The sequence below is a fragment of the Candidatus Accumulibacter propinquus genome (assembly GCF_056856495.1).
This window is the reverse complement of the sequence record NZ_JBSEHC010000003.1, coordinates 1379027-1434528: the sequence shown is the minus strand read 5'-3', so window position 1 is coordinate 1434528 and position 55502 is coordinate 1379027. Positions and strand designations below refer to the sequence as shown.

Genomic DNA, 55502 nt, shown 5'->3' with positions numbered 1-55502 from the left:
GTTCGTGAGGCGTGCGAACGAGGTCCATGGGCTGCCCAATGTCTGAGATGCTGGCGATTGAAGTGATCTACGCCCTGCCGACGAAGCAGCAGTTGGTGCGTTTGCAGTTGCCGACGGGCAGCACCGTGCGGCAGGCAATCGAAGCTTCCGGACTGCTGCAGAAGCATCCGGAAATCGATCTGACCAGGAACAAGATCGGTATCTTCGCCAAGCTCGGAAAACTCGACACCGTCCTGCGCGATCGCGACCGCGTGGAAATCTACCGCCCACTGATCGCCGACCCGAAGGAAGTACGCAAGCAGCGGGCGGCCGAAGGCAAGGTCATGAAAAAGGGTGCCGGCGACAGCGAGGGCGAATAGGCAGCGCTCACTTGCAGTTGCTCTGCACGGTCTGGCGGATTCTCGCGGTCTCTTGCTGGCGCTGGCTGTCGTCCAGGAAGTAGCGCTCACCCCGGGCGTCACGCATCGCCACGCGTTCTCCGGATTCCATGGCCTGCAGCGAGCGCCGGGCGGCGTCGCAGTCCTCCTGTCTCTGGGCAGTCAGCCGCTGCTCCTTTTCCGCCTTCTCGGTACGCTCCGCGGACTCCTTCTGACGTTTCCGGAAATCCATCTCGCGATCGGCCATCGCCTTGCCGGCATCCGCCGCCGCGGGTGGTGCCTCGGCCTCGATGGTGCGTGGCTTTCGGACGATGCCGGTGGGTGGGCGGTCGGAAATGACGGTCCGGTTGTTCTGGTCCTGCCACTTGTAAATCTGGGCTTGCGCCGCAGCAACAATACACAGCAAGGCAGCAGTCAGGACGAAGCGCTTCATGGCCATTCAGCGGTAGGAGGGCAGGCTGTATAATACGTTTTTGTGACCTCGGATCAAAGGCCATGCGATTAATCCAAAGGGCGTTGACATTCGACGACGTCCTCCTCCTTCCCGCCCACTCCTCGATCATGCCGCGCGATGTCACGCTCAAGACGCGCCTGACACGCAACATCAGCCTCAATCTGCCGCTGGTGTCGGCAGCCATGGACACCGTCACCGAAAGCCGCCTGGCCATCGCCCTGGCGCAGGAGGGCGGGATCGGGATTGTGCACAAGAACCTCAGCCCGAAGGCGCAGGCCGCCGAGGTCGCCAGGGTCAAGCGTTTCGAGTCGGGAATCCTGAAGGATCCGATCACCGTCCCGCCGAACATGTCGGTACGCGACGTGCTGGCCCTGACCCGCCTGCACAAGATCTCGGGGGTGCCGGTGCTCGATGGTCAACTCGTCGTCGGCATCGTCACCAACCGCGACCTGCGCTTCGAAACCCAACTCGATCAACCGGTGCGCAACATCATGACGCCGCGCGATCGCCTGGTTACCGTGCACGAGGGCGCAACGGTCGAGGAAGGCAAGGCGCTGATCCACAAACATCGTCTTGAACGTGTGTTGGTGGTCAACGACGCTTTCGAGTTGCGTGGTCTGATCACCGTCAAGGACATCATCAAGACCACCGAGCACCCCGAGGCGAGCAAGGACGGCGCTGGCCGTCTGCGCGTCGGCGCTGCCGTCGGCGTCGGCCCGGGGACGGAAGAGCGCGCCGAGCTGCTCGCCGAAGCGGGTGTCGATGTGATGGTCGTCGACACCGCCCACGGGCATTCGCAGGGCGTTCTCGACCGCGTCCGCTGGATCAAGAAGAACTTTCCGCGGGTCGAAGTGATCGGCGGCAACATCGCCACGGCCGATGCCGCGCTGGCAATGGTCGAGCATGGCGCCGATGGCGTCAAGGTCGGCATCGGCCCCGGCTCGATCTGCACCACGCGTATCGTCGCCGGCGTCGGCGTCCCCCAGATCACCGCCATCCAGATGGTTTACGACGCGCTCCAGAACAGCGGCGTGCCGATGATTGCCGACGGCGGCATCCGCTACTCCGGTGATATCTCGAAGGCCATTGCCGCGGGGGGCGACGCGGTCATGCTCGGTGGGCTCTTTGCCGGCACCGAGGAAGCTCCCGGCGAGGTGGAGCTGTTTCAGGGGCGCTCCTACAAGTCGTACCGTGGCATGGGTTCGATCGGCGCCATGGCCGCGGGCGCCGCCGACCGCTACTTCCAGGAGGAAACGGCCAACGTCGACAAGCTGGTTCCCGAGGGTATCGAGGGCCGGGTGCCCTACAAGGGCTCGGTGCTGGCGGTCGTCCATCAACTGATGGGTGGCCTGCGTTCATCGATGGGCTATCTCGGCTGCCGGACCATCGCGGAAATGCACGCCAAGGCGGCCTTCGTCGAGATCACCTCGGCAGGCGTCCGAGAATCGCACGTCCATGACGTCCAGATCACCAAGGAAGCTCCCAATTACCACGTCGATTGAGTATCGATCGACGACCAGCGGGCGGCTGCAGGCCGCCCGCTGCATTTGAGGCCTGGCCCATGTCCCACCGGAAAATTCTCATCCTCGACTTCGGCTCGCAGGTCGCGCAACTGATCGCCCGCCGCGTCCGCGAACAGCAGGTGTATTGCGAGCTGCATCCCTACGACGTCACGCCACAGTTCATCCGCAACTTCGATCCGCAGGGGATCATTCTGTCGGGTGGACCGAATTCGGTTTATGCGGTCGAGGACTTCAAGGCGCCGCCGGTAGTGTTCGAACTGGGTGTCCCCGTCCTGGGCATCTGCTACGGCATGCAGACGATGGCCGCACAACTGGGAGGCCAGGTCGAAAGCTCGACGCGCAGGGAATTCGGCTACGCCGAAATGCGTGCCCACGGCCACTGCACACTGTTCAAGGGAATCGAGGACCGGCGCAATGCCGAGGGGCATGGCCTGCTCGACGTCTGGATGAGCCATGGAGACAAGGTCACGGCGTTGCCACCGGGCTTCAAGGTCATCGGCAGCAATGCCTCGACGCCGATCGCGGCGATGGCCGACGAGGCACGCCACTTCTACGCCGTGCAGTTCCATCCGGAGGTCACCCACACGCTCAAGGGCAGGGAAATCATCGGACGTTTCGTCCGCGACATCTGCGGCTGCGGGCATGACTGGAACATGCCCGACTACGTCACGGAAGCGATCGAGAAGATTCGTTCGCAGGTGGGCAACGAGGAGGTGATCCTGGGCCTTTCGGGCGGCGTCGATTCCTCGGTCGCGGCGGCGCTGATCCACCGCGCGATCGGCGAGCAGCTCACCTGCGTCTTCGTCGATAACGGGCTGCTGCGACTCAACGAAGCGGAACAGGTGATGCAGACCTTTGCCCGCAACCTCGGCGTCAAGGTCGTACACGTCGACGCTGCCGCGCAGTTCATGGGACAGTTACAGGGAGTCTCCGACCCGGAAGAGAAGCGCAAGATCATCGGTCGCGAGTTCGTCGAGGTCTTCCAGGTCGAGGCCGCCCGGCTCAGCAACGCCAAATGGCTGGCGCAAGGCACGATCTACCCCGACGTGATCGAATCGGCCGGCGCAAAGACCCGCAAGGCGCATACCATCAAGAGCCATCACAACGTCGGAGGCCTGCCCGAGCAGCTCAATCTCTGGCTGCTCGAACCTCTGCGCGAACTGTTCAAGGACGAAGTACGCGAACTCGGCATCGCCCTCGGCCTGCCGCACGACATGGTATACCGCCACCCCTTCCCCGGCCCCGGCCTCGGCGTCCGCATTCTCGGCGAAGTGAAGCCCGAGTTTGCCGAACTCCTGCGCCGCGCCGACGCCATCTTCATCGACGAGTTGCGTGCCTCTGGATGGTACGAGAAAACCAGCCAGGCCTTTGCCGTATTCCTGCCGGTGAAATCGGTGGGGGTCATGGGCGACGGCCGGACGTACGAATACGTCGTCGCCTTGCGCGCGGTGGAAACTCAGGACTTCATGACCGCGCACTGGGCGGAACTGCCGCACAGCCTGCTCGGAAAGGTTTCCAACCGGATCATCAACGAGGTGCGTGGCATCAACCGGGTGGTTTACGACATCTCGGGCAAACCGCCGGCAACGATCGAGTGGGAATAGCCGCACGTTCGGCAACACCAAACACGTTCATCTGGGTCAGCGCCTTCTGCATATGACTCGCGCTCTCCTCGCACCGTGATTCTTTCAGACGCATTGCTGCCGAAGGCCGATTACGGCGCTCATACCTCTTTGGACAAGGCTCGGGAAAGACCCGCACCCTGTTTGTGGTTAAAATGCGGCATCTGCATTCTACTTTCTTCGAGAACGTCGTGTTCGAGCGAGTGCCTGACCCCCTGCGCACCTTCCTGATGGTCGCCACCCTGTGGCTCGGCCTCAGCGGCTGCGACGCGGTACAGCAGAAACTCGGAATCGAACCGCCGGCAGCCAAGGCCGCACGTCTGGATGCCGAGGGGAAAGCGGTCGGCGGTGCCTGCCGGCAATCCGGACGCGCCATCGAAGACTGCTACTCGATCTACTCGTGGCTGCCCAAGGCGCCGATCTACGAAGGCTGGCGCGACATGGACGTCTACATGCGGGAAAACAAGCTGGAAACCGTCGAACCCCAACTGCCACCGCCACAACCACCGGGCGCCAAGAAGAAAAAACCTGCAGCCGTCGAGGAAGCCGCGCCTGAAGCCAAACCCGAACAAAAAGCGCCCGACAAACCCGCAAAGCATTAGGCGAACGACCATTGATCCGCGCTTCGATACGATTGACGACTAAAGACCTCTGATAGCATCCGGCCGGCAAGAAATGTCCGAAGAAGATAACCCCCTGCTTCCGCAAACAACCGCAACTGGCGGAGACCCCTTGCCTGTACTTCGTGCCAGCAAGGCTCTCTTCCTGAGCCGACTGACGGAAATCGTCAATCGCTGCGCGTTCGCCACAGCACCTGCGTTCGAAGCTTTCACCCGCGAGGTTGGTGAGGCGCATGACCAGGCGGCATCGGCCAGCCCGCGTGACGACTTCGAGCAAACCAGCCAACTCACGGCCTCGCGCCTGACCTTGATGGGAGACGACGACCTCGAACTGGACATCCGCATCGGCGAAATCGGCAGCCGCCTGCGCGAGACTGCCGGTCGCGACCTGTGGCGAAGCCAGTTGCGCTACATGACCCTGCTCTCCAGGCCGGCGATGAACGAGGACAGCAATCCGCTCGGCCCGGAGGTGATCTGCCTGGGCTTGTGGGCGCTCTGCAAGGCCTGCGGCGGCAGCCATGAACAGCAACACGCCATGCTCGACTGGCTGGAGCGCGCACTTGGGCAACAACTGCCGGCGCTGTATCGCGATCTCGACCAATTGCTGGCAGGCTACGGGATCGAACCGGTGCAGGGAGCAAGCGCGCCAGTGGTGACCACGGTGGCCGCCGCAGTCGGCTCCGCGGAGAACCAGGCGGCGCCAGGCAATGCCCTGTCTACGCTGCAGCAGGCGGTGCGCCGTCTAGGCAACGAGCAAACCGGTGCGCCGGTCGACTTTTTCGGAGACGGCAGTGCACGTTCCGGAAATGCCACTCTCGATGCGGCGGCCATGGTCATGCTCAACCATTTGCTCGACCGCCTGACCGCTCTCGAGAGCCGCTCGGCGCACCCAGCCATCGACACGGGAGCGGCGGAGTTGCCGGCGCCCGCGCCGCTGTGCGCGCTGACATCGAAGGATCTCGACCTGCCCCTGGGCAAGCCAGAAGCGATCGCCATCGATACGATGGCGCTGATCTTCGAGTCCATCTTCGACTCCAGCGATCTACCCGACACCATCAAGGCGGCCATCGGACGCCTGCAGATTCCCCTGCTCAAACTGGCGATCGTCGACCCGTCCCTGTTCACCAACGATCATCATCCCGCACGCCTGCTGATCAACCGCATGGCGCGGGCGGCGGTCGGCCTGCCGCGCAACACCGGCTGGGAACATCCGATCTGCCAGCGCATCGGCCGACTCACCGCAGCCGCCAGGATCGCGCTGGACACCAGGGGTGCGCCGCTCGATGCACACCTCGCCGACCTGGACACGCTGATCCGGGAACGCGACCAGTCGATCCGACGGGCGGCGGAGAACTCCATCCAGATGGTCGTCGAGCACGAGAACCGGCAGTATGCCGAACAACTTGCGGCGACCTGGCTGCGCGGCAGGCTGGCCAGAACGCGTTCGCCCGAGGTCGCGTCGTTTCTCGAAAAGTACTGGTTGCGAGTGATGGTCGCCGCTGTTCTGGAGGATGGCGCTGCGGGCAAACGCTGGCAAGAAAGCAGCACGACCGGCGATGAACTGATCTGGAGCGTACAACCGAAACAAAGCGCCGAAGAACGCAAGCGCCTCGCCAGCCTGGCCTCGTCGCTGGTCCGGAGAATTGGCGCCGGGCTTGACGCAATCGGCGTTCCTGCCGCCGAGAGAAGCCCGTTTCTGAATGCCTTGTTCGACCTGCAGACGGCCGCGCTGCGCAGCCAGGCGCCAACTCCGCCGTCACCGGGAACGGCTGCGGACAGCCCACGTGCCGTCGTCGGCGGCGCGTCGCCGGCAGCCCCGCGCGTCCTTGAGCGCGACGGCTGGCGGGTACACTATCTGGGAATGCCGTCCGATACCCGCTCACCGCACACGCTGACGGTGGCCAACTGGCAGGTCGGCGACTGGTTGCGTTTCCGGATGGCGAACACCGAGCCGCTGTGCGGCCTCGGTTGCTGGCAAAACCCGTCCTCGGGGACGATCCTGTTCTTCAACCCGGACTGGCCCTACGCCGTCGCCATGTCGGCAGCCACCGTCGACCAGCAAATCCGCTCCGGCCGCGCGCAGCTCGTTTCGCGAGTCCCCATTTTCGACGCGGCCGCAGAACGCGCCCTCGGCCTGCTCGAAAAACGCTGACGACACGCCGGGAATACGCGCAAAACCTGGCCCGTGCCTGCCTGCCGCGATCGATCAAGGGACTCGGCACCAACGCATCCCCGCTCCGACCCGCGTCTGCCACCGTAAAGCAGGCGGGCAAGGCAGCGCGATCAATGTATAATCATGCACCTTATGAGATTGATTTTTGACCGATTTGAAGGCTTTGCCCATGCGTTTTGATGAACTCGGCCTGGCACCTGAACTGCTGAGAGCCATTGCCGACAAGGGCTACACGGAGCCAACGCCGATCCAGGCACAGGCGATACCGCTCGTTCTCGCCGGCAAGGATCTGATGGGCGGCGCCCAGACGGGCACCGGCAAGACCGCCGCGTTCACGCTGCCGCTGCTGCAGCGCATCCTGGCCTTCGCCAGCCCCAGCCCTTCACCTGCCCGCCACCCGGTACGCGTACTGATGCTGGCGCCGACACGCGAACTGGCGATCCAGGTCCACGAATCGGTGAAGACCTACAGCCGGCACGTACCGATCAGGAGCGCCTGCGTCTTCGGTGGGGTAGACATCAAACCGCAGATGGCCGAGATCCGCTGCGGCGTCGAGGTCCTGGTGGCCACCCCCGGTCGGCTGCTCGACCTCGTCGAACAAAAGTGCCTCAACTTCGGCAGCGTGCAGGCGCTCGTGCTCGACGAGGCGGATCGCATGCTGGACATGGGCTTCGTCCCGGACGTCACGCGCATCATCAACATGCTGCCCCGGCAGCGGCAGAGCCTGCTGTTCTCGGCGACCTTTTCGGAAGAGATCAAGAAACTGGCCGACGGCATGCTGCAGTCGCCGGTACTGATCGAGGTCGCCAAGCGCAACACGGTGTCGGAGACGATCACCCACCGGGTCCATCCGGTGGCCGCCGAGGCCAAGCGTGCGCTGCTGGTGAAACTGCTGAAATCGGCCGACTTCAACCAGGTGCTGGTATTTACGCGCACCAAGATCGAAACCAATAAGCTGGCTCGCGAGTTGCAAAAGGCGGGAATTGCCGCCGACTCGATCCACGGTGACAAGAGCCAGCAGGAACGCCTCAAGGCACTCGAAGCGTTCAAGGAAGGTTCGGTACTGGTGCTGGTCGCGACGGACGTGGCGGCGCGCGGTCTCGACATCGACGAGTTGCCGCATGTGATCAACTTCGAGTTGCCGCGCACGCCCGAAGATTACATCCACCGCATCGGCCGCACCGGTCGTGCCGGCAAGCCCGGAACGGCGATCTCACTGGTTTCGGCGAGCGAAGTCCAGTATCTGGTCGAGATTGAAAAACTGATCCGGATCCAGGTCGAGCAGGTAGCCATCCCCGGCTTCGAGCCGGAATACGACTACTGCTACCCGCCCGGCGACAAACGCAGTCACCACCGCCGGCCGACGGCAGCGCCACCAGCCCTGGCGCCACTGGCGACAGCACCGGGTGAGCGCGCCCCGAGCCGCGCGGCGGCGCGCGAAGGGTCGAACCGGCCGGGCAGCGGCCGACGCCCTTCGCACATTGCCGCCGACGGTTTCGACTTCAGCAAGCCTTACGAAAGCGCGGAACCACATCCAGTGGCGGCGGCAGTCGGCAGCGAGGCCGAAAGGGCATCGGCCCGCAGTGAGCACCCGCACAAACCACGCCGCCTGGTCGCCGCGCTACTTGGCGGTCTCGGGCGCAAGTAGCGTCGTCCTTGCGCCAGGGGTGGCCGCCGGCTCCGGCTGGGACACATTGACCAGCTTCAGGATGGCCACCGAGATGTTGTCGCCGTCGCCATGGCCCATCGAGCGCGCGCGCCCGATCAGCAACTCGGACGCTTCCCGCGCCGAAGACGAGCCGCTGATCACCCAGGCCAGTTCCTGGTCGGTGAAATAGCCCCAGAGACCGTCGGAGCAGAGCAGAAAGGTGTCCCCTGCCTGCAGGCCTTCGGCTTCGCCGAAGGCAATCTTGGGAGCGTCGCCGCCACCCAGCGAGGTCAGCAGAATGTTGCGGTTGGGGTGGACCAGCGCCTGTTCGGGAGTGATCCTGCCTTGCACCACCAGTTGCGCCACATACGAGTGATCGGTGCTGCGGAAGAGCAAGGCATCGCCGCGGAAATGGTAGAAGCGGCTGTCACCGCAGTGTGCCCAGCTCACCCGGCCCGGCTGCAGCAGCAACATCACCACGGTGCTGTGCGGATCCTTCTCGTTGATGAAACGGGAAGCCTTGATCAGCATATGCGCTTCGTTGATGCACGATTCCAGCAGCACGCGCGCCGATTCGGTTCGCGCCGAATAACCCTCGAGGTTGTTGCGCGCGGTGTGGATCACCTGCTGGGCGGCAATGACTCCACCGGTATGGCCGCCCATGCCGTCCGCCAACACCGCCAAAGCCACCCCGCCGCCCCGCGGATGCGGCAGGATGGCGACCCGGTCCTGTTGCTCGCGACGGTCGCCCTGATGCTGGGCAACACAGGCATCAATCGAAATCGGCATGGACAGGCTCTCTCCGCAAACTCGGCAGCAACTTCAGACGTGCCGCAGCAGGCGGTGCCGCCTCCCCCCAGGGCGTCGCATGCCGGTTCAGAGGGTTACCCGCCGTAGTTCGCTCGGGCGCGGCAGGTGATCGCTACGTTGCGGATTGCGCTCGATATACACGCGGTGTGCTGCCACCACCACGGCATGCACCTCCTCGCCACTCAGTTCGGGAAAATTCTCGCGCACGATACGGTACGCCAGAAGTTCCAGCGACTGCCCCCCCCAGCCCTGCCCTGGATCGAAAAACGGCTCGATCATCACGAAAGCGCTGTCGAAAGCGGCCCGCGAGCGCTGGTTCCGACGTCGCTCGTCCGCCAGGCCGGCGGCCTGCTCAAGCTGTTCGCTCATTGCCTACCCCTCATTCCACCTACTGTGCATGCCGTCAGTCATGCTTCGCGTGTGCTCAAGGCGCGCCGCAAGACCTCCCCGCCAGCGCCGAGCGGCAGCGCCGCGGTGAATTCTATCGCTTTCGGCGTTTCGTAGGGCGCCAAATACCGGCCGACATGTCGCTGCAACTCGCGAACCAGTTCCTGCGTCCCGAGCACGCCCGGCCGCAGGACGACGAAAGCTCTGGGCCGCGTGACGCCCAGCTCGTCCGCACTGCCGATCACGGCACAGTTGGCAACGTCGGCGTGCCTGCGCAGACAGGTCTCGATCTCCGACGGGTCGACGCGAGTGCCGGCACTCGCGAAGGTATCGTCGGTCGGCTGCTGGCAGAATAGATTACCCTCTCCATCTAGCGTCGCCGATTCGCCGGTACGCACCCAGCCATCGCCGACGACAGCCTCTGCCGTGGCCTCGGGATCCCGCCAATAGCCGAGCATCGGCAGGGGATCATCCTCAGCATGGTACTGTCGAAACACGGCGAACTCGCCCACCTCGCCCGGCGGCAACGCGTTTCCCTGAGCATCGATCACCGCCACCCGGTGCCCCGGATAGGCTCTGCCCACCGCGCCCGGACTGGCAGGCCATCGCGAAGCCCAGTTGCCGACCAGATCGGGGAGGCCGGCAGGCCCGAAGACACCGTTGATGGCCACACCCATTTTGTCTCTCGCCCAGTGCCACAGCGCTGGATCGACCGGCTCGCCGACACTCGCCAGCGTACGCAGGTCGAGATCGTAGACCGCGCCGGGTTCCGCCACCTGCTGCATCATCCGCTGCAGGAGCGTCGGCCAGAGAACGGCGTTGCGAATACCGTACTTTTCGATCAGGGCAAAGACCTTTGCGGCGTCCAGGCGCCCGTTGTACGCGAGCAGCGGCATGCCGAAATGCCAGGTCGGCAGCAGGGCATCCCAAAAGCCGCCGGCCCACGCGGATTCGCCAGGCGACCAGAGCATGTCCCGCGGTTGCGGAAAGAAGTCATGCGCGCAGACGAACGCACTGAGCTTGCCGAACAGCATGCGGTGCGCCATCAAGGCACCCCGGGTGCCACCGCCGCGGTAGAGGATCATCGCCGGATCGCCGGCCGCGGTGACTGTCGGCGTGTAGCGCGCCGAAGCGTGCTCAAGCACTTCATCCCAGGGGCGGACGCCCGGAGCGGCGGCGCTGCCAACGCCGAGCACGTGCCGCAACAGGGGCAACCTGTGGCGCAGCCCGAGTACTCCGGGCTGCGTCGTCGCATCGACGATGGCCAGGTGGGCGGCGGCATCGCCCAGGCGGTATTCCAGCGGATCCGGCCCCAGGAACGGTGACAGAGGGACGGCCAGCGCGCCCATCTGGCAAATCGCGATCTGCGCGATGGCCGCTTCCGGGCATTGCGGCAAGACGATCGCCACCCGGTCGCCAGGCAGCGTACCCAATGCCGCGAGCACGTTCGAGAGCCGGTTCGCCTGTCGCTGAATGTCCCAGAAGGTGTGCGCCGAGGTGAATCCGCTCTCGTCCTCGTAGTACAGCGCGAAGCGGTGACGTTGCTCGGCCCAGCGGCCGCAGATGTCCACTGCGAGATTGAGCTGCTCCGGGATCTGCCAGCGAAAGCTCCGGCAAAGCTCCTGGTAACTACCCGCCTGACTGTCGAGTTCCATCCTGTCTCCGCATCGGTTGCTCAGGAGGCCGCGCCCAGGCGCTCGTCGATCAGTTCGATCCAGTGCCGCACCGGTACCCTGCTGCCGCTCTGCAGGTGCGTCTGGCACCCGATATTGGCCGTCACCAGCAGTGCCGGCGAACCCGCGCGCATCGCTGCCAGCTTGTTGTCACGCAACTGCGTGGCGAGCACCGGCTGGCTGATCGAGTAAGTCCCCGCCGAGCCGCAGCACAGGTGCGAATCGGCAACCGGCGAGAGCTGGTAACCGGCGGCAGTCAGCAACGCTTCGACGACACCGCGAATCTTCTGCGCGTGCTGCAGGGTGCAGGGCGAGTGAAACGCCACCCGCTGGCCGCTGCCATCACCCTGCCGACGCAGCAACTCGACGAGTTGTTGCTGCTCGGCAGCAAGGACCTCGGAGGCATCGCGCGTCATGGCAGCAATTCGCGCCGCCTTGTCGGCGTACGCCGGATCGTGCCTGAGCAGTTCACCATATTCGCGCACGTGCGCACCGCAGCCCGACGCGGTCATCACGAAGCCCTCGACGGAGCCGCTCTCGACATGCGGCCACCAGGCGTCGATCACCCGCCGCATGTCGTCGAGTGCCTTTTCCTGGGCATTGAGGTGGTAGCGCAGCGCGCCACAACAGCCGGCGCCCGGCACTTCGAACAGTTCGATACCGAGCCGGTCAAGAACACGGGCCGTCGCCGCATTGGTATTCGGGGTCAGGGTCGGCTGCACGCAACCGGCCAGGGCGATCATCCTGCGTGGACGCGCGGCCGGCCGCGGCCACGGTCTGCGCACCCCACCGGCAGCGCTCGGCACCTTGTCGGCCAGGGCGGCCGGCAACAGCGGCCGCAACAGTTGTCCGACACGCACGGCCGGCTTGAAAATCCAGTTGCGCGGCAGCGCTTCACAAAGCAGGTAACGCGTCGCCCGGGCGGCGAGTGATCGCGGTACACGTTGCTCGATGACTGCGCGTCCGATCTCCAGCAGGCGATGATACCTGACGCCTGAAGGACAGCTCGTTTCGCAGGCGCGGCAACTCAGGCAGCGATCGAGATGCAGTTGTGTCCGGGTGGTGACCGCATGCCCTTCGAGCATCTGTTTTATCAGGTAGATGCGGCCGCGCGGCCCGTCGAGTTCATCGCCGAGCAACTGATAGGTCGGACAAGTTGCGGTGCAGAAGCCGCAATGCACGCAACTGCGCAGAATTGCGTCGGCCTCGCGCCCGGCTGGTGTGTCCTTGATGAAATCGGCTAGATTGGTTTGCATGATCGGCGAACTTTCATAGACCGGGATACATCCGGCCGGGGTTGAATACCCCCTGCGGATCGAAGGCCTGCTTCAGATGGCGATGGATGCGCGCCAGCGGCGCGGTCAACGGCTGGAAGACGCCGACCTCCGTCTTCAGGGCATCGTCACCACGAAACAGGGTCGCATGCCCGCCGGCCTTTGCCGCGGCCGCGCGTATCCGCCTGGCGTCGCCACCGCGCAGCCAGCGCTGCGCGCCACCCCATTCGATCAGCGTCTCTCCGAGCGCCTGCGGCGGTGTCACCGACGGCAGCGAAAGCCGCCACAGCGGCGCATCGCCGAGGAAGAACGCCTGCTTCTGCTCGCGCAGCGAATCCCAGAAGGCGTCGGCATCGGCCAGCACCTCGCCGGCGAGCTCGCGCTCTGCGGCAGCGACCGCGGCGGCAGCCCCGGACAGGCGCAGCGTCAGCAGGCCGTCGTGCCACGCCGACGCCGAAATCGGCAACGGCCGGCCACCCCACTGGTTGAGTTTCTGCAGCGCCGCAGCTTCGTCGAGCGCGAAACGCAAGGTTTTCTCGGCCACCGGCAGCGGCAGCACCTTGATCGAGACTTCGAGCACGACACCGAGCGTGCCGAGGCTGCCAGCCAGCAAGCGCGGGACATCGTAGCCGGCGACGTTCTTCATCACCTGCCCGCCGAAGGTGAGCACTTCGCCGCTGCCATTGAGCAGTTTGACGCCGAGCACGAAATCGCGCACCGCACCCACCGCCTGCCGGCGTGGTCCCGACAAACCGCTGGCGAGCATGCCGCCGACCGTCGCCGCCGCTCCGAAATGCGGCGGCTCGAAGACCAGGCCCTGCCCCTTCTCGGCGAGTGTTGCCGCCAGCTCGCGCAGGCCCGTTCCGGCACGCGCGGTCACCACCAGTTCGGTCGGCTCGTAGGCGACGATCCCGCTGTAGGCGGCGACATCGAGCCGCTCGCCGGTCTCCGGACCACCGTAGAAACACTTGCTGCCGCCGCCACGAATCGCCAGCTTGCCGCCCGAGCCGGCCGCAGCGGCAATGCGTGCGCGCCAGTCGTCGATCAGTGTTTCCATCAGAACCTCGGAGCAGTCGGCGCACGCGCCACGCGCGCCTGGATATATTCGCGGCAACGGGCAAGCGTCGGCACGCCCTTGCCGGGATTGAGCAGCCCATGCTCGTCGAAGGCCGCCTTGAGGCGATGAAAGGTTTCGATCTCGGCCATTCCGAACTGTTCGGCCATCAGATTGACCTTCTCGATCCCCACCCCATGCTCGCCGGTGATGGTGCCTCCGAAGCGTACCGACAGTTCCAGGATTTCGGCACCGAAAGCCATCGCCCGTTCGAGCTGTCCGGGCTGATTGGCATCGTACATGATCAGCGGATGCAGATTGCCGTCGCCGGCGTGGAAGACGTTGGCGCAACGCAGATCGTATTTCCCGGAAAGCAAGGTGATCTCCTGGAGCATTTCCGCCAACCGCTTTCTCGGAATGGTGCCGTCCATGCACAGATAGTCCGGGGTCAGCCGACCAACAGCCGGGAACGCCGCCTTGCGTCCGGCCCAGAACTTGAGACGCTCGGCTTCGGTGCGCGAAACGCAATAGGCCGAGGCGCCGCTCCTTTCCAGTACCGCCGTGATGCGCCCGATCTCCTCGGCGACTTCTTCCGGCGTACCGTCCGACTCGCACAGCAGGATCGCTTCGGCGTCCATGTCGTAACCGGCGTTGACGTAGGGCTCGACGGCGTGGATGGCCTTCTTGTCCATCATTTCGAGACCGGCCGGGATGATGCCGGCGGCAATGATCCCGGCGACGGCATCGCCGGCTCGCCGCACGTCGTCGAAAGAGGCGATCACCACCTGCGCCAGTTGCGGCTTGGGCGTCAGCCTGACCGTCACCTCGGTGATCATGGCCAGCAGTCCTTCGGAGCCGTTGAGCAGCGCCAGCAGATCGTAGCCGGCAGCGTCGAGTGCCGCGTTGCCGAACTCGACGATCTCACCCGCCATGGTCAGGCCGCGCACACGCAGGACATTGTGCACGGTCAGGCCATACTTGAGGCAGTGCACACCGCCGGAGTTCTCGGCGACGTTGCCACCGATCGTACAGGCGATCTGCGACGAAGGGTCGGGCGCGTAATACAGCCCGTAGGGCGCCGCCGCCTCGGACACCGCCAGGTTGCGCACCCCCGGCTGTACCACCGCGGTACGCGACAGGGCGTCGATACTGACGATCTTCTTGAGCCTGGCAAGCGACACCACAACGCCGTCGGCATGCGGGGTCGCGCCGCCCGACAGCCCGGTGGCGGCACCGCGCGCCACCACCGGGGCCTTCAGTTCATGGCAGACCTTGAGGATCGCCTGTGCCTGTGACTCGTTCTCGGGAAGGGCGACGAGCAACGGCAACTGGCGATAAGCGGTAAGACCGTCGCAATCATATGGCCGCAGGTCTTCTTCTTCAACCAGCAGGGCCTGCGCCGGCAACACCGCGCGCAAACGCCTGATCAGGGTCGGCCGGTCAACCGCGAAACGCCGATCGGCACTATTGCCTTCCATGCTCATGTGTCCCCCCGAGCGAAAATCTCGTGGCCTCCCTCTTGAGCTCCCCAGGGCGCATGCGCAAGGGTTGTCTGACCATCTGTCCGGAGAATACTACAAAGTGGCACGGCTGCAACGACGGCTGGAATATTCGACGCCAACCCCGCGTTTACCGGCCTGATCAACCCTGCTACCGGCGAAACCTCCAGGCAACGTCGGCAGCCGAGGAGGCACCGGTTCTGCCTCGCCACGATCAGGAAAATTTGTGTGGGCTTGCGCTGGCCGTCGCTTACAATTTTCCGACCGACGCCTCGGCGAGCCGTGGCGAGGTTTGCATCGTTGCTGGCCAGGCGGCCTGCCGCCGCTTGCCACCTGGCAAGCGCACGCTGTTCTCTGCCAATCGATTTTTTCGGGAATCCGTATGCCAAAGAAACTTGCACTGCTTACCCTGCATGGAATGGGCGACACCTCTCCCACTTACTATGTCGAACTCCATGACCTGCTCAAGAAGGCTTTAGGCAACTCGACCTGGAACAGGATCGCCTTCCGGCCCATCTACTACCAGAATGTCCTTCAAGGCAACCAGGCCGAGATTTTCGGCAGGATGCGCGACCAGATCGACTGGATGAAACTGCGGCGGTTTCTGCTCTATGGATTCTCGGACGCAGCCAGCCTGGAGTACCGAAAGGACGTCACCGGCAGTCCCTATTTCGAGACCCAGAAGATCATCCTCCAGACCATGGACAGCGTGTTCGAGGAAGCTGGCCGAAGCGCCGTGCCGGTGATCGTCGTTGCCCAGTCGCTCGGATGCCAGGTCATCTCCAGCTACATCTGGGACGCGCAGCAGCCGCAGCCATCAGCGGGCATCTGGCGTGCGCCGCCGGACGACGGGGTGGCCGCCGGATCCACGCAAGACCAGTTCCGGCGGATGCAGACCTTGCAGCGCCTGTATACGACGGGCTGCAACATTCCCATCTTTGTTTCCGGGCACAAGAACATCCAGGCGATCCAGCGGCCGAACCGGGACTTCCAATGGCACAATCTCTTCGATGAAGACGATGTCCTCGGCTGGCCGCTGCGACCGCTGAGTCCGTCTTACGAAGCACTGGTGGAAGACCTTCCGGTCAACGCCGGCGGCGGCCTGCTCGAGGCGATTGCCACCTCATGGAACCCCTTCAGCCACGAACAGTACTGGCGGGATTCGGAAGTCATCGAGCATCTGGCGAGAACCATCAAGGCGCTCGCCTGACGGTCCCGGCCCTCGCGGACCGCGCGCGCGATTTTCAGCATTCAGAGGAGAAGCGAGAAATGCCCAGGAGCCTGACCGAACACTTTACGCTGGATGAACTGGTCGCCAGCCAAACCGCCACGAGAAGCGGGATCGACAACACGCCGGGAGCAGCGACGCTGCGCAACCTGAAAAGCCTCGCCGAGGTTCTGGAGGAAGTTCGCACGCTGCTCGGCGGCGTGAGCCTGTTGATCAGTAGCGGCTACCGTAGCCCGGCGCTCAACACCGCGGTCGGCGGCTCGGCAAAGAGCGCGCACCTGCTGGGTCTGGCCGCGGACTTTACGGCCCCGAAATTCGGCACTGTCCTGCAAACAGCCAAAAAGATCGCCGCGTCAGGGATCGCCTACGATCAGCTCATCCACGAATACGGCGCGTGGGTGCACATCGGTCTGGCCGCTCCGGGAGTGGCGCCGCGTCGACAGAATCTCTCGATCTTCAAGGGTACCGGCTACCTGCCGGGGATCATCGCCAAGCCCGGGTAAGCGCTCCGACGCGAGTACCGCTCGCTCCGGACGCGTCCCGCGTCCCGGTGCGAAACGAACGGGGTGCTCATTGCGCATCCCTCGCCGACCAGCGCACGAACCCGCCCGGTTCCCCGGTGGCCAGAGCCTGCCAGGCATCAACACGGGGAGTACGGCACAAGGCTTGCAGCAGGGCGAACGCACCCTCGGCGTGGCGGCTCGCGGCGGCGCTCAGGCCTTCCCCGAGTTCGAAGCGCTCGCCGGCAACGCCGAGCACGAAGGTCGGTGGCGCCGGTTGTCCGATGCGCGCCAGTACGGCGAGCACCGCTTCCGGCGATAGCGCATGCGTGCTCGGCGTCGGCGTGGCAAGCGCCTGCACCTGCCGCAGAACCCACGGCGCCGGCGTCCGCTGGCCGGCATCGAGGAACAGTGCCAGGCGCCGCCCGGCGAGGTCGAGGGCGTGCTCGACCTGCCACTGGAAGTCGCCGATCAGTTCGTAGCCGGTGCTCAGACCCTCGCCGGCAAGCCAGTCCTGCAGGCGGTCGAGGAGCATCGGCCCCAGTGCGTCGTCGCCGCGGCTGGGATTGCCGCAGGCCAAAATGACCACCGGCGCGAGCGACACGGGCGGCAGCGCCGGCAAGTCAGGAGGCGCTGCGCATCCGCGCGATCACCTGCCCCGCGGCATCCTGCAGCTCAAGTTGCAGCGGCATCTTGCCGAGCGCGTGCGTGGCGCACGAAAGACAGGGATCGAAGGCGCGGATCGCGACTTCGATGTGGTTGAGCAGGCCTTCGCTGAGCTGGCGACCGTTGAGATAGCGCCGGGCGACGCGCCGGATGGCCTCGTTCATCGGCTGGTTGTTGTGCGTGGTCGAGACGATCAGGTTGCACATCGTCACCAGGTCGTCGTCGTCGACGCGGTAGTGGTGGATCAGTGTGCCGCGCGGCGCTTCGATGACACCGACGCCCTCGTGCCGGCGGGTACCGCTGCAGCTCAGTTCGCTCCCCGAAAGGTCGTCGTCGTGCAGCAGATCCTTGATCGTTTCCGCCGCGTGCAGCATCTCGATCATGCGTGCCCAGTGATAGGCCAGCGGCGCGTGGATCAGGCGACCCTGGCCATGGTCGATGAACTCGCGGCGCTCACCTTCGGCCAGCGGCGTGGCGATCGAGTCGCAGTTCTGCACGCGCGCCAGCGGTCCGACCTTGTACCAACCGTCGCGCGGGCCGAGCGCCGCCAGGAAGGGAAACTTCATGTAGCTCCACGGCTTGACTTCCTCGTGGATCAGTTGCTGGTAATTCTCGACGGCGAAACCGTCGACCAGGATCTTGCCGTCGGCATCGCGAGCGCGCAGGCGGCCATCGTAGAAATCGAGCGCGCCGTCGGCACCGACCAGCGAAAGGATGTTCGAGCGGAAGGTGCCGAAACTGTCGTAGAGCGGCGGATCGGCGGCATGCAGGCGCTTGACGATCTGCACCGCCGCGCGGCTCCAGTCGACAATCTGGTCGATATCGGCCAGCAGGCCGTCGCGCTCGGCGGGGCTCAGGGCGCGATTGACGCCGCCCGGAATCGCGCCGGTGCCATGCACGCGCTTGCCGGCGGTCAGGCGGATCACCTCCTGGCCGAACTTGCGCAACAGCACCCCCTGTTTTGCCACTTCCGGATACGCCGCGGCAACGCCGACGATGTTGCGGCGGCCAGCATCGCTGGCAAAGCCAAAGAGCAGGTCGGGCGACGAGAGATGGAAGAAATGCAGGGCGTGCGACTGCAGGATCTGGCCGTAGTGCATCAGGCGGCGCAGCTTCTCGGCACTCGCCGGCAGTTTCTCGGCGCCGACGACGTGGTCGAGCGCCTTGGCCGCCGCAAGGTGATGCGAGACCGGGCAGATGCCGCACAGCCGTTGCACCATCACCGGCACTTCCCAATACGGGCGGCCCTGGATGAACTTCTCGAAACCACGGAACTCGACGATGTGCAGGCGAACCTGCTGCACCTCGTCGTTGGCGTCGAGCAGCAGCGTGACCTTGCCGTGCCCTTCGACGCGCGACACCGGATCGATGGCCACCCGGCGCAGCGTACCGGCTTCGGCGGCGGCGGTTTCGAGTGCGAAAGCCTCAGATGCCATGGCGGTGTCCCTCAGTCGAAATGCAGCAGCGGATGTCCCAGCCGCGGCGTCCGCCCGTCGAGCAGGTCGGTCAGGAACTTCCAGATGGCGTCGCCGGAAGGCGGACAGCCGGGAATGAAGTAATCGATGCGCACGATCTCATGGATCGGGTGCACCTTGTCGAGCGGCAGCGGCAGTTCGGGATCGTTGGGGATCTGCCCGCTGACGATACCCGGCCAGGTCAGATAGACCTCCTGCAGGCACTGCCCGAGGCTGAGGTGGTTGCGTTGCGCCGGCAGCCCGCCATTCACCGCACAGGCGCCGATGGCGATCAGCACCTTGCACTGGCGGCGGAACTCCTGCAGCACGTGGATGTTCTCGGCGTTGCAGATGCCGCCTTCGATCAGGCCGATGTCGCAGGCGCCGCATTCCTTGATGTCGGTCAGCGGCGAGCGGTCGAAGTCGACCCGCTCGACCAGATCGAGCAGCCGTTCGTCGATGTCGAGAAACGCCATGTGGCAACCGAAGCAGCCGGCCAGTGAAGTCGTCGCCAGACGCAGCTTGCGGTTCTGAACCACAGCCTCCATCTCAGATCTCCTCTTCAGTGGTCGTGCGGTGCGCGAGACGCTCGACCTGCATGCCGATCGGATCGACGTCGTAGCGCCGCTGGCCGATCGGCACCGCGAAGCCCTTGCGTTTTTCGAGGATCACCCCGACCGGGCAGACGTGCGCCGCCTTGTCGGTCAGCGAAAAATCGGTATCGGCCAGGCGTCCGGACTCGGCATTGACGATCAGGTGCTTGGTGATCCCTCGCCCCGAGAGCGAGAAGACGTGCTTGCCATCGACGTCGCGGCTGGCGCGCACGCACAGTTCGCAGAGAATGCAGCGATTGAAGTCGAGCAACACCTGCGGGTGCGAGGCATCGAGCGGTCGATTGGGGTAGAACTGATTGAAATGCGGCGACAGCATTTCGAGTTCGTAGGCCAGCGCCTGCAGCATGCAATTGCCGCTCTTTTCACAGGACGGGCAGAAGTGATTGCCCTCGACGAACAGCATCTGCAGCATCGTCCGGCGCTTGTCGTTGAGATCCGGCGAGTTGTTCTCCACCTCCATGCCGTCCCTGGCCGGCATCGTGCACGCCGAAACGTAGCGTCCACTGGCCTTCACCGTGCACAGCTTGCAACTGCCCTGCGGCTTGAACTCCGGATGGTGGCAGAGGTGCGGGATGAAAATCTCGGCAGCCATCGCCGCATCCATGATCGTCTGCCCCTCCTCGAAGGGCACCGGCAGCCCGTCGAGCAGAATGCTCTGCTGTGTCATGTGGTCACTCCCGGAACCCTGGCGGCCAGGCCGAAGTGGGCCGCGGGGTCGTCGCGCCCGGTCATCTGGCGCGCTGCCGCCAGGGCCTGGTCAAGATCGAAGGCGGGCTCGAAATCGAGCGAGCGCAGGCGTCGCTCATAAGCCGGACGAAACTTGTTCAACGTATCGAACAAGGGGTTGCACGCCGACTGGCCGAGCCCGCAGTGGCTGGCGACGTGCAACAGGCGATGGATCTTGAAAATCTCGTTGATGTCGTACTGCGAACCATGACCGTCGGCGATCTTGTCCATGCAGTTGGCGACCAGGGAAGTGCCGACCCGGCAGGGCGTGCAGAAACCGCAGCTCTCGTGCGCGAAGAAGTGGGCGAAATTGCGCGCCACTTCGAACATGTCGCGATGCGCGCCGAAGACCATGAACGCGCCGGCGGTCGGCACGTCCTCGAAAGCCACGTGGCGAGAGAACTCGTGCATCCCGAGGCAGGTGCCGGAAGGGCCGCTGATCTGCACCGCCTGCGCATTGCCGGCGCCGCATTCGTTGAGCACCTGCGCCACCGAGACGCCGAAGGGATAATCGTAGATGCCCGGCATCTCGACGTCCCCCGAGATCGACAGCAGCTTGGTGCCGGTCGACTGCTTGGTGCCGAGACCGGCGAACCAGGCGCCGCCATTGACCGCGATCAGCGCCGCCTTGCACAGCGTTTCGACATTGTTCACCACCGTCGGTTGACCGCGATAGCCCACGGTGACCGGGAAAGGCGGACGAATCCGCGGCACGCCGCGCTTGCCCTCGAGCGATTCGAGCAGCGCCGATTCCTCGCCACAGACATAGGCACCGGCACCGACATGGATCTCGATGTCGAAGCACACGCCGTCCTGGCCGCACAGCGCCGTTCCCAGCAGACCGTCGCGGCGGCGACGGGCGAGGTTTTCGCGCAGCGCCGGCAACAGGTAGGCGTATTCGCCGCGCAGGTAGAGCAGCCCCCTGGTCGCACCGATGGTGAAACCGGCGACACTCATGCCATCGAACAGCAGGTCGGTGTAGCTCGAAAGCAGCACGCGATCCTTGAAGGTCCCCGGTTCGCCTTCGTCGGCGTTGCACACGATGTAGCGCTCGGGCGGCTCGCCGCGGCAGGGCGCGCGCCGTGCCGACTCCCACTTGATGTAGGTGGTGAAACCGGCGCCGCCGCGCCCGCGCAGGTTCGAGGTCCTCATTTCCGCGAGCATCGCCTCGGGTCCGCGCGCCAGCGCGGCCCTGAGGGCTTCTCCGGCCGGCCAGCAGGTATTGAGCAGGGCATCGCGGCGGCGGATGTTGTCCTCGATCCGGAAATACTCGCGCGGCCAGTCGTCCAGCGGCAGCTCCGCCCGGATCATTTCGCTGATGCGGTCGATGCGCTCGGCCGACATGCGGGTCATCGCCCGGCCGTTGACCAGCAGCGCCGGCCCCTGGTCACACAGGCCCGTGCAGGAAGTCGTGTCGACGCTGACCAGCCCGTCCTCGGAAACCTTGCCGCGCTCGATCCACAGCCGGTTGCACAGGCGATCCATCAACTCGACGCTGCCCAGCATGTGGTCGGTGATGTTGTCCGAGAAGAGCACGCGATAGCGACCGACCGGCTGCAGGTGGAGAAACGAGTAAAAACCGGCGACCCCCTCGACGCGCGCGCGCGGCAACCCGACCGCCCTGGCGATCGCGGTCAGCGCCGCCGCCGGCAAATATCCCAGCGCTTCCTGCGCCTCGCGCAGAATCTGCACCAGCATTCCCGGGTCACCGCCGTGACCGTCGATGATCGGCTGCAACAACTCGCCCAGCCGTTCTGCCCCAACGCATTCGTCCGTCACGCCAGTCTCCCGAAAACCGCAGCCGTTCCCGATACCTTGCTGCAGCCTACTGCTTCGGCGATGGCGGGTACTGATGTACGTCAACAAAAGTGCCGATTGAGCGGTTCCCGGACAGACGCGCAGCGGCGGAGCAAACTCCCGCAGATCACCATTTCATTTCGTGCTGCATTGCAGCATAATAATGTCTGACCGTGTGTCACCGTCAGGCCCGTCATGCGCCACGCAGCGGCCGGCCGGACGGATCGCCGACAGGCGAGGCAGCACGCGGACCCGATGGCGGTGGCGGGTAGTCCCGATTCCGACCGCGTTCCGATCACTCTGGTGAGCGTCAACAGGAGCACCATCATGCACTTTGAGACACCTCTCGAATATCTCGAAAGTCGAACCTACGACGAAATCAACGTCGGCGACAGTTCGTCGCTGGTGCGCACGCTGCGCCCGGAGGACGTCAAGCTTTTCGCGCTGATGTCCGGCGACATGAATCCCGCGCTGGCGAGTACCGAGTTCAGGCACAGCGGCCTGTTCCAGGACTTCATCGCGCACGGCATGTGGACCGCCTCACTGATGTCGACCACCCTCGGCACGCAGTTCCCGGGACCGGGGACCGTCCTGATCGAGTCGATGGTGCATTTCTCCCGACCGGTCACGATCGGCGACACGATCACCGTGACGGTGACGGTCAAGCAGAAGTTCAGCCACAACCAGCACATCATTCTCGACTGCGCCTGCGTCAACCAGGACCAGTTGCTGGTGGTCTCGGGCAGTGCCGAGGTGCTGGCGCCCCGCGAAAAGATCAGAACCAAGCGGACCGTCATGCCGGAAATCACCATCTCCGACAAATACGCGCGCCTGCAAGTCCTGGTCAAACGTGCCGAAGGCCTGGCGCCGATCGACATGGCCGTGGTGCATCCCTGCGACCGCGAATCGCTGCGCGGCGCCCTGCTCGCCGCCGAGGCCAACCTGATCGACCCGATCCTGATCGGCCCGGAACAGAAGATTCGCTCGGTCGCCGAAGAGAACGGCTTCGACCTCGGGCGACACCGCATCGTGAACGTCCGGCACAGCCACGAGGCGGCGGCCATGGCGGTGACCCTGATCCGCAGCAACGACGCCGAAGCCCTGATGAAAGGCAGCCTGCACACCGACGAACTGATGGCCGAGGTCATCGCCAGCGGCACCGGCCTGCGCACCGAGCGTCGCATCAGCCATGTCTTCCTGATGGACGTGCCGACCTACCCGCGCCCGGTGATGATTACCGACGCGGCGGTCAACATCCTGCCGACGCTGCTGGAGAAGGTGCACATCATCCAGAACGCGATCGATCTGGCGCACATCATCGGCAACCCCGAACCCAAGGTCGCGATCCTCTCGGCAGTCGAAACCGTCAATCCCAAGATCCAGTCGACCATCGACGCCGCCGCCTTGTGCAAGATGGCCGACCGCGGCCAGATCAAGGGCGGCATGCTCGACGGGCCGCTGGCTTTCGACAACGCCGTCTCGCTGGTCGCCGCCAAGACCAAGGGCATCAGCTCGGCCGTCGCCGGACGTGCCGACATCCTCGTCGTGCCCGACCTCGAATCCGGCAACATGCTCGCCAAGCAGCTCGAGTATCTCGGCAACGCGCTCAGTGCCGGCATCGTCCTCGGCGCGCGCGTGCCGATCGTCCTGACCAGCCGCGCCGACACCGCCGAAACACGCATCGCCTCCTGCGTCATCGCCGCGCTGATCGCGCACGCCGCGCGCGAACGGCAGCCGGCGAGCTGATCCGGCAGACGGCTCGCGGCGGCAGCGATCGCGAGCCGTACCCCGGCGCAGGCGGGTCCCCAGAAGACGGCGCACGCCTGCCGGACGCGCGCCCCTCGCCGCACCCGCAGGCGAACCGGAAAAAAGATTTCGCTTCTCAAATGCGCCGCAAGACCGTGATTTCACGGCTTTTCCAGCCCCCCGCGACCGGCGCTGTGGATAACTACATCTAGTTATCCTGTTGCCTTGCACCACTACCTGTAGTAGCTTTGCGTCTGTTACGCCATGCCAGCCGCGGCCCTGCCGCGGCCCGATACGCATGCCTGCCGCGGCGATCCGCGGCCCGGCAGCGCGGATGCCGGCGCCGCCCGCTTCGACCATCATTCATCCATCGAGGGACAGACCATGAGCCAGCTTGTACACCAGTTACCCCTGTCGGCGGTTGCCGAGGCGCCGGCGATCCAGCCGCTCGCCGAACAGGAAATCGCCGCCGAGGTCCTGGTCGAAAAATACGCCAAGGGCAATGAAACCTCGGTGCATGACGTGCGCCGTCGTGTCGCACGCGCGCTCGCCGCCAACGAAGACGAGAAGCAGCGCGCGCACTGGGAAGCGCGCTTTCTCTGGGCGCAGGAAAACGGCTTCGTGCCCGCCGGGCGCATCAACTCGGCGGCCGGCACGACGCTCGCGGCGACGCTGATCAACTGCTTCGTGCAGCCGATCGGCGATTCGGTGGTCGAGATCGTCGACGGCAAGCCGGGCATCTACAGCGCCCTCGCCGAGGCCGCCGAAACCATGCGCCGCGGCGGCGGCGTCGGCTACGACTTCTCGTCGATCCGGCCGATCGGCGCGCTGGTCAAGGGCACGCAGTCGCGCGCTTCCGGGCCGGTGTCGTACATGCGCGTCTTCGACCGTTCGTGCGAAACCGTCGAATCGGCCGGCGCCCGGCGTGGCGCGCAGATGGGCGTGCTGCGCTGCGACCATCCGGACATCGAAGTCTTCATCCACGCCAAGGACCACGGCGACCTCTCCAACTTCAACGTCTCGATCGCCGTTACCGACGCGTTCATGGCCGCCGTCGAGGCCGACGCCGAGGTCGAACTCACGCACCGCGCCGAACCCAACAGCGACATGAAGCGCGCCGGCGCCTTCCAGCGTGAAGACGGCGTCTGGGTTTACCGCCGCGTGCAGGCGCGCGACCTCTGGGACCAGGTGATGAAATCCACCTACGACCACGCCGAGCCGGGCATCCTCTTCCTCGACCGCATGAACAAGGACAACAACCTCTACTACTGCGAAGTCATCGAGGCCACCAACCCCTGCGCCGAACAGCCGCTGCCGCCCTACGGCTGCTGCTGCCTGGGCTCGATCAACCTGACGCTGTTCGTCAAGGACGCCTTCAGCCCCCTCGCCGAGTTCGACTTCGCGACTTTCGCCGAAGTGATCCGCATCTCGACGCGCATGCTCGACAATGTCCTCGACGTCACCGCCTGGCCGCTCGAACGGCAACGCGCCGAAGCCGCCAACAAGCGCCGCGTCGGGCTGGGCTTCACCGGCCTCGGCGACACCCTGTGCATGCTGCGCCTGCGTTACGACCGCCCAGAGGCGACCGCGATGGGCGCGCGCCTCTCCGAATTCATGCGCGACACCGCCTACCTCGCGTCGGTCGAGCTGGCGCAGGAGCGCGGCGCCTTCCCGCTGTTCAACGCCGAGCTGTACCTCTCGGGCGGCAATTTCGCCTCGCGCCTGCCGGCCGAGATCAAGTCCGAGATCCGCCGGCACGGCCTGCGCAACTCGCACCTGCTGTCGATCGCGCCGACCGGCACGATCTCGCTGGCCTTCGCCGACAACGCCTCGAACGGCATCGAACCGCCGTTCTCGTGGACCTACAACCGCAAGAAGCGCATGGCCGACGGCACGCTCAAGGAATACGCCGTCGAGGACTACGCCTGGCGCCTCTACAAGCACCGCGGCGGCGACGTCGAGAAGCTGCCCGACTACTTCGTCACCGCCCTCGAAATCTCCGCCCAGGCGCACAAGGACATGGTCGCCGCCGTCGCCCCGTACATCGACACCTCGATCTCGAAGACGGTGAATGTGCCCGCCGACTACCCCTATGAAGAATTCCAGGATCTCTACATGAGCGCCTGGAAATCCGGGCTCAAGGGCCTCGCCACCTACCGCCCGAACAGCGTCCTCGGCTCGGTGCTCTCGGTCGATTCATCGTCCGGGTCGCCGTCCGGATCACAAACCGGGTCACAATCCGTTTCGCAGAAACAGGCCGAAGACCGCAAGCAGCCGCAGGATTTCGAGACCGGTGACGCCAACCGTCGCCTGACGATCAAGAACCTGCCGGCGCCGGTGCTCGCCAGCCTGCGCTGGCCGAACCGGCCCAACCTCGCGGAGGGCAACATGGCCTGGACCTACATGATCGAGCACACGCACGGCAAGTTCGCGCTATTCGTCGGCCAGGTCGACCAGGAAGGCCGCTGCTGGCCGTTCGAAGCCTGGGTCAATGGACCCGAGCAGCCGCGCGGCCTCGGCGCCGTCGCCAAGACGCTGTCGATGGACATGCGCGCCAACGACCACGGCTGGCTGGCGCTCAAACTCGAATCGCTGGCCAAGACCGCCGGCGACGAAGGCTTCGAGATGCCCTTCCCGCCGCACGGCGAAAGAAAGCGCATGCCCTCGGTGGTCGCCGCGATGGCGCAACTGATCCAGTTCCGCGTCGAACGCATCGGCGCCTTCGCCAACGCCGGCCCGACGCCGGTACTCGACGCCATGTTCAGCCGCAAGGAACCGAAGACCGGCACCGACGGCACGCTGTCCTGGACCGTCGATGTCTTCAACCCGGCCACCGGCGAAGACTTCGTCCTCGGCCTCAAGGAAATCACCCTGCCCGACGGCGTCACCCGCCCCTACTCGGTGTGGCTCTCCGGCAACTACCCGCGCGCCCTCGACGGCCTGACCAAGCTGCTGTCGCTCGACATGCGCGTCCTCGACCCGGCGTGGATCGGCATGAAGCTCAGGAAGCTGCTCGACTACCCCGAACCGCTCGGCGACTTCATGGCCTTCATCCCCGGTACCCGCCGCCAGACCAACTACCCCTCGACCGTCGCCTACCTCGCGCAACTGATCATCCACCGCTACGCGATGCTCGGCATCCTCGACGAGAAAGGCCTGCCGCTGCAGCAGATGGGCATCCTGCAGACGCCGGCCGGCAGCACTGCGGCGCAGCCGACGGCCGGGAAGCTGTGTGGCGAGTGCGGGAACCTGACGATGATTCGCAAGGATGGGTGCGATTTCTGTACGGCTTGTGGGGCGGTGGGGAGTTGTGGGTAACGTCCGACCCCGTCACGGAGCAGCCAGCCTCAATTGTGGCTGATCCTGTTCGCGAGCGCGGAGTTTGCGCTCGTTTGCCCGGTAGGCACGGACTGCCTGTTGGCAGTCCCATCTTGTTGGTTGCTCCCGGCTGGATGCCGCGCTAGACTTTGTCCATCAACCCATGGAGATCCCCGATGTCGGCCACTCTGACTATTAAACCTGACCTGAAGGTAAAGCTGGAGAAACTCGCGAATGTCATGCAACGGACCAATCCGAACTGGCCAACGAAGCCATCGGGCTGTACGTGGAGCGCGAAACGCTGATGCTGGAAAAAATCCGGAACGGCTTGGCGCAGGCCGAACGTGGGGAGTTCGTACCGGACGGTGGGATGGACGCGTTTTTTGCGGAGCACACGTCCATCGTCGAACCGTGAGGGTTCGCTACACCCCCCAAGCGAAGTGCGACCTTGCAGAAATCTTCCCTTACATCGCCCAAGACAATCCTGCCGCAGCGCGACGGGTCCTGGCAGCAATCCGTAGAGACATCATGCTGGTATCCGACAATCCTGGAATCGGTTGGCCCGGACGCATTGTCGGAACCAGAGAACTTGTCACTTTCCAGTTGCCGTATATCGCGGCATATCGGCAACAAAGCGGGGTCATCGATGTGCTGGCGGTTCTTCATACCGCGCGCGACTGGCCGAAAGCAGAACGAATACTATGATTGGATCTAGAAGCCGTTATTCGCTTGCGCAGTTTCTTGAACTACACGAGAGGGATTTGGTCGTGACACTAGTGAGCAAGCACGGCATAAGCCTTTCTTTTGAAGAAAAAAGCCTGCTCGCTGAGCTTACTGGATGTGTACGCTCCGCGAGCGATGAGAAGTTGCTGTCTCTTGTCGAAGAAATCGCTCGAACTGCTGGAGACCTTCGCGCTCGTGTAATCCCAAAGTACAGACACGACGAGCGATTTTCCGACTTGTGCCGTTGTTTACAACTCGATGGGTATATTGTTGAAGGTAAAAACCTTACGCAAGCTGATCCATCAATCAGTGATGCCCCAGCTCTTGATGATGACCTTCTTCAAGAACTAAAATCGTCCGGCTTGTTTGATGCGGATGAGATTGCGGAAAGGATCAACGCATCATCTGAATCATTTCGGTCGTCACCTCCAAATTACAACGCCTGCCTTAATGACATTCGCGTTGCTCTCGAAACCCTGGTTCGCGCAATTGCCGCTACTCGACAATCGGCTGATTCCCCGTCCTACGAGCAAACCAAGTGGGGTTCTGTGATCGCTTTCTTGAAGGCGGTCAGGTTCATTACCCAAGAGGAGGAAAAGGGCCTCGCGGGCGTATACGGCTTCGTTAGCCCTGGGTCACATCGGCCTGTGGGCCTCTCCGAAGAACAAATGACTCGCCTCGGCCGATCACTTGCGCTTGGCATGTGCTGGTTCTTGGTCAAGAGCTACCGAGCTACACCGTGAGGCAACGCCCAACTCATCATTCCCCCGGACGCCGCGCGATAAAGCCGCGCAGCACCACTGAATTCAAACGTTACGCACAAGAGAACGCTCCTATGGCAAAGGGCTTTGTCTACGTTTTCAGCAACGCAGCTCTGGCAGGCCTCGTGAAGATAGGGTACTCGGTAAAGGTTCCCGAAGCGCGAGCCTGCGAGCTCCAATCGACCAGCATACCAGGCCCATTTGTTGTTGAGTACTACTGCCTTGTGGATGACGCACCCACTCTCGAAGCCTCAGTACATGATGCTCTCGTGGCGGCGAGATACCGCCCTGACCGAGAATTCTTCAGGGTATCTGTTGAAGAAGCCATCCGCACTATTGAAACATTAGCCATAGATCGAGAGCATTCATGGCGGCGTACACCACCACGGCGTACACCACCAGTTCCACCTATAGTAGAAATCGCTCCCGTACGTCCCTCGTCAGTCGAGTGCAGCGGCTGCGGTGCTCGCTACGTCTCAGCAACACACTGTCCAAAATGCAGGATCAAACTAAAGTGGTAGGCTCTTTATGCGTTTCGCAAACGAAAATCGGGGACCACGGCTTTTGGGAGGAAACGAAAAACCCATGGTCTGTCCGTTTGCAGTAACAGCAGCACGGCCTCGCGGCGTCGGGGTCGGATCACAGGAGGTGACGCATGACCAGCATTGAAATCCAGTTGCCCGACAAGTTGGTGCAGGACGCGCAAGCCGCGGGCTTGCTCACACCCGAGGCTATAGAGAGGTTGCTCCTCGAGCAGTTGAGGAAACAGGCTGGCGAGGCTTTGCGGGAGATGTGGGCACGCATGCCACGCGAGGAACTGACGCCGGAGATCGCACAGATGATCAATGAAGAGGTGCAGGCCGTGCGCCACGAACGGCGCAAGCCGACTGCCGCTTGATGCGCTGGGTGCTCGATACCAATGTGGTCATCGCTGCTCTTCTGTGGACCGGGCATCCGAACCGCCTGCTCGATCTGGCCATCGACGGAAAAGTTACGCTCTACAGTAGCCCGACATTGATCGACGAGTTGGCGCAGACATTGCGCTATCCGAAGTTCTCGCGGCGCATCGAACAGTTCGGCACCACACCATCAGCACTGACTGTTCGCTACAGCGCCCTGGTGACGTTGATGTCGCCCACCCAGGTGCCCCGCGTGGTTGAAGACGATGCCGATGATGATCATGTGCTCGCTTGCGCCCTCGCTTGCCAGGCCAAGCTGATCGTCTCCGGGGACAAACATCTGCTTACCCTGGGAGGACAGTACCAAGGCATGCCCATCGTTACGCCAGATCAGGCCGTCCGGTTGATCGGCAGCAGGTAGGGGCCACAATCTGAAATACAGATTCAAAGGCTCTCCTCGCGCGTTTCCCGCAGTAGATCTGCACTCGGCTTACGCCACCGGTGCATCCTCGCTCCGAAATCGGCGAGTGATTTGACGACTTTCTTTGGCTTCTCAACTTGACTGAGCCGGGCAACCAGCCGCCCACGCCTGGTGATCACCACATCTTCCCCCGTTTCAATCTGAGCGAGCACGTCGCTGAGGCGGGCCTTGGCGTCTGCCAATGTTACAGTAAAGAAGAGAGACAGCCATGAACCAGCTCGTACATCAGTTACCCCTGTCGGCGGTTGCCGAGGCGCCGGCGATCCAGCCGCTCGCCGAACAGGAAATCGCCGCCGAGGTCCTGGTCGAAAAATACGCCAAGGGCAATGAAACCTCGGTGCATGACGTGCGCCGTCGTGTCGCACGCGCGCTCGCCGCCAACGAAGACGAGAAGCAGCGCGCGCACTGGGAAGCGCGCTTTCTCTGGGCGCAGGAAAACGGCTTCGTGCCCGCCGGGCGCATCAACTCGGCGGCCGGCACGACGCTCGCGGCGACGCTGATCAACTGCTTCGTGCAGCCGATCGGCGATTCGGTGGTCGAGATCGTCGACGGCAAGCCGGGCATCTACAGCGCCCTCGCCGAGGCCGCCGAAACCATGCGCCGCGGCGGCGGCGTCGGCTACGACTTCTCGTCGATCCGGCCGATCGGCGCGCTGGTCAAGGGCACGCAGTCGCGCGCTTCCGGGCCGGTGTCGTACATGCGCGTCTTCGACCGTTCGTGCGAAACCGTCGAATCGGCCGGCGCCCGGCGTGGCGCGCAGATGGGCGTGCTGCGCTGCGACCATCCGGACATCGAAGTCTTCATCCACGCCAAGGACCACGGCGACCTCTCCAACTTCAACGTCTCGATCGCCGTTACCGACGCGTTCATGGCCGCCGTCGAGGCCGACGCCGAGGTCGAACTCACGCACCGCGCCGAACCCAACAGCGACATGAAGCGCGCCGGCGCCTTCCAGCGTGAAGACGGCGTCTGGGTTTACCGCCGCGTGCAGGCGCGCGACCTCTGGGACCAGGTGATGAAATCCACCTACGACCACGCCGAGCCGGGCATCCTCTTCCTCGACCGCATGAACAAGGACAACAACCTCTACTACTGCGAAGTCATCGAGGCCACCAACCCCTGCGCCGAACAGCCGCTGCCGCCCTACGGCTGCTGCTGCCTGGGCTCGATCAACCTGACGCTGTTCGTCAAGGACGCCTTCAGCCCCCTCGCCGAGTTCGACTTCGCGACTTTCGCCGAAGTGATCCGCATCTCGACGCGCATGCTCGACAATGTCCTCGACGTCACCGCCTGGCCGCTCGAACGGCAACGCGCCGAAGCCGCCAACAAGCGCCGCGTCGGGCTGGGCTTCACCGGCCTCGGCGACACCCTGTGCATGCTGCGCCTGCGTTACGACCGCCCAGAGGCGACCGCGATGGGCGCGCGCCTCTCCGAATTCATGCGCGACACCGCCTACCTCGCGTCGGTCGAGCTGGCGCAGGAGCGCGGCGCCTTCCCGCTGTTCAACGCCGAGCTGTACCTCTCGGGCGGCAATTTCGCCTCGCGCCTGCCGGCCGAGATCAAGTCCGAGATCCGCCGGCACGGCCTGCGCAACTCGCACCTGCTGTCGATCGCGCCGACCGGCACGATCTCGCTGGCCTTCGCCGACAACGCCTCGAACGGCATCGAACCGCCGTTCTCGTGGACCTACAACCGCAAGAAGCGCATGGCCGACGGCACGCTCAAGGAATACGCCGTCGAGGACTACGCCTGGCGCCTCTACAAGCACCGCGGCGGCGACGTCGAGAAGCTGCCCGACTACTTCGTCACCGCCCTCGAAATCTCCGCCCAGGCGCACAAGGACATGGTCGCCGCCGTCGCCCCGTACATCGACACCTCGATCTCGAAGACGGTGAATGTGCCCGCCGACTACCCCTATGAAGAATTCCAGGATCTCTACATGAGCGCCTGGAAATCCGGGCTCAAGGGCCTCGCCACCTACCGCCCGAACAGCGTCCTCGGCTCGGTGCTCTCGGTCGATTCATCGTCCGGGTCGCCGTCCGGATCACAAACCGGGTCACAATCCGTTTCGCAGAAACAGGCCGAAGACCGCAAGCAGCCGCAGGATTTCGAGACCGGTGACGCCAACCGTCGCCTGACGATCAAGAACCTGCCGGCGCCGGTGCTCGCCAGCCTGCGCTGGCCGAACCGGCCCAACCTCGCGGAGGGCAACATGGCCTGGACCTACATGATCGAGCACACGCACGGCAAGTTCGCGCTATTCGTCGGCCAGGTCGACCAGGAAGGCCGCTGCTGGCCGTTCGAAGCCTGGGTCAATGGACCCGAGCAGCCGCGCGGCCTCGGCGCCGTCGCCAAGACGCTGTCGATGGACATGCGCGCCAACGACCACGGCTGGCTGGCGCTCAAACTCGAATCGCTGGCCAAGACCGCCGGCGACGAAGGCTTCGAGATGCCCTTCCCGCCGCACGGCGAAAGAAAGCGCATGCCCTCGGTGGTCGCCGCGATGGCGCAACTGATCCAGTTCCGCGTCGAACGCATCGGCGCCTTCGCCAACGCCGGCCCGACGCCGGTACTCGACGCCATGTTCAGCCGCAAGGAACCGAAGACCGGCACCGACGGCACGCTGTCCTGGACCGTCGATGTCTTCAACCCGGCCACCGGCGAAGACTTCGTCCTCGGCCTCAAGGAAATCACCCTGCCCGACGGCGTCACCCGCCCCTACTCGGTGTGGCTCTCCGGCAACTACCCGCGCGCCCTCGACGGCCTGACCAAGCTGCTGTCGCTCGACATGCGCGTCCTCGACCCGGCGTGGATCGGCATGAAGCTCAGGAAGCTGCTCGACTACCCCGAACCGCTCGGCGACTTCATGGCCTTCATCCCCGGTACCCGCCGCCAGACCAACTACCCCTCGACCGTCGCCTACCTCGCGCAACTGATCATCCACCGCTACGCGATGCTCGGCATCCTCGACGAGAAAGGCCTGCCGCTGCAGCAGATGGGCATCCTGCAGACGCCGGCCGGCAGCACTGCGGCGCAGCCGACGGCCGGGAAGCTGTGTGGCGAGTGCGGGAACCTGACGATGATCCGTAAGGATGGGTGCGATTTCTGTACGGCTTGTGGGGCGGTGGGGAGTTGCGGGTGAATCAGGAGGGATCGGTCAGGGCGACAGGCTGTCGTCGTCCTGGCTTCTGTGCGTCGGGTGACTCGCGACGTCGTTGAAAGATTATGTAGGGTATGGACGAGCGGGCCATCTGTCTCTTGCGATGCGATTCCTTGATCAAGAGATTGGGCAGCTTGGCTTATTTGACGCAAGGCTTTGCGTCAAATATGGTTGCTGAATCACTTTAGAGCGCAAAGGCTATGACTGATATAGGTAGCTACATTACTGAGTTATGTAATACGGTCACAGTCGCCGGACTGAACCACGAGATATGGTGGGTTTTCAAAAGCAAAGATACGCGGCCGAAGTACGTCAAGACCCTCAACCGATATCCGCATTTCTTCTCCACTTCGATTCACGCCCACTTTGTCGCAACCCTAGTCGCTCTGTATCGCCTATACGAAACCCGACGAGATACTTACAACATTCCTCAACTTCTGCGCCGCGCTAAGACCGACAGTAGATTCACCGCTGAGGAGATTGCTAAGTTTGAAGCGTTGTACGCGCGTGCCAAACTACTATGGGAGAAAGTATGCGTCTTACGAAACAAAGCATTTGGTCATCGCTCTACTTCCCTCACAGTCGAAGAAGCTTTCATCGAAGCCGATGTAACACCAAATGAGTTTACTGAACTCATTGAGGTCACGAAGGAGTTGCTGAATGCAATCTCTCATGCCTACGAACAGAGCTTTCATGCCTTCAATCTCGGGGCTCGGCAAGACGTTATCCGAATGCTCGACGACCTCGGTTCAGCAGCATGACATTGCGCTAACCCTACAGTCAAGCGGGACTGCGCAAAAGCGGCGCAGCCCCTTGCTTTCACGTTAGCGCTTTTACAACAGGAGTACAGCAATGCCTGATCTCGCAACAATTGGTGCAGCGCTTAGCAGCCTCAAGACAGCAACAGATATTGTCAAATTCTTGCGGGAAAGCGACCTATCACTTGAACGAGCAGAATTAAAATTAAAACTAGCTGATCTTTTAGGCTCTCTTGCCGACGCGAAGATCGAACTAGTCGAAGTACAGGAAACACTAATAGAAAAGGATAAGAGAATTGCCGCGTTGGAAGACGCATTCCTGAACAAGGATTCGCTTGTTCGCCGGTATGACGCGTTTTACACCGCCGATGAGAACGGAGAACCGATAGGGGTACCTTACTGCTTACGTTGCTGGGAAAATGAGCATAAGAAGCGACAACTTGTTCACGAATCAAAGAACTATCGAATTCGAGTTTGCACATCCTGTGGCCACCAATATGAAGGGCGCCTCGCTGGCGAAATTCAGCTATCGAAAGAAGAACAGCCCGTGCAGGAGAGTTGACTCATGAACTCCTCTGTTATGCAGGCCATACAACAACGAAAAGTTTTGGAACTTCGCTATCACGGATACTCGCGAATTGTTGAACCTCACACATATGGTCGAGACAAAGATGGCGATGAAATTCTTCGCTGTTATCAAACATCAGGTGGTAGCGAGAGCGGTGAACGTGACGGATGGAAGCTTCTCAAAGTTCGTGAGGTATTCTTTTTGCATTTAACCAACAGCACGTTCGTAGCCAGGCCAGAATACAAGCGAAATGACAAAGCGATGTCATATGTCTTTGAGCAACTCTAAACTCCACTCTACTCTACTCTAAAGTATCTTAGACTATATTAAGGAATGTAAGGCTGTTCGCCTTTTGGGCAAATGGTGCTTGACATAGGCCACGTAAGTTTATTGCACTTTGGATTTCCCCTCAATTGATTGGATTTCTGTGGTTGAATACTGCTCTGGCTGTTATTGGTTATATTTGAATTATCATTTACGATTTTGCTAGTTGGCGAATTATTGCTAGAATTAGAAATAATGACGCCTATTCCAATTATTGCAGCTATCAACAAACCATAACCGCCAAGCTGTCGTAAAATATAGCCCGTTATCGTTGCCCCTATAATAGTCCCCACCTGGGTTGTCATTAATGATTTTGTAAAGACCATGCTAAATGTCCATACAAGAATCGTGACAACTGCAATAAACATTCCTACTCGCCCAAATAGAAATATCACAACCACTATCGCCACAAAAATAGTGATTTGATAATCTGCAATTCCCACGGAATTATCCTTTTCAAGGATCTAAATACATAGCTTGCGCAGGTAATTGCTAGACAATACTGTTGCTGATCTGAGGCGAATCATGAGTATTACGCATGGGCCTTCTCGTAGACATGAATACTGGAGCGATCAATGCCTTGTTGGATTATTTTAGTTGCAGATGAATGGTACCACTCAAAGTCAATTTTCCATGGCAACATTGATTCGATCTCTGATTTCCAAGACTCATTGTGTGCTGTCCAGTGCCCAAGAGCAGTATCTGGATCACGGAAAACAAGTTCAACTGCGATGTCTAGGTCGCTATTTACGTGATTATCTCCCCTGACACGACTCCCAAAGAAATAAACCGCTTTAATAAATTGCTTTCCAAGCGCCCAGCGCCCTACAGCGTCAGCTACTGTTGATAATGGGGTATCGTTTTTATGATTGAACAAATGAGGCACATTACCTCCAAAATTCGTATTAATTCTTGCGGGCGGAAATCTGCTAGAACACGTTCAAAATAGCGCGGCTTACGTGAGCATTGCCGAGTGTGCTGGAACGCGTTCTGCAGCCGCTGTCGTCCCTGACAGCCCCACTTCTTGACGCTACGCGGAGCAACTGAGGGGAACAAGGCACTTCAATTTTACCCTGCCGTGGAAGCATAACGAATAGCGTTTATCTGCCGCGCCGCAAGCACGCGGGCCAAACGCAGGCGTATCCGCGGCAGATAAACCTTGTTGGACTCAACCGCCGCGAGGGCAGTGCTTATGGGGATTGTAAGGCGGGTCCGCCCAAAGTCAATCGCTTGGCATGCCGTCGCGCGTCAGGGTGACGCTTGCTGATGGGCAGCCAGGCTGGCAGAAAGCCGGTTTGCCGCGGCGTCACCAGTGAAGTAATCACTCACTCCCCTACACGGTTGCCGGGATGGCGGGGATCGTGGGGAGCTGCAAGCCTTTGCGAGCGGCGGCGATGACGGTGCCGAGGTACTGCCAGGCGGATGCGCCGCGACGGCGGCAGGTTTCGATGAGGCTGGCGAGGAAAGCGAAGGCACGGGACCCCTCTTCAGAGCGTGTGCCGTGGCTGATGGTAGCGCGAAATCACCCAGTGCCGCAGCGCCTGTTCCGCAGCGTTGTTGGAAAGCGGCAGGTGGGGCTCGGCGACTGGACGCAGGATCACGTTCCAGTCGTACAGGAATTCGCGCACGACGCTACGCAGCACCGAGTGGTCATCCATCCGATGCGCTTCGCACAGGTGCCGTAGTCGCTCAATGGCCTTCGCGTAGCGGGCCGGGAGTCCTTCCGGCGGCGGATCGATCCGCGCCGCGTAGATGGCGGCCATCAGCGTTTTCATGATGCCTTCCATCTCTTGCCCAGCCCCGGAGACTCGAGCATCGCTCGATTCGGCCAGGCCCCTCAGTTTGCGCATCAGGTGCGGCCAGCAGCGCAAGCGGTTTTCCCAGGCGCGATAGACGCCGTAGCCATCGCTGATGAGTATGCCGGGAAAGCCGTCCTGCAAGGCGTTCTCGAGCATTTCCCGGCTGCGCGGGCCGATCAGGAACAGCGTCGTGTGGGTGGTGACCAGCGCCCACAGCCACAGCAGCACGCCGGACTCCGGCCACGAGGTTTCATCGACATGCAGTTGCGCGGCCTGCACGATGTCGGCCACCAAGGCGTCCTCCAGCGGCAGACTGGCGCGGCCCGCTTCCCGGATCGTTTCGTCGATGACGCCGGTACTCAGCGTCAACTCGAACATTTCCATCAGCAGTTCGCGAATACTCGCCCGTGACAGGCGCATGCGCAGCGCCAGCAGGACGATCACCCCGGCCAGGCGGGGACCCACGAGACGCCATTCCCCCAGATCAACCTTCTCCCATTGCCCGTCGGCCGGCGCCCGCCAAGGTTGCGCACGGCTGACATGACCGCAGGAGCAGCTCACTTCAAGCAGCGTGTGGCGTGTGACACGGAACGTCAACCCGATCAGGCCTTCAACCTGCGGTGCAATGTCGACTTCGTCCCAAGCCGTGTAAGCTTGCGACGCCGCGTCCGCCGACAACGCCGCCGCACAAGCTGCGCAGAGCTCGGGGCGGTGCTCGCACCGGGCGGTGATCGCCAGTTTCTGACTGCGGCCATGGCCTGGACTGCCCGGCTGCTAGCCGGGCCGCCTCCCCGACCCCTTCTTGGTTGATGACCGCTGGCCATCGACCGGCGAAGCCTGTTCCGTCTCTTCCGTAGCGCTTCCCGTCGCCCTCTCCGCGGCGGCGTCTGCCGTGTCGCTCTCGTCCGCCGCGCCACTCTGTTCCTCCGAGTCACCTGTCTTCGCCCAAGGCGCTTGGCTGGTCGGCGGACGCGAGCTGTTGTCCGGGTTCTGATTCAGCCGATCCTGCAACTCCTTCACGTCGTGCAACAGGCGCTTCGACACTTCCAGCAATAGCTCCGCCGGCAGCTTCTTCAGCCACTCGTCGTTCATCTGGAACAGGTCATGTTTGCTCAGGTGCATCGCGCCGCGTCTGTCAGGTCGTTTGCAAGTTTCACAACTATGCCATACAAATCCTCACGCTGGCGGCCTTTCTTAAGGGGGTGTGAACGGTTACATCACGGAGGACCCCGCAGCTTCGGAGGGTCACGTTGTGGCAGAAGATAAAATAGGGGACAGACCACGATTATCTTGTTTATTCTGCTCTGAAAACCAGGAAACCGTGGACTGTCCCCTATTTCCCTGGCTATGCCGGGAGCACCGGCAAGCGGGCGAAGGGGATGGCTTCGCCGAAATTGTCTTCTCCAATCGCAGCAACATGTCCTACGAGGACATCCGCGACTATCTGCGCCTGCTGATCCAGCAGCACGACGGGGACCCGCAGAAAGTCCAGATCGATCCGACGGCGATCGACCCTGAGCGAATTCGTTCGGTGGAGCACTCCAGGCTTGCCGGCCTGCAGGTCGCCGACGCAGTGGCATCTGGGCTGCATTTCGCCGTCAAGGTCAATCGCTACGGTGAAACCGAAACCGCCTATTTGCCGCATTTGAAGAAGACGCTGTACCGCCACCACAAGTGTCTCCTCGGCTACGGCATCAAGCTCTGGCCGGAGGATTTTGCCACCCTGAAAACACAAGCCCCCGAGACACGAAGTCTCGAGGGCTTGCTTTGATCGATGGCCCCAGGAACCGAGGATCCCACCCATGCGGGCTGCCACTTGCGAGAAGCGGCCTGTACCTTTCCTGCGCTTGCTGGCGGCGAGTATCCCACAGGCGCAGGAGGCTTGACAAGGGGCGCCGCAGGTCAGCCGGACAGACGATGAGGACACCGAACGAAGATCACACCGGCCACGGCGACCGAGTCTGCGAGCCGAAGTGTACGACGACCCCAAAAGGGGTTGGCAGTTCCTTGTCGTCGGCGATGTCGGACAGATAACGATTATCTTGTTGTTTATAATCAGAAATCCAGGAAACCGTGGTCCCCTATTTCGTCGCTGCAGCCCCCCGCCGGCAGCACCGCCGCGCAACCGACCGCCGGCAAGCTGTGCAACGAGTGCGGGAATCTGACGATGATCCGGAAGGATGGCTGTGATTTCTGTACGGCTTGCGGGGCGGTGGGGAGTTGCGGGTGATTCAGTGGGCAAAAGGAAAAGCCCGGCCCTGATCATTCCTGAGTCTTGCAAGAGATCTCTTGTTCGTGAGAATAGCTTGCACTCAATGGTTTATGTATATACAATAACCATGTGGCGATCACCTACGATCCAACAAAAAGACTGCAAACCCTCCAAGAACGCGGCCTCGATTTCGAGGACGCAAAGTATGTCTTTGAGAGCCCGAATCTGGAAGTCGAGGACAGGCGGAAGGACTACGGAGAGATCCGAATCGTGTGCTACGGCATTCTGGAAGGTCGAATGGTCGTCGTCGGCTATGTGCCGCGTGGCGCGGATCGCCACGTCTTCAGCATGAGGAAAGCCAATGACCGAGAACAAATTCGAATTGGCCCGAAAATTGGGCTCTGACCTTGCACGGGTGGATGCTCACGTTATTCAGCCGCACGAGTACGATGAGCTTCCAGAAATCACGGACGAGATGCTCGCCCGGGCAAGTGTGAACAGAGGCGGACGGCCGAAGTCAGCCACTCCAAGAAGACTAATTTCTCTGCGTCTTCCGGAAGACGTGATTAGCAAATGGCGAGCCACTGGTCCTGGCTGGCAAACTCGAATGGCGGAACGACTCATGGAAATTCCGAAGTGAAACCCAGCAACTGGTGAGCCAGACTTGCACTGACAAGCTGGATCAAGTCTAGTTAGCAGCACGGCCGTACAAAAAACGTGGTCTGTCCCCCGTTTCTCAAGAAACCATCCGGCAACAGTCGAGCATCGACCAGATCACGGCGTGAATCGACCGGATTGAAACACGGCTGGAAATCGCGGGTTGACATCTTGCCCGACCGGCAAGAGGAAGAGCCCGACCCCGTCGGCTCGCAGACTGGCGTACAGTCATCAATTTTCCAGGGGCTATTAGCCATGATCGAAATTCACTTCATCGTCGAAGAAGCCCCCGAGGGAGGTTTCACGGCCCGCTCGGTTGGGACGGATATACTTACCGAAGCTGACGATCTGCCCGGCTTGCACACGCAAGTGCGCGATGCCGTGCGTTGCCATTTCGACGACGACAAGAGGCCGAGCGTGATCCGCCTGCACATCACTCGGGAAGAATGGCTGGCGGTATGAAGCTGCCGCGCGACCTGTCCGGGCCGGCCCTGATCCAACAGTTGACGAAGCTTGGCTATGCCGTGACGCGACAAACCGGCAGCCACGTTCGGCTGACGACGCTGGAATGTGGCGAACATCACATCACGATTCCCACTCACAGCAGAATAGGCAGCAGAATAGGGGACAGACCATGGTTATCTTTTTTTCTGCTCTGAAAACCAGGAAACCGTGGTCTGTCCCCTATATCGCTATATCGCATCATTCCAAGGATCGCGCCGCGATAAAGCCGTGTAGCGCCCCTGTATTCAAACGTTAGGTGTCATAATGTCCATTCTCATGTTTACCCTGCATAAAAAAACGCTCAAAGTTTCTGCGCGGGATGGTAGATTCACCGAAAAACTGTCGTTTGAAGCCAGAATACCCAAGCGAGACAGCTTGTACACACACGAAGGAAAGCAAGTAGAAACTGGATATGTCGAATTTGTTTTTGAAAATCCAGAATACGAAATCGAGAAAATTCATTTCATAGATGCATTAGAAGACATTGATACTGGAAGCATTTATCCACCAAGCATTTCCTTCTATGCAAAAGTAACGCCAGATATTTTCGCGTTAATTAGAGACTCAAACCCGAATTCCATATTGTCGTTGAGACTACAGACAGAAATGATGGGGCCTATTCAATTTAATGACCCAATGGGGGAAGCAAAGCTTTGGGATACATCACGCCAGAATCCCGTTGCAGTTGAATCATATGAAATTACTTTGTCACAGTCCGAATGACTTCTAACTTATCCATCAAGTGGAACGCTGCGCTGACGCGCACCGATCCTTATGTTATATCAAAAGTTAAGTTTGATTATCGGAGCAGAATAGGGGACAGACCACGGTTATCTTTTTTTCTGCTCTGAAAACCAGGAAACCGTGGTCTGTCCCCTTTTTCCCACCCTTTTTCCAAAGTCTGTCCCCTATTTCCCTAGCGTACTCAGGATATGGTCGAACTATGTACCTGCCCCAGCAGTTTGAAGAAACGCGGACCGAAGAGCTTCACTGCATCATCGCCAATTTCCCGCTTGGGATTCTTGTACTCAGCGGCCCGTGCGGACTCGACGCCAATCACCTGCCATTCGACTTGAACCCGAACGCGTGCGAGCGCGGACAATTGCTCACCCACGTCGCCCGGGCCAATCCCATCTGGAAGGAGACCAGGGATGGCGATGACGCTCTTGTCATATTCCGTGCGGCAAATGCCTATATTTCACCGAACTGGTATCCGAGCAAGCACGAGTTTCACCGGCAAGTGCCTACCTGGAATTACCAGGCCGTGCACGTTCACGGAAAAATCACGATCCGCGATGACGAGAAGTTCGTACGCGGTGTGGTGGCGCGCCTCACTCGCGCTAATGAGGCTCGCGCCGGTTCGGACAAGCCTTGGAGGATGAGCGATTCATCGAAGGAGTACATCGATCAGATGCTGACAGCCATCGTAGGCATCGAGATCGAAATTACCAGGATGGTCGGCAAATGGAAACTCAGTCAAAATCGGGAAGAGCGCGATCGCATCAACGCGGCAGAAGAGTTGCAAAAGCGTGGCGAGCGGGTAACGTCTGCCGCGATGCTCAACGCCGTAGTCGCCAAGAACTGATGCCGCCCAATAGGGCGCTGCAGGGGACGCGCCGCCGCGCAAGCGCCGCTGCGCGCCCCTGACCTTGAACGGTTAGCAGGCTTATGGAAGAGTACGAGCGCAACATCCTCCAGCACATCGCAGAGCACGGTTGCAGCGTTACCTCGGTGTTTGATCCGCAGAAAGTAGAGCCACCCTTTTCTTACTCCATCGGAATCGCCAGGTCATCTGGTGCCCCTGAACTCATCATCATCGGTCTCAGCTCCAAGCTGTCGCACTGGATGGTCAATGAGTACAACCGCCGGATTCGATCGGGCGAGCAGTTCCTCCCCGGAGTTCTCTACCTGGGTTTCCTTGAGGGCTTCGCTGTTCAATTTGGTCCCGTCGCGCGTGAACACCGGGCTGAGTACATGCGGTCCGCCTGCTGGTTGCATGGCGGCTCCGAGTTCGACGCGCTACAGCTCATCTGGCCCAGTACTTCGGGTGTTTGGCCCTGGGACGCGGAGGCCTCGGACTGGCTCCGTGCCAACCAGCCGTTGCTTGCGGGAGAGGTCGCGTGACGCCCGCTGACGGCATTTCCCAACGGTCATCGCCCGCCTGGTCTCCGCCGAGGAAGAGGATGGCCAATCGTCGGGGATCGAACGCGTACAGTGTGCGATACGGCCGTCCATCAGGCTGGGTTCTCGGCTTTCGCTCAACAGACTCGGCATCCGCGCCTATTTGACGCCAGGCCTGGCGTCAAATAGGATTGCTGCATCACATTGGGCCGCTCGGAAGGCCATAAGGAGAAACCCATGAAGCTCGGTTACACCATTGTCTACGTGCCGGATGTGGCAGCTTCGTTGGAGTTCTTCGAAAAGGCATTTGGCCTGGCGAGAAAATTTCTCCACGAGAGCGGTACCTACGGCGAGTTGAATACCGGAGAAACGACCCTGTCGTTCGCGTCACATGAGTTGGGTGACCTGAATTTTCCAGGCGGCCATGTGCAGGCAGATGCTTCTGCTCAGCCACTCGGGTTTGAAATTGCGCTGGTCACCGGGGATGTCGCGTTGGCGCACAGCAAGGCCGTCGCTGCTGGAGCCAGGGAATGGGCTGCGCCGGTCGCCAAGCCGTGGGGGCAAGTCGTGTCCTACGTGCGTTGCCCCGATGGCATACTCGTCGAGTTATGCACTCCGATTGGCGCATGCAGTACGCCGTGACTCCCGGCTGGTTCGTCCACAGCGGCCCGGCCGCGGCTGCCGTGGGCTGTCGGTTACCCTCACCCAAGGGGTAGGCGTCGATGGCGCGGCAACGCGTCCGGCCGGCGCCATGCGATTCGCCGAGTGCGGCTCAAAGGCTCAAACAGGAAACTGGTGGTTCTCTTCGCCGAGGTCACCGGCAGGTGGTGACGAGGACAAACAGCCCCAGGCCGTCGCACAGCCTGACCGGCTGGTCGACGGGCTGCGCATTGCGTACTGCGGTTTCCGTTATCGGCATGGCGCCCCGCAGGCTCTGAGGTTGGTTCCTCGCCTGACAGCTACCCCAGGCGCCTTTGGAGATACCCCCAAAGTTACCCCTGTTGCAGCCCGGATGTCGTGGGACCAGGTTGCCCCTTGGCGGACATCGAGGCAACAAAAAACCCGCACGGATGCGGGTTGTCTGGACTTCTTCGGACTGCCTTGGACTGCCTGATGGTGCCCAGGAAGGGAATCGAACCCCCACACCTTGCGGCGGCAGGACCTAAACCTGCTGCGTCTACCAATTTCGCCACCTGGGCACTGCCCAACACCTAGACCTGCTGCCATCGCGAATCGCGCGTCGGAGCGGTATTCTAACCGCCGCGACCCTATACTGTCAGCCCTCAAAGCACCTGGGCTGCTCCGGAACCAGCAGACTTCGCCGCGATGCCTGTCGACCACTACGAAAATTTTCCTGTTGCCTCGCTCCTGCTGCCAAAGCGTCTGCGCCGACCGGTCGAGGCGATCTATCGCTTCGCGCGCGCTGCCGACGACATTGCCGACGAGGGTGACGCCACCGATGCGCAGCGCCTGCAGGGCCTGGCTGAATTCGCCGAGGCGCTCGACCGTATCGAACGTGGCGAGCATCCGGCCCAGGCGGACTTCGCGGAGCTGGCGGCGGTCATCCACGCGTGGCGCCTGCCGGTGGCGTTGTTCCGTGACCTGCTCGACGCCTTCGCGCAGGATGTCGTCACCAGGCGCTACGCGGACTACCCGCAGCTTCTGGATTACTGTCGTCGCTCGGCCAATCCGGTCGGCCGCCTGCTGCTGCATCTGGTGGGCCGCGCCGACGCCGAGAATCTGCGCCGCTCGGACTGCATCTGCAGCGCGCTGCAACTGGTGAATTTCTGGCAGGACATCGCCATCGACTGGCAGAAGGAACGGGTCTATCTTCCCCAGGCCGACCTCGAACGCTTCGGCATCGGCGAATCGCAGATCGCGGCCGGATGCTGGAGCGCCGCATGGGCGGCGCTACTGGCTTTCGAAACCGAGCGGACCCGCCGGTTGATGCATGCAGGTGCCCCGCTGGTCCAGCAACTGCCCGGCCGCATGGCCTGGGAAATCCGCTTGACGGTGCAGGGCGGCCTGCGCATTCTGGAGCGGATCGAGCGCGTTCGCGGCGATGTGTTCGCACAGCGGCCGGTGCTGGGCGTGCGCGACTGGTTGCGCATCGGCGGACGCGCCCTGCGCATGTAAGTCGTGGGAGAATGGCGACCCTGTGGAAATCCCGAGATTGCGAATGACCCCCGACGAATACTGCCAACAGAAGGCGGCCCGCAGCGGCTCGAGCTTCTACTACAGCTTTCTCTTCCTGCCGCCACAGCAGCGGCGCGCGATCACGGCACTGTACGCCTTTTGCCGCGAGGTTGACGATGTCGTCGACGAGTGCCAGGACCCGCAGGTCGCCGCCACCAAGCTGGCCTGGTGGCGGCAGGAGCTGACGCGGCTGCCGGCGGGCAAGCCACAGCATCCGGTTACGCAGGCGCTGCAGGCGGCCAGCACCGAGTTCCATCTGCCGGAAGAGCAGTTGCAGGAGATCATCGACGGCATGGAGATGGATCTGCAGCAATCGCGCTACCTCGATTTCAAGGCGCTCTCGCTCTATTGTTACCGCGTGGCCAGCGTCGTTGGTCTGCTCGCCGCGGAGATCTTCGGCTACCAGGATCGCAAGACCCAGAAATACGCGCACGATCTGGGCGTCGCGTTCCAGCTCACGAACATCATCCGCGACGTCGGCGAAGACGCGCGCAGGGGTCGCATCTATCTGCCGATCGGCGAGTTGCAGCGTTTCCAGGTCACCGCCGCCGACATCCTCAACGCCCGCCATTCGGACAACTTCCGGCGCCTGATGGACTTCCAGATCGAGCGCGCCGAGAGCTACTACGCGCAGGCGATCGGCGCACTGCCGGCGATCGACCGCAGAGCGCAGCGGCCCGGGCTGGTGATGGCGGCGATCTATCGCACGCTGCTCGACGAGATCAAGCGGGACGGCTGTCAGGTCCTCAGCCAGCGCACTTCGCTGACGCCGATCCGCAAGCTGTGGATCGCCTGGCGGACCTGGGTGCGGGGATGAAGGCCGCGATCGTCGGTGGCGGCTGGGCGGGGCTGTCGACGGCGGTCGAACTGGCCAAGGCCGGGGTCGGGGTCACCGTTTTCGAGGCCGCGAAGCAGCTCGGCGGGCGGGCGCGCAGCGTGGACCTGCACGGCCACCGGCTCGACAACGGGCAGCACCTCCTGGTCGGCGCTTACTGCGAGACGCTGCGCCTGATGCGGGAAGTCGGCGCCGATCCCGAGCGGCTCCTGAAGCGCCTGCCACTCGAACTGCGCTTCCCGGCCAGCCAGCCGCGTCCCTTCCGGATGCGGCTGCCGCGCCTGCCGGCACCGTGGCACCTGGCGGCGGGTTTGCTGAGCGCGCGCGGCAGCAGTCTGGCCGAGAAAGTCGGCGCCGTTCGTTTCCTGCGTTTCCTGCAGGACGCGGACTACCGCCTCGGCGACGATTGCACGGTGTCGGCCTTGCTTGATGGCCATGGCCAGCGCGGCAGCCTGCGCCGGCACCTCTGGGAGCCGCTGTGCCTGGCGGCGCTGAATACCGCGCCGGCCATGGCTTCGGCGCAGATCTTCGTGAATACGCTGCGCGACAGCCTCGGCGGGGGCCACACCGCGACCGACCTGCTGCTGCCGGCAGCGGATCTCGACCGTCTCTTTCCGGAAGCCGCGGCGCACTTCATCCGCGCGCGTGGCGGGGAAATTCGCCTGTCGACCCGTGTCGCCGCGATTGACGACGGGTTCACGGTCTGTGGCGAGCACTATGACTACGCGGTCGTCGCCGTCGGCCCGCAGCATGCGCCGGCGTTGCTCGGCGGGCACGCGCAGACGCGGGGCATCGCGCAGCTGCTCTCCGGCTACGCCTTCGAGCCGATCGCCACGCTCTACTGCGGCTATCCGCCGCAAGTGTGCCTGCCCTTCCCGATGCTCGGGCTCGACGATCGCCCTGCCGGTCGGATCGGGCAATGGGTATTCGACCGTGGCGCACTCTGCGCTACGGCGGGAGTGATGGCCTTCGTGCTCAGCGGTCATGGTGCCTGGGAAACGCTCGACAATGCCGCGCTGGCGATCGCACTGCAGCGCGAACTCGCCGACACCCTGCGCACCCGGCTGCCGCCGGCACTCTGGTATCAGGTCATTCGCGAACGTCGCGCGACGTTTTCCTGCCGCCCCGATCTGCGCCGGCCAGCCGCCGCGACCGCGCGCAACGGTTTATGGCTGGCGGGTGACTACGTCTGCGCCGATTATCCGGCAACGCTCGAAGCCGCGGTGCGCAGCGGCGTCGCCGCGGCACGCGGGCTGCTGCTCAGCGCACCTCCTCCAACTGCCCGGCGTGCATCCGCAGGCGACGGGAACAGCGCGCCGCGATCTCTTCATCATGGGTGACGAGAATCAGCGTCGTGCCGCGTTCGGCGTTGATCGCAAACATCAACTCGATGACCTGATGACCGGTCGCCGCGTCGAGATTGCCGGTCGGCTCGTCGGCCAGCACCAGGCGAGGTTGCGGAGCAAAGGCACGCGCCAGCGCGACCCGCTGCTGCTCGCCGCCCGAGAGGTGTTTCGGATAGTGCCGCAGGCGGTGTGCCAGCCCGACCCGTTGCAGCCAGTACTCGGCTTCGGCGCGTGCGTTGGCCGTGCCGGCCAGTTCCAGCGGCAACATCACGTTCTCGACCGCGTTCAGCGAGGGCAACAGTTGAAAGGTCTGGAAGACAAAACCCAGCAGGCGGCCGCGCAAGACGGCGCGCGCGTCTTCGTCGAGCGCACCCAGCGCTTCGCCGGCCAGCGCGACCGAGCCGCTGCTCGGCAGGTCGAGGCCGGCCAGCAGGCCGAGCAGGGTTGATTTCCCGGAACCCGAAGCGCCGACGATCGCCACCGTCTCGCCGGCCGCGACGGCGAACGAGATCTCGTGCAGAATGGTCAACGGCTCGCCGCCGTTATCCACCCGCTTGGCCAAATCCCGAACCTCAACGACCATCGAAGCGTCCCGGACCATGTTCAGTTTCCCCAATTACCGTCGGCTGCTGCTTGCCGGACTGATGTTGCTCGCGCCACTGGCGCAGGCCGCCCAGACCATCCTGATCTTCGGCGATTCGCTTTCCGCCGGCTACGGCATTCGCCAGGACGCCGCCTGGCCCGCCTTGCTGGTCAAACGCCTGCAGGAGAAGAGGCTGGATTATAACGTCGTCAATGCCAGCATCTCCGGAGAAACCAGCAGTGGCGGCCGTGCCCGCATCGATGCGGCGCTGGCCAGGCACTCGCCACAGGTGGTGGTGGTCGCCCTCGGTGCCAACGACGGCTTGCGGGGATTGCCGGTGGCGCAGTTGCGCGACAACCTGTCGGCGATCGTCGCCAGCTCCCAGAAGAAGCGCGCCCGGGTATTGCTGGTCGGTCAGCGCATACCGCCGAACTACGGCGCCTATGCGCAGCAGTTCCACGCGGTCTTCGGCGAAGTGGCCAGGGCCCGCAAGACTGCGCTGGTCGATTTCCTGCTCGACGGCGTGGCGACGCAGTCGGCATTGTTTCAGGCGGACAACCTGCATCCGACCGCCGAGGCGCAATCGCTGCTGCTGGACAATGTCTGGCAGGGGCTCGCGCCACTGCTGAAATGAACTGCCCTGAGCAAAGGACCTCCCACGCATGAACCACGACATCGTCAGCGTCGAGCAAATCAGCGACCTGTCCGCTTTCGACGAGATCATCGACGTCCGCTCGCCGACGGAGTTTGCCGAGGACCACATCCCCGGCTCGATCAACTGTCCGGTGCTCGACGACCGGCAGCGCATCGAGATCGGGACCCTGTACAAGCAGGTTTCCCCCTTCGAAGCCAGGAAGCTTGGCGCGGCCTACGTTTCCGAGAACATCGCCGGCCACCTGCGCACCCGCTTTCTCGATCGCCCGAAGCACTGGCGACCCCTGATCGTCTGCTGGCGTGGCGGCCAGCGCAGCGGTTCGCTGACGCATGTCCTGCGGCGCATCGGCTGGGATGCGCAGCAACTCGCGGGCGGCTACAAGACCTATCGCCGGCTGGTCATCGACAACTTGTCCGAGCTCCCGCGCCACCTGCAGCTCCAGGTGATCTGCGGTGCCACCGGCAGCGGCAAGAGCCGCATCCTGCAAGCCATCGGGCGCCTTGGTGAGCAGATCATCGATCTCGAGGAACTGGCCTGTCACAAGGGCTCGGTGCTGGGTGTTCTGCCGGACTGCCCGCAACCCTCGCAGAAAATGTTCGAATCGCGGCTGTTGAGCGTTCTGCAGGGGCTCGACCCGGCCCGGACGGTATATGTTGAAGCGGAAAGCCGCAAGATCGGTGTGCTGCAACTGCCGACGGCGCTGATCGAGATGATGCGCGCCAGCAAGTGCGTGCATATCGAAGCGTCCCTGGCGGCGCGCGTCGACTTCCTGCTGCGCGACTACGACTATTTCCTGAACGCACCCGAGTGGCTCAAGGCACGCCTGCAACCCCTGCGCAATCTGCAGTCGACCGAGACGATCGTGCGCTGGGGCGAGTATGTCCACGATGGCCTGTGGCGCGAACTGGTCAGCGAGTTGCTGCAACTGCACTATGACCCGCTCTACAGCCGCTCGCAGCAGCAGAACTACGCCGGATTCAGCGCGCCGCTGACACTGAGCAGCGACGACCTGACGCCGGCCGGAATCGAAGCCCTGGCGCGCCAGGTTTGCGCCGGCTAGTCAGCGCCAGGCTCCGGTCAAAAGAAATCGTCATCGCGGCGCGTCCTTCCTTTATCATGCTCCAGGTCGGCTGGAGTTGAGCACATGGCACAAGACAAACACCCTGTCGTCGTCAGCGAGAACGGGCTGGGACCTTACCAGCGGACGGTGCATGTCGGCAGGCATACCCTGGTTGCCGACGAACCGCTGTCCCTGGGCGGCAACGATGCCGGTCCGGAACCGATGGACTTCCTGCTCGCCAGCCTCGGGGCCTGCACCTCGATCACGCTGCGCATGTACGCGGAACGCAAGCAACTGCCGCTGACCGGCATCCGCGTTGAACTGCTGCACGACAGGGTCGACAGCGAGAAGCATGGCAAAGTCGATCGCATCGTGCGCACGATCACCCTCGAAGGCGAACTGACGGCCGCGCAGCGCGCCGGGCTGCTGGCAATCGCCAACAAGTGTCCGATGTACCGCACCCTGCAATCCGATCTCCGGATCGACAGTTCACTGGCCGACCGCAGTGCGCCGGAAACCGCCGAGTAAGTCATGCCATCCCCCCTGCGACGCGGCAAATGTCACAACGCGGCGCGATTAGAGTCCGCTCTCTCAAGACTTGGCGAGCCATCTGTGGTAAATTGATGCAGTGCAACAATAACCCGTACGGCGCCTCTCCAACAAGAGGTGATACCCCCGATGTTAGAACATCACTACCTCACCACACTTTTTGAACCCAAGTCCGTCGCCGTCATCGGCGCATCGGACCGGGAAAATTCGGTCGGCAACGTCCTTTTCAGGAACATCCTGGATTCGGGCTACAAGGGTCGTCTGTATCCGATCAACACCGCCCACGACACCATCCAGGGCGTGCAGGCCTACAAGTCGATTGAAGAGATCAGCGCGCGCGTCGAGCTGGCGGTCGTCGTCACCAGACCACAGACGGTCCCCAAGATCATCGAGCAGTGCGGTCGCAGCGGCGTAAAGAACGCCATCGTGATCACTTCCGGTTTTGCCGAAGCCGGCCACTCGGGCGCCGCGCTGGAGCGCAAGATGATGGAGATTGCGCGCAGCTACGGTGTTCGCCTGCTGGGCCCGAACTGCCTGGGCATCATCCGCCCCAATCTCGGACTCAACGCGACTTTTGCCCGCATCCACGCCAATGCCGGCAATCTGGCGCTGGTTTCGCAATCGGGAGCGATCTGCTCGGCCGTCCTCGACTGGGCGACCAGCAACCGCATCGGCTTTTCCAGCGTCATTTCGCTGGGTGGCACCGCCGACGTCGATTTCGGGGAAATCCTCGATTACCTGATTTACGACAACCTCACGCATTACATCCTGCTTTACGTCGAAGGCATTCGTGACGCCCGGCGCTTCATGAGCGCGCTGCGTTCGGCCGCGCGCATCAAGCCGATCGTCCTGTTGAAAGCCGGTCGCCACGCTGGCGGGCTGGCGGCAGTGCAAACCCACTCGGGAATGCCCGGGGGTTCCGACATCGTCTTCGACGCCGCCGTCCGCCGCGCCGGCGTCGTGCGCGTCAAGAACATCGGCCAGTTGTTCTATGCGGCGAAAGCCCTGGCCTCGAAGTTCCGTCCGCAAGGCAAGCGCCTGGCGATCATCACCAACGGCGGCGGACCGGGGGCGATGGCCGCAGACCGCGCCGGAGACCTCGAGATCCCGCTCGCCGAATTGTCGGCAGGCACCATCCAGGCGCTCAATGCGGCGATGCCACCGACCTGGTCGCAACGCAACCCGGTCGACATCGAGGGGGACGCCACCCCGAAGCGCTATCACGACGCCATTCTCGCCGTCGCCGCCGACAACGCCGTCGATGGCATTCTGGTGATGCTCTCGCCGCAGGCGATGACCCAACCGCTGGAAGTCGCCAAGGCGGTGATCGAAGTGGACCTGTTGACGGCCATGCCGATTCTCACCTGCTGGATGGGCGAGGAACAGGTTTACGAGGCACGCAAGCTGCTCGAGGATGCCGGCATTCCCTCCTTCCGGATGCCGGAAACGGCCATCGAACTGTACTACCACATCTCTACCTACTACTGGAACCAGAAGCTCCTGCTGCAGACCCCGGCACCGGTATCGAAGCATTCGCGTCCGGAGACCGAAGGCGCCAAGATGTTGATCGAGGCGGTCCTGCACGAGCGCCGCAAGCTGCTCTCCGAAATGGAGTCGAAGGCCATCCTGCGCGCGTTCCGGATTCCGGTGGCACAGACCATGGTCGCCCATACGCCGACCGAATCGCTGCTGCTTGCCGAACAGATCGGTTTCCCGATCGCCATGAAGATCGATTCGCCTGACATCGTCCACAAGAGCGAGGTCGGCGGTGTGCGGCTCAACATCACCAACGCCCCGGCGATTCGCAACGCCTATCACGACATCATCGAGACGGTCAAGAAGCGGCACCCGACGGCACGCATCAACGGCGTCTCGATCGAACCCTACCTGGCACGGCCGAACGGTCGCGAGTTGATGATCGGCGTCTCGCGAGATCCGGTGTTCGGCCCGATCATCACCTTCGGCGCCGGCGGCATCGAAGTGGAAGTCTTCAGCGATCGTGCTGTCGCCCTGCCGCCACTCAACCGCTTCCTGGCGCGCGATCTGATCCAGTCGACCCGTGCCTCGAAACTGCTCGGCGAGTTTCGCAACATGCCGCCGGTCAACCTCGAAGCGCTCGAAGACGTGCTGCTGCACGTCTCGCAGATGATCTGTGAACTGCCCTGGCTGCAGGAACTCGATCTGAACCCGCTGATCGTCGACGAGATCGGCGGCATCGCCGCCGACGCCCGGATCGTCATCGACTATGCCGCGCCGTCAGGCGACCGCTATGCGCACATGGCGATCCACCCCTACCCGGTGCATCTGATCCAGGATTGGGAACTCCCGGATGGCCGGACGGTGACCATCCGCCCGATCCGCCCGGAGGACGCCGAGCGCGAGCAGCAGTTCGTGATCCACATGTCCGACGAAAGCAAGTATTACCGGTTCATGGATACCATTCGCGAACTGACGCAGACCATGCTGGTGCGGTTCACCCAGATCGACTACGACCGTGAAATGGCGCTGGTCGCGACCCTCCCCGACGCAGAGGGCAAGGACGTGCAGATCGGAGTCGCCCGCTACGTCACCAATCCGGATGGGGAATCCGTCGAGTTCGCGCTGGCCGTTGCCGATGACTGGCAAAAACACGGCGTCGGTCGCAAGCTGATGAGCGCGCTGATCGATTGCGCGCGGACCAAGGGCTACCGCACCGTCGTCGGCGATGTGCTGTCGATGAATACCAAGATGTTCAATCTGATGACCAAGCTCGGCTTCACGATCCACCCGCATCCGGAAGATCCGGCCGTAAAACGGGTCATCAAGCCATTGAACAACTAGGCAAGCAACTCAGGGAGCGCGGCGCCCGAGGGCGCCCGCCGCCTTCTCGCCCGCGGCCAGGGCCGCCATGGGCACGTTGCCGGCTTACTGCTGCTCGAAATTGACATCGTAGGGATACGAGCGGTGCGGTTCGTTCGACTCCCTGCAACTCTTCTGTTCGTCCAGATCGACCTTCCTGTCCCACCAGATCGCCCGACCGCGGCGCTGATCCTCAAGCCATTCGGGGTGCCGAGCCATCATCTCGCGCATGAACTTGGTGTGCTCGGATTCGTACAACGCCATCTGGCCTACTCCCAAAGAATAAACAGGTCACAATAAACACGTTTTCGCCGAAAGGGCCGGCGCCTTGATTATACGCCTGCGGACTAGCGTCGGCCTTGCCGGGAAGCAGCATCCATCGTCAGATCCTTGCAATCTCAGTGCCGAATGATCGGGCGCGCGGCACCCGCGCAATACTCGTCGAGCAAGGCATCGATCGACTCCTGGCTGCGGTCGTCAGCGGGAACCTCGACGATCGCCTTCCGCAACTCACGCGCCAGCGGGCCGAGAACGAACAGGCTGCGACTGTCGATCTTGTCCACCAGTTCGAGACCCTGCTGCAACGGATAAGCGACGATCACGTAGTGCGGACTGTTGTAGAAGATGTTCATCATTTCTGCGCCCACCGCTCACGCCTTGTCGAAGCGCATGATGCCGCTGTCACAGGCGACGCGGATCGTGTCGCCGGCGGCAAAGCGCCCTTCGAGAATGGCTTTGGCCAAAGGATCCTCGAGTTGCGACTGGATCGCGCGTTTCAGCGGGCGCGCACCATACACCGCATCGAAGCCGGCCTTGGCCACCTCTGAGAGCGCGCTGTCGGCAACTTCCAGCTTCAACTCCAGGTGGGCCAGCCGTTTTTCGAGATAGCCGAGCTGAATCCTGGCGATCGACCGGATGTGCTGCTCGTCGAGCGCATGGAACACCACCACTTCGTCGATGCGGTTGATGAACTCCGGCCGGAAATAGCTCTTGACCTCGCCCATCACCGCCAGCTTGATGATCTGGTAGTCGTCACCGGCCATCTGCTGGATCATCTGGCTACCGAGGTTCGAGGTCATCACGATGACCGTGTTCTTGAAGTCCACCGTCCGCCCGTGCCCGTCAGTCATGCGGCCGTCGTCGAGGACTTGCAGCAGGACGTTGAACACATCCTGATGCGCCTTCTCGACTTCATCGAGCAGGATCACCGAATACGGCTTGCGGCGCACCGCTTCGGTCAGGTAACCGCCCTCCTCGTAGCCGACATAACCCGGTGGAGCGCCGATCAGACGTGAAACCGAGTGCTTCTCCATGAACTCGCTCATGTCGATGCGGATCAGGTGCTCCTCCGAATCGAACAGGAAGCCGGCCAGCGCCTTGCATAGCTCGGTCTTGCCGACCCCGGTTGGACCGAGGAAGAGGAACGAACCGTAAGGCCGGTTGGGATCGGACAGGCCGGCACGCGAGCGACGGATCGCATTCGCCACCAGACGGACGGCCTCGTCCTGTCCGACGACGCGCTGGTGCAGGCGGTCCTCCATCAGCAGCAGTTTCTCGCGCTCGCCCTGCATCATTTTCGAGACCGGGATGCCGGTCGCCCGCGAAACGACTTCGGCGATCTCCTCGGTACCGACCTCGGTGCGCAACAGCTTGTTCTGCCGACCGCCACCGCCCGACTTCTCGGCCACCGTCAGTTGCGCCTCAAGCTGCGGCAGCTTGCCGTACTGGATTTCGGCCACCTTGTCCCATTTGTTCTCGCGCTGCAGGTGCGCCAGTTCAAGCCTGAGCTTGTCGATCTCTTCCTTGATGTGCGCACTGCCTTGAACCTGTGCCTTTTCGGCCTTCCAGACTTCATCGAGGTCGTTGTACTCGCGTTCCAGCTTGAGCAGTTCCTCCTCGATCAGATGCATGCGCTTCTTCGACCCTTCATCGCGCTCCTTGCGCACCGCCTCGCGCTCGATCTTGAGCTGGATCATGCGGCGGTCGAGCTTGTCCATCACCTCGGGCTTCGAGTCGATCTCCATCTTGATCCGCGCCGCGGCCTCGTCGATCAGGTCGATCGCCTTGTCCGGGAGAAAGCGGTCGGTGATGTAGCGATGCGACAACTCGGCGGCGGCGACGATCGCCGGATCGGTGATGTCCACGCCGTGGTGCAACTCGTATCTCTCGCGCAGGCCGCGCAGAATGGCGATCGTCGATTCGACGCTCGGCTCATCGACCAGCACCTTCTGGAAGCGGCGTTCGAGCGCGGCGTCCTTCTCGACATATTTGCGGTACTCGTCGAGCGTCGTTGCGCCGACGCAGTGCAATTCGCCCCGAGCCAGCGCCGGTTTGAGCATGTTGCCGGCGTCGATGGCGCCCTCGGCCTTGCCGGCGCCAACCATGGTGTGCAGTTCGTCGATGAAGACGATGATGCGCCCCTCTTCCTGGGCAATCTCCTTCAGCACCGCCTTCAGGCGCTCCTCGAATTCGCCGCGGTACTTGGCACCAGCAAGCAGCGCGGCCATGTCCAGGCTCAGCACTTTCTTGCCCTTGAGTGATTCGGGCACTTCGCCATTGACGATCCGCTGCGCCAGTCCTTCGACGATCGCCGTCTTGCCCACACCGGGTTCGCCGATCAGGACCGGATTGTTCTTGGTGCGCCGCTGCAGGATCTGGATCGCCCGACGGATCTCGTCGTCACGACCGATCACCGGGTCGAGCTTGCCCAGACGGGCGCGCTCGGTCAGGTCGATGCAGTACTTGGCCAGGGACTGGCGCTGCCCTTCGGCTTCCTGGGTGTCGACGCCCTGCCCGCCACGTACCGAGGCGACGGCCTGCTCCAGTGATTGCCTGACCAGGCCGTGCTGCTTTGCCAGGCGCCCGCATTCGCCCTTGTCGTCGCAAAGCGCGAGCAGGAACATCTCCGAGGCGATGAACTGGTCGCCGCGTTTCTGCGCTTCCTTGTCGGTCAGATTCAGCAGATTGGTCAGATCGCGGCCGACCTGCACCTCGCCGCCGTGTCCCTCGACCTTGGGCAAACGGCCGATAGCCTGATTGAGCGCGGCCTTGAGCGCCTGCACATTGACGCCGGCCCGCGCCAGCAACGAAGAACTCGAGCCGTCGTCCTGCTGCAACAGGGCCAGCAGCAGGTGCTGCGGCTCGATCATCTGATGGTCATGACCGACGGCAAGACTCTGCGCGTCGGCCAGAGCCTGCTGAAACTTGGTGGTCAGTTTGTCCAGGCGCATGCTGCGACCCTCCGGAGAATGTTGTTCGTAGTTCTCATGATGGGGGCGGGGAACGGCAATTCAATGGTTCGCCTGCAGAG

General features: G+C 62.7%; 56 protein-coding genes, 1 tRNA gene and 2 pseudogenes (1 of these 59 cut by a window edge). 36 read left to right on the top strand and 23 right to left on the bottom strand.

Going from position 1 to position 55502, the window contains the following annotated elements:
* Positions 1 to 46 carry the 3' portion of a type II toxin-antitoxin system RatA family toxin gene (locus tag AC15MQ_RS12395; RefSeq protein ID WP_287652608.1) on the top strand. The gene continues 398 nt to the left of window position 1, outside the view, so 46 of the gene's 444 nt are visible here — the last part of the coding sequence; the start codon falls outside the window, past its left edge; its stop codon occupies positions 44 to 46.
* On the top strand, positions 39 to 359 hold the full coding sequence (locus AC15MQ_RS12390) for an RnfH family protein (protein ID WP_287652606.1): 321 nt from the start codon (positions 39 to 41) through the stop codon (positions 357 to 359). The genes AC15MQ_RS12395 and AC15MQ_RS12390 overlap by 8 nt, the downstream gene beginning before the upstream one ends.
* 7 nt (positions 360 to 366) lie before the next feature.
* Here the strand turns inward: AC15MQ_RS12390 and AC15MQ_RS12385 are convergent, their stop codons facing one another.
* The gene (locus tag AC15MQ_RS12385) at positions 367 to 810 is read right to left on the bottom strand and encodes a DUF4124 domain-containing protein (protein WP_483080284.1); all 444 of its coding nucleotides are present in this window, start codon (positions 808 to 810) and stop codon (positions 367 to 369) included.
* A gap of 62 nt (positions 811 to 872) precedes the next feature.
* Between AC15MQ_RS12385 and guaB the strand changes: the two genes are divergently transcribed.
* The 5 genes from guaB (at position 873) to AC15MQ_RS12360 (ending at position 8417) form a co-directional block, all read left to right on the top strand.
* Positions 873 to 2333, top strand: coding sequence for an IMP dehydrogenase (gene guaB / locus AC15MQ_RS12380; protein WP_483080283.1), 1461 nt, complete (start codon positions 873 to 875; stop codon positions 2331 to 2333).
* A gap of 59 nt (positions 2334 to 2392) precedes the next feature.
* The gene (guaA, locus tag AC15MQ_RS12375) at positions 2393 to 3958 is read left to right on the top strand and encodes a glutamine-hydrolyzing GMP synthase (protein WP_332337058.1); all 1566 of its coding nucleotides are present in this window, start codon (positions 2393 to 2395) and stop codon (positions 3956 to 3958) included.
* A 173-nt stretch (positions 3959 to 4131) separates the two neighbouring features.
* Positions 4132 to 4578, top strand: coding sequence for a hypothetical protein (locus tag AC15MQ_RS12370; protein WP_287652598.1), 447 nt, complete (start codon positions 4132 to 4134; stop codon positions 4576 to 4578).
* Between the two features lie 130 nt (positions 4579 to 4708).
* Positions 4709 to 6748 (top strand): DUF1631 family protein, encoded by a 2040-nt coding sequence (locus tag AC15MQ_RS12365; protein ID WP_483080282.1) that lies wholly within the window; start codon positions 4709 to 4711, stop codon positions 6746 to 6748.
* A gap of 190 nt (positions 6749 to 6938) precedes the next feature.
* Entirely contained in the window at positions 6939 to 8417 is a 1479-nt protein-coding gene (locus tag AC15MQ_RS12360) for a DEAD/DEAH box helicase (RefSeq protein ID WP_483080281.1), read from the top strand.
* Here AC15MQ_RS12360 and AC15MQ_RS12355 read toward each other — a convergent pair.
* The 6 genes from AC15MQ_RS12355 to AC15MQ_RS12330 all read right to left on the bottom strand — a co-directional run bounded on the left by AC15MQ_RS12355 (position 8391) and on the right by AC15MQ_RS12330 (position 15093).
* Entirely contained in the window at positions 8391 to 9206 is an 816-nt protein-coding gene (locus AC15MQ_RS12355) for a PP2C family protein-serine/threonine phosphatase (protein ID WP_483080280.1), read from the bottom strand. The genes AC15MQ_RS12360 and AC15MQ_RS12355 overlap by 27 nt on opposite strands.
* A gap of 87 nt (positions 9207 to 9293) precedes the next feature.
* Positions 9294 to 9596 carry a hypothetical protein gene (locus AC15MQ_RS12350; protein WP_287652591.1) on the bottom strand — a complete coding sequence of 101 codons (303 nt, stop codon included), beginning with the start codon at positions 9594 to 9596 and terminating at the stop codon, positions 9294 to 9296.
* Positions 9597 to 9634: 38 nt separating this feature from the next.
* A complete protein-coding gene (locus AC15MQ_RS12345; RefSeq protein WP_483080279.1) occupies positions 9635 to 11269 on the bottom strand; it encodes an acetate--CoA ligase in 1635 nt (544 codons plus the stop codon).
* Positions 11270 to 11289: 20 nt separating this feature from the next.
* Complete coding sequence (glcF, locus tag AC15MQ_RS12340) at positions 11290 to 12543, bottom strand: glycolate oxidase subunit GlcF (RefSeq protein WP_287663961.1); 1254 nt, start codon at positions 12541 to 12543, stop codon at positions 11290 to 11292.
* Positions 12544 to 12556: 13 nt separating this feature from the next.
* The gene (glcE, locus tag AC15MQ_RS12335; protein WP_287652588.1) at positions 12557 to 13618 is read right to left on the bottom strand and encodes a glycolate oxidase subunit GlcE; all 1062 of its coding nucleotides are present in this window, start codon (positions 13616 to 13618) and stop codon (positions 12557 to 12559) included.
* Positions 13618 to 15093, bottom strand: a complete 1476-nt coding sequence (locus tag AC15MQ_RS12330; RefSeq protein WP_483080278.1) for an FAD-linked oxidase C-terminal domain-containing protein — start codon at positions 15091 to 15093, stop codon at positions 13618 to 13620. Before AC15MQ_RS12330 ends, glcE begins: the two co-directional genes overlap by 1 nt.
* A gap of 403 nt (positions 15094 to 15496) precedes the next feature.
* On the opposite strand from AC15MQ_RS12330, the gene AC15MQ_RS12325 reads away from it, so the two are divergent.
* Together AC15MQ_RS12325 and AC15MQ_RS12320 are read left to right on the top strand one after the other, a co-directional pair.
* Positions 15497 to 16324 carry a hypothetical protein gene (locus AC15MQ_RS12325; protein ID WP_483080277.1) on the top strand — a complete coding sequence of 276 codons (828 nt, stop codon included), beginning with the start codon at positions 15497 to 15499 and terminating at the stop codon, positions 16322 to 16324.
* A gap of 59 nt (positions 16325 to 16383) precedes the next feature.
* Positions 16384 to 16845, top strand: a complete 462-nt coding sequence (locus AC15MQ_RS12320; protein WP_287652585.1) for a D-Ala-D-Ala carboxypeptidase family metallohydrolase — start codon at positions 16384 to 16386, stop codon at positions 16843 to 16845.
* A gap of 67 nt (positions 16846 to 16912) precedes the next feature.
* On the opposite strand, the gene AC15MQ_RS12315 is transcribed toward AC15MQ_RS12320, so the two are convergent.
* The 5 genes from AC15MQ_RS12315 to AC15MQ_RS12295 are packed head-to-tail and all read right to left on the bottom strand — an operon-like array spanning position 16913 to position 22081.
* Positions 16913 to 17446 carry a hydrogenase maturation protease gene (locus AC15MQ_RS12315; RefSeq protein WP_287663954.1) on the bottom strand — a complete coding sequence of 178 codons (534 nt, stop codon included), beginning with the start codon at positions 17444 to 17446 and terminating at the stop codon, positions 16913 to 16915.
* 19 nt (positions 17447 to 17465) lie between these two features.
* Positions 17466 to 18944, bottom strand: coding sequence for a Ni/Fe hydrogenase subunit alpha (locus tag AC15MQ_RS12310; RefSeq protein WP_332336929.1), 1479 nt, complete (start codon positions 18942 to 18944; stop codon positions 17466 to 17468).
* 11 nt (positions 18945 to 18955) lie between these two features.
* Positions 18956 to 19510 carry an NADH-quinone oxidoreductase subunit B family protein gene (locus AC15MQ_RS12305; protein WP_287663952.1) on the bottom strand — a complete coding sequence of 185 codons (555 nt, stop codon included), beginning with the start codon at positions 19508 to 19510 and terminating at the stop codon, positions 18956 to 18958.
* A gap of 1 nt (position 19511) precedes the next feature.
* Positions 19512 to 20243: a 2Fe-2S iron-sulfur cluster-binding protein gene (locus tag AC15MQ_RS12300; RefSeq protein ID WP_287668614.1), complete on the bottom strand. Its 732-nt coding sequence runs from the start codon at positions 20241 to 20243 to the stop codon at positions 19512 to 19514.
* The gene (locus AC15MQ_RS12295) at positions 20240 to 22081 is read right to left on the bottom strand and encodes an NAD(P)H-dependent oxidoreductase subunit E (RefSeq protein WP_483080276.1); all 1842 of its coding nucleotides are present in this window, start codon (positions 22079 to 22081) and stop codon (positions 20240 to 20242) included. The genes AC15MQ_RS12300 and AC15MQ_RS12295 overlap by 4 nt, the downstream gene beginning before the upstream one ends.
* A gap of 345 nt (positions 22082 to 22426) precedes the next feature.
* Here AC15MQ_RS12295 and AC15MQ_RS12290 point away from each other — a divergent pair, with 345 nt between their 5' ends.
* The 7 genes from AC15MQ_RS12290 (at position 22427) to AC15MQ_RS12260 (ending at position 29967) form a co-directional block, all read left to right on the top strand.
* On the top strand, positions 22427 to 23845 hold the full coding sequence (locus AC15MQ_RS12290; protein WP_287652579.1) for a bifunctional enoyl-CoA hydratase/phosphate acetyltransferase: 1419 nt from the start codon (positions 22427 to 22429) through the stop codon (positions 23843 to 23845).
* Positions 23846 to 24229: 384 nt separating this feature from the next.
* Positions 24230 to 27163, top strand: a complete 2934-nt coding sequence (locus AC15MQ_RS12285) for an adenosylcobalamin-dependent ribonucleoside-diphosphate reductase (protein ID WP_483080275.1) — start codon at positions 24230 to 24232, stop codon at positions 27161 to 27163.
* Positions 27164 to 27574: 411 nt separating this feature from the next.
* A complete protein-coding gene (locus tag AC15MQ_RS12280) occupies positions 27575 to 27868 on the top strand; it encodes a type II toxin-antitoxin system RelE/ParE family toxin (RefSeq protein ID WP_287652575.1) in 294 nt (97 codons plus the stop codon).
* Positions 27865 to 28629, top strand: coding sequence for a hypothetical protein (locus tag AC15MQ_RS12275; RefSeq protein WP_483080274.1), 765 nt, complete (start codon positions 27865 to 27867; stop codon positions 28627 to 28629). Before AC15MQ_RS12280 ends, AC15MQ_RS12275 begins: the two co-directional genes overlap by 4 nt.
* A gap of 92 nt (positions 28630 to 28721) precedes the next feature.
* Complete coding sequence (locus AC15MQ_RS12270) at positions 28722 to 29168, top strand: GIY-YIG nuclease family protein (protein WP_353739645.1); 447 nt, start codon at positions 28722 to 28724, stop codon at positions 29166 to 29168.
* 134 nt (positions 29169 to 29302) lie between these two features.
* Positions 29303 to 29545 (top strand): hypothetical protein, encoded by a 243-nt coding sequence (locus AC15MQ_RS12265; RefSeq protein ID WP_287652572.1) that lies wholly within the window; start codon positions 29303 to 29305, stop codon positions 29543 to 29545.
* A complete protein-coding gene (locus AC15MQ_RS12260) occupies positions 29545 to 29967 on the top strand; it encodes a putative toxin-antitoxin system toxin component, PIN family (protein WP_287652571.1) in 423 nt (140 codons plus the stop codon). The genes AC15MQ_RS12265 and AC15MQ_RS12260 overlap by 1 nt, the downstream gene beginning before the upstream one ends.
* A 23-nt stretch (positions 29968 to 29990) precedes the next feature.
* Here the strand turns inward: AC15MQ_RS12260 and AC15MQ_RS12255 are convergent, their stop codons facing one another.
* Complete coding sequence (locus AC15MQ_RS12255) at positions 29991 to 30179, bottom strand: type II toxin-antitoxin system Phd/YefM family antitoxin (protein WP_483080646.1); 189 nt, start codon at positions 30177 to 30179, stop codon at positions 29991 to 29993.
* 56 nt (positions 30180 to 30235) lie between these two features.
* Here AC15MQ_RS12255 and AC15MQ_RS12250 point away from each other — a divergent pair, with 56 nt between their 5' ends.
* From AC15MQ_RS12250 to AC15MQ_RS12235, 4 genes are all read left to right on the top strand, one after another.
* Complete coding sequence (locus tag AC15MQ_RS12250; RefSeq protein WP_483080273.1) at positions 30236 to 33169, top strand: adenosylcobalamin-dependent ribonucleoside-diphosphate reductase; 2934 nt, start codon at positions 30236 to 30238, stop codon at positions 33167 to 33169.
* Between the two features lie 218 nt (positions 33170 to 33387).
* Positions 33388 to 33948 (top strand): AbiU2 domain-containing protein, encoded by a 561-nt coding sequence (locus AC15MQ_RS12245; RefSeq protein ID WP_483080272.1) that lies wholly within the window; start codon positions 33388 to 33390, stop codon positions 33946 to 33948.
* Between the two features lie 91 nt (positions 33949 to 34039).
* The gene (locus AC15MQ_RS12240) at positions 34040 to 34507 is read left to right on the top strand and encodes a hypothetical protein (protein WP_483080271.1); all 468 of its coding nucleotides are present in this window, start codon (positions 34040 to 34042) and stop codon (positions 34505 to 34507) included.
* A gap of 3 nt (positions 34508 to 34510) precedes the next feature.
* Positions 34511 to 34801: a hypothetical protein gene (locus AC15MQ_RS12235; protein WP_483080270.1), complete on the top strand. Its 291-nt coding sequence runs from the start codon at positions 34511 to 34513 to the stop codon at positions 34799 to 34801.
* A 38-nt stretch (positions 34802 to 34839) separates the two neighbouring features.
* Here the strand turns inward: AC15MQ_RS12235 and AC15MQ_RS12230 are convergent, their stop codons facing one another.
* From AC15MQ_RS12230 to AC15MQ_RS12215, 4 genes are all read right to left on the bottom strand, one after another.
* Positions 34840 to 35280, bottom strand: a complete 441-nt coding sequence (locus AC15MQ_RS12230; protein ID WP_483080269.1) for a hypothetical protein — start codon at positions 35278 to 35280, stop codon at positions 34840 to 34842.
* An 89-nt stretch (positions 35281 to 35369) separates the two neighbouring features.
* Positions 35370 to 35723 (bottom strand): nucleotidyltransferase family protein, encoded by a 354-nt coding sequence (locus AC15MQ_RS12225; protein WP_483080268.1) that lies wholly within the window; start codon positions 35721 to 35723, stop codon positions 35370 to 35372.
* A 601-nt stretch (positions 35724 to 36324) separates the two neighbouring features.
* Positions 36325 to 37101: an IS66 family transposase gene (locus AC15MQ_RS12220; RefSeq protein WP_483080267.1), complete on the bottom strand. Its 777-nt coding sequence runs from the start codon at positions 37099 to 37101 to the stop codon at positions 36325 to 36327.
* A gap of 309 nt (positions 37102 to 37410) precedes the next feature.
* Entirely contained in the window at positions 37411 to 37758 is a 348-nt protein-coding gene (locus AC15MQ_RS12215; RefSeq protein WP_483080266.1) for a hypothetical protein, read from the bottom strand.
* Between the two features lie 199 nt (positions 37759 to 37957).
* On the opposite strand from AC15MQ_RS12215, the gene AC15MQ_RS12210 reads away from it, so the two are divergent.
* The 8 genes and pseudogenes from AC15MQ_RS12210 (at position 37958) to AC15MQ_RS12175 (ending at position 42133) form a co-directional block, all read left to right on the top strand.
* Positions 37958 to 38407 carry a hypothetical protein gene (locus tag AC15MQ_RS12210; protein WP_483080265.1) on the top strand — a complete coding sequence of 150 codons (450 nt, stop codon included), beginning with the start codon at positions 37958 to 37960 and terminating at the stop codon, positions 38405 to 38407.
* 570 nt (positions 38408 to 38977) lie between these two features.
* Positions 38978 to 39253 (top strand): BrnT family toxin, encoded by a 276-nt coding sequence (locus AC15MQ_RS12205; protein ID WP_332336935.1) that lies wholly within the window; start codon positions 38978 to 38980, stop codon positions 39251 to 39253.
* The gene (locus AC15MQ_RS12200; RefSeq protein WP_483080264.1) at positions 39210 to 39488 is read left to right on the top strand and encodes a BrnA antitoxin family protein; all 279 of its coding nucleotides are present in this window, start codon (positions 39210 to 39212) and stop codon (positions 39486 to 39488) included. Before AC15MQ_RS12205 ends, AC15MQ_RS12200 begins: the two co-directional genes overlap by 44 nt.
* Before the next feature lie 155 nt (positions 39489 to 39643).
* Positions 39644 to 39967: a hypothetical protein gene (locus tag AC15MQ_RS12195; RefSeq protein WP_483080263.1), complete on the top strand. Its 324-nt coding sequence runs from the start codon at positions 39644 to 39646 to the stop codon at positions 39965 to 39967.
* Positions 39964 to 40116: pseudogene (locus AC15MQ_RS12190) on the top strand (type II toxin-antitoxin system HicA family toxin); the annotation flags it as partial. The gene AC15MQ_RS12195 and the pseudogene AC15MQ_RS12190, both read left to right, overlap by 4 nt.
* 157 nt (positions 40117 to 40273) lie before the next feature.
* On the top strand, positions 40274 to 40732 hold the full coding sequence (locus AC15MQ_RS12185) for a hypothetical protein (protein ID WP_483080262.1): 459 nt from the start codon (positions 40274 to 40276) through the stop codon (positions 40730 to 40732).
* A 220-nt stretch (positions 40733 to 40952) separates the two neighbouring features.
* The gene (locus tag AC15MQ_RS12180) at positions 40953 to 41594 is read left to right on the top strand and encodes an FMN-binding negative transcriptional regulator (RefSeq protein ID WP_483080261.1); all 642 of its coding nucleotides are present in this window, start codon (positions 40953 to 40955) and stop codon (positions 41592 to 41594) included.
* Between the two features lie 83 nt (positions 41595 to 41677).
* Positions 41678 to 42133: a DUF4262 domain-containing protein gene (locus tag AC15MQ_RS12175; protein WP_483080260.1), complete on the top strand. Its 456-nt coding sequence runs from the start codon at positions 41678 to 41680 to the stop codon at positions 42131 to 42133.
* A gap of 19 nt (positions 42134 to 42152) precedes the next feature.
* On the opposite strand, the pseudogene AC15MQ_RS12170 reads toward AC15MQ_RS12175, so the two are convergent.
* Positions 42153 to 42266, bottom strand: a pseudogene (locus tag AC15MQ_RS12170) (type II toxin-antitoxin system RelE/ParE family toxin); the annotation flags it as partial.
* Between the two features lie 101 nt (positions 42267 to 42367).
* Between AC15MQ_RS12170 and AC15MQ_RS12165 the strand changes: the two are divergent.
* Positions 42368 to 42772 (top strand): VOC family protein, encoded by a 405-nt coding sequence (locus tag AC15MQ_RS12165; protein ID WP_483080259.1) that lies wholly within the window; start codon positions 42368 to 42370, stop codon positions 42770 to 42772.
* Between the two features lie 472 nt (positions 42773 to 43244).
* On the opposite strand, the gene AC15MQ_RS12160 is transcribed toward AC15MQ_RS12165, so the two are convergent.
* Positions 43245 to 43329 (bottom strand) — tRNA-Leu (locus AC15MQ_RS12160).
* Positions 43330 to 43456: 127 nt separating this feature from the next.
* On the opposite strand from AC15MQ_RS12160, the gene hpnC reads away from it, so the two are divergent.
* Genes hpnC through hpnE form a run of 3 tightly spaced genes read left to right on the top strand, consistent with a single transcriptional unit; the run spans position 43457 to position 46501 of the window.
* Positions 43457 to 44266 carry a squalene synthase HpnC gene (gene hpnC, locus AC15MQ_RS12155; RefSeq protein ID WP_483080258.1) on the top strand — a complete coding sequence of 270 codons (810 nt, stop codon included), beginning with the start codon at positions 43457 to 43459 and terminating at the stop codon, positions 44264 to 44266.
* 43 nt (positions 44267 to 44309) lie between these two features.
* Positions 44310 to 45143, top strand: a complete 834-nt coding sequence (gene hpnD, locus AC15MQ_RS12150; protein WP_483080257.1) for a presqualene diphosphate synthase HpnD — start codon at positions 44310 to 44312, stop codon at positions 45141 to 45143.
* The gene (gene hpnE, locus AC15MQ_RS12145) at positions 45140 to 46501 is read left to right on the top strand and encodes a hydroxysqualene dehydroxylase HpnE (RefSeq protein ID WP_483080256.1); all 1362 of its coding nucleotides are present in this window, start codon (positions 45140 to 45142) and stop codon (positions 46499 to 46501) included. Before hpnD ends, hpnE begins: the two co-directional genes overlap by 4 nt.
* On the opposite strand, the gene AC15MQ_RS12140 is transcribed toward hpnE, so the two are convergent.
* Positions 46422 to 47108, bottom strand: coding sequence for an ABC transporter ATP-binding protein (locus AC15MQ_RS12140; RefSeq protein WP_287652547.1), 687 nt, complete (start codon positions 47106 to 47108; stop codon positions 46422 to 46424). The genes hpnE and AC15MQ_RS12140 overlap by 80 nt on opposite strands.
* Between AC15MQ_RS12140 and AC15MQ_RS12135 the strand changes: the two genes are divergently transcribed.
* The 4 genes from AC15MQ_RS12135 to AC15MQ_RS12120 all read left to right on the top strand — a co-directional run bounded on the left by AC15MQ_RS12135 (position 47107) and on the right by AC15MQ_RS12120 (position 52174).
* Positions 47107 to 47724 carry an arylesterase gene (locus AC15MQ_RS12135; RefSeq protein ID WP_287652546.1) on the top strand — a complete coding sequence of 206 codons (618 nt, stop codon included), beginning with the start codon at positions 47107 to 47109 and terminating at the stop codon, positions 47722 to 47724. The two genes, AC15MQ_RS12140 and AC15MQ_RS12135, sit on opposite strands and share 2 nt — an antisense overlap.
* A 28-nt stretch (positions 47725 to 47752) precedes the next feature.
* The gene (mnmH, locus tag AC15MQ_RS12130) at positions 47753 to 48805 is read left to right on the top strand and encodes a tRNA 2-selenouridine(34) synthase MnmH (RefSeq protein ID WP_483080255.1); all 1053 of its coding nucleotides are present in this window, start codon (positions 47753 to 47755) and stop codon (positions 48803 to 48805) included.
* An 84-nt stretch (positions 48806 to 48889) separates the two neighbouring features.
* Positions 48890 to 49333 carry an OsmC family protein gene (locus tag AC15MQ_RS12125; RefSeq protein WP_287652544.1) on the top strand — a complete coding sequence of 148 codons (444 nt, stop codon included), beginning with the start codon at positions 48890 to 48892 and terminating at the stop codon, positions 49331 to 49333.
* Between the two features lie 150 nt (positions 49334 to 49483).
* The gene (locus AC15MQ_RS12120) at positions 49484 to 52174 is read left to right on the top strand and encodes a bifunctional acetate--CoA ligase family protein/GNAT family N-acetyltransferase (protein ID WP_287668640.1); all 2691 of its coding nucleotides are present in this window, start codon (positions 49484 to 49486) and stop codon (positions 52172 to 52174) included.
* A gap of 84 nt (positions 52175 to 52258) precedes the next feature.
* Here the strand turns inward: AC15MQ_RS12120 and AC15MQ_RS12115 are convergent, their stop codons facing one another.
* The 3 genes from AC15MQ_RS12115 to clpB all read right to left on the bottom strand — a co-directional run bounded on the left by AC15MQ_RS12115 (position 52259) and on the right by clpB (position 55422).
* A complete protein-coding gene (locus AC15MQ_RS12115) occupies positions 52259 to 52456 on the bottom strand; it encodes a DUF3460 family protein (protein WP_287652542.1) in 198 nt (65 codons plus the stop codon).
* A gap of 134 nt (positions 52457 to 52590) precedes the next feature.
* On the bottom strand, positions 52591 to 52827 hold the full coding sequence (locus AC15MQ_RS12110; RefSeq protein ID WP_287652541.1) for a DUF3567 family protein: 237 nt from the start codon (positions 52825 to 52827) through the stop codon (positions 52591 to 52593).
* A 15-nt stretch (positions 52828 to 52842) separates the two neighbouring features.
* Positions 52843 to 55422, bottom strand: a complete 2580-nt coding sequence (clpB, locus tag AC15MQ_RS12105; RefSeq protein WP_483080254.1) for an ATP-dependent chaperone ClpB — start codon at positions 55420 to 55422, stop codon at positions 52843 to 52845.
* Positions 55423 to 55502: the final 80 nt, after the last annotated feature.

What these genes read in the sequence shown, in the direction of transcription:
- AC15MQ_RS12245 (WP_483080272.1), top strand. Translation starts at nt 33,388, where the DNA reads ATGACTGATATAGGTAGCTACATTACTGAGTTATGTAATACGGTCACA.
- guaA (WP_332337058.1), top strand. Translation starts at nt 2,393, where the DNA reads ATGTCCCACCGGAAAATTCTCATCCTCGACTTCGGCTCGCAGGTCGCG.
- hpnC (WP_483080258.1), top strand. Translation starts at nt 43,457, where the DNA reads ATGCCTGTCGACCACTACGAAAATTTTCCTGTTGCCTCGCTCCTGCTG.
- AC15MQ_RS12370 (WP_287652598.1), top strand. Translation starts at nt 4,132, where the DNA reads ATGCGGCATCTGCATTCTACTTTCTTCGAGAACGTCGTGTTCGAGCGA.
- AC15MQ_RS12320 (WP_287652585.1), top strand. Translation starts at nt 16,384, where the DNA reads ATGCCCAGGAGCCTGACCGAACACTTTACGCTGGATGAACTGGTCGCC.
- AC15MQ_RS12140 (WP_287652547.1), bottom strand. Translation starts at nt 47,108, where the DNA reads ATGGTCCGGGACGCTTCGATGGTCGTTGAGGTTCGGGATTTGGCCAAG.
- AC15MQ_RS12345 (WP_483080279.1), bottom strand. Translation starts at nt 11,269, where the DNA reads ATGGAACTCGACAGTCAGGCGGGTAGTTACCAGGAGCTTTGCCGGAGC.
- AC15MQ_RS12240 (WP_483080271.1), top strand. Translation starts at nt 34,040, where the DNA reads ATGCCTGATCTCGCAACAATTGGTGCAGCGCTTAGCAGCCTCAAGACA.
- AC15MQ_RS12350 (WP_287652591.1), bottom strand. Translation starts at nt 9,596, where the DNA reads ATGAGCGAACAGCTTGAGCAGGCCGCCGGCCTGGCGGACGAGCGACGT.
- AC15MQ_RS12135 (WP_287652546.1), top strand. Translation starts at nt 47,107, where the DNA reads ATGTTCAGTTTCCCCAATTACCGTCGGCTGCTGCTTGCCGGACTGATG.
- AC15MQ_RS12285 (WP_483080275.1), top strand. Translation starts at nt 24,230, where the DNA reads ATGAGCCAGCTTGTACACCAGTTACCCCTGTCGGCGGTTGCCGAGGCG.
- guaB (WP_483080283.1), top strand. Translation starts at nt 873, where the DNA reads ATGCGATTAATCCAAAGGGCGTTGACATTCGACGACGTCCTCCTCCTT.
- AC15MQ_RS12310 (WP_332336929.1), bottom strand. Translation starts at nt 18,944, where the DNA reads ATGGCATCTGAGGCTTTCGCACTCGAAACCGCCGCCGCCGAAGCCGGT.
- AC15MQ_RS12360 (WP_483080281.1), top strand. Translation starts at nt 6,939, where the DNA reads ATGCGTTTTGATGAACTCGGCCTGGCACCTGAACTGCTGAGAGCCATT.
- AC15MQ_RS12175 (WP_483080260.1), top strand. Translation starts at nt 41,678, where the DNA reads ATGGAAGAGTACGAGCGCAACATCCTCCAGCACATCGCAGAGCACGGT.
- AC15MQ_RS12185 (WP_483080262.1), top strand. Translation starts at nt 40,274, where the DNA reads ATGTCCATTCTCATGTTTACCCTGCATAAAAAAACGCTCAAAGTTTCT.
- AC15MQ_RS12390 (WP_287652606.1), top strand. Translation starts at nt 39, where the DNA reads ATGTCTGAGATGCTGGCGATTGAAGTGATCTACGCCCTGCCGACGAAG.
- AC15MQ_RS12165 (WP_483080259.1), top strand. Translation starts at nt 42,368, where the DNA reads ATGAAGCTCGGTTACACCATTGTCTACGTGCCGGATGTGGCAGCTTCG.
- clpB (WP_483080254.1), bottom strand. Translation starts at nt 55,422, where the DNA reads ATGCGCCTGGACAAACTGACCACCAAGTTTCAGCAGGCTCTGGCCGAC.
- AC15MQ_RS12355 (WP_483080280.1), bottom strand. Translation starts at nt 9,206, where the DNA reads ATGCCGATTTCGATTGATGCCTGTGTTGCCCAGCATCAGGGCGACCGT.
- AC15MQ_RS12290 (WP_287652579.1), top strand. Translation starts at nt 22,427, where the DNA reads ATGCACTTTGAGACACCTCTCGAATATCTCGAAAGTCGAACCTACGAC.
- AC15MQ_RS12110 (WP_287652541.1), bottom strand. Translation starts at nt 52,827, where the DNA reads ATGATGAACATCTTCTACAACAGTCCGCACTACGTGATCGTCGCTTAT.
- AC15MQ_RS12120 (WP_287668640.1), top strand. Translation starts at nt 49,484, where the DNA reads ATGTTAGAACATCACTACCTCACCACACTTTTTGAACCCAAGTCCGTC.
- hpnE (WP_483080256.1), top strand. Translation starts at nt 45,140, where the DNA reads ATGAAGGCCGCGATCGTCGGTGGCGGCTGGGCGGGGCTGTCGACGGCG.
- AC15MQ_RS12265 (WP_287652572.1), top strand. Translation starts at nt 29,303, where the DNA reads ATGACCAGCATTGAAATCCAGTTGCCCGACAAGTTGGTGCAGGACGCG.
- glcE (WP_287652588.1), bottom strand. Translation starts at nt 13,618, where the DNA reads ATGGAAACACTGATCGACGACTGGCGCGCACGCATTGCCGCTGCGGCC.
- AC15MQ_RS12325 (WP_483080277.1), top strand. Translation starts at nt 15,497, where the DNA reads ATGCCAAAGAAACTTGCACTGCTTACCCTGCATGGAATGGGCGACACC.
- AC15MQ_RS12215 (WP_483080266.1), bottom strand. Translation starts at nt 37,758, where the DNA reads ATGCACCTGAGCAAACATGACCTGTTCCAGATGAACGACGAGTGGCTG.
- AC15MQ_RS12115 (WP_287652542.1), bottom strand. Translation starts at nt 52,456, where the DNA reads ATGGCGTTGTACGAATCCGAGCACACCAAGTTCATGCGCGAGATGATG.
- AC15MQ_RS12250 (WP_483080273.1), top strand. Translation starts at nt 30,236, where the DNA reads ATGAACCAGCTCGTACATCAGTTACCCCTGTCGGCGGTTGCCGAGGCG.
- AC15MQ_RS12305 (WP_287663952.1), bottom strand. Translation starts at nt 19,510, where the DNA reads ATGGAGGCTGTGGTTCAGAACCGCAAGCTGCGTCTGGCGACGACTTCA.
- glcF (WP_287663961.1), bottom strand. Translation starts at nt 12,543, where the DNA reads ATGCAAACCAATCTAGCCGATTTCATCAAGGACACACCAGCCGGGCGC.
- hpnD (WP_483080257.1), top strand. Translation starts at nt 44,310, where the DNA reads ATGACCCCCGACGAATACTGCCAACAGAAGGCGGCCCGCAGCGGCTCG.
- AC15MQ_RS12180 (WP_483080261.1), top strand. Translation starts at nt 40,953, where the DNA reads ATGTACCTGCCCCAGCAGTTTGAAGAAACGCGGACCGAAGAGCTTCAC.
- AC15MQ_RS12270 (WP_353739645.1), top strand. Translation starts at nt 28,722, where the DNA reads ATGGCAAAGGGCTTTGTCTACGTTTTCAGCAACGCAGCTCTGGCAGGC.
- AC15MQ_RS12385 (WP_483080284.1), bottom strand. Translation starts at nt 810, where the DNA reads ATGAAGCGCTTCGTCCTGACTGCTGCCTTGCTGTGTATTGTTGCTGCG.
- AC15MQ_RS12300 (WP_287668614.1), bottom strand. Translation starts at nt 20,243, where the DNA reads ATGACACAGCAGAGCATTCTGCTCGACGGGCTGCCGGTGCCCTTCGAG.
- AC15MQ_RS12275 (WP_483080274.1), top strand. Translation starts at nt 27,865, where the DNA reads ATGATTGGATCTAGAAGCCGTTATTCGCTTGCGCAGTTTCTTGAACTA.
- mnmH (WP_483080255.1), top strand. Translation starts at nt 47,753, where the DNA reads ATGAACCACGACATCGTCAGCGTCGAGCAAATCAGCGACCTGTCCGCT.
- AC15MQ_RS12235 (WP_483080270.1), top strand. Translation starts at nt 34,511, where the DNA reads ATGAACTCCTCTGTTATGCAGGCCATACAACAACGAAAAGTTTTGGAA.
- AC15MQ_RS12200 (WP_483080264.1), top strand. Translation starts at nt 39,210, where the DNA reads ATGACCGAGAACAAATTCGAATTGGCCCGAAAATTGGGCTCTGACCTT.
- AC15MQ_RS12260 (WP_287652571.1), top strand. Translation starts at nt 29,545, where the DNA reads ATGCGCTGGGTGCTCGATACCAATGTGGTCATCGCTGCTCTTCTGTGG.
- AC15MQ_RS12125 (WP_287652544.1), top strand. Translation starts at nt 48,890, where the DNA reads ATGGCACAAGACAAACACCCTGTCGTCGTCAGCGAGAACGGGCTGGGA.
- AC15MQ_RS12330 (WP_483080278.1), bottom strand. Translation starts at nt 15,093, where the DNA reads ATGGAAGGCAATAGTGCCGATCGGCGTTTCGCGGTTGACCGGCCGACC.